Genomic DNA, 57,671 nt, shown 5'->3' with positions numbered 1-57,671 from the left:
TAGCGCTTGCGTTCATGTACTTCAGTTTGCCGAATATGCCTAATAACTGGATGCTGTTTGTTCTGTTGGACAGCGCAGCCATTTCGACCACGTTGTTTGTTCTTCTTGGCGCGGTAATGCGCTTTTCCCAAGGGGATAGGAAACGGTTCGGACGATGTCTTCTCTCCCTTTCAGCAAGCGTGGTCGCAGGATCGAGCGTTGCGGCCCTGTTCATCGAAACGACCGTGCCGCAGCCGATGATCCAGGTTCCCGAACCCCTTCGGGATGCAGTGATTGTGGGAACGCCAGCCATTGGGTTCATTGTTTTGGCTCTCATATTCTTCCTTCTTGCTCAGGAGGCTTTCTTTCCGGCGGCAACAGGTGAGCAACCCGATGCCATAGGGGTGTCCGATCTGGGTTTTGCTGGAGAAATGATCGCGAAACGATTTTCGCTAACGCCCCGTGAAGAGGAGATTCTGGGAATGCTTCTTTTGGGGCGAAGCGGACCGTATATTTCCGAAGATCTGTATTTGTCGAAAAGTACCGTGAAGACCCATATCCGTCATATTTACGATAAAACGGGCGTTTCGTCGCGGCAGGAGCTGATCGACTTGGCTCACAGCATGCGGGGAAACGAACTTCGGCAGCGGTAACCCCCGTTGCGCCTCGGTGTGCCCGGATGCGATTGATTCGATCGCACTGCAGTCAACGAAACTCTTTTAGCACGGCAACAAAGCGGTGAACTTCCTTGCGTGCGCTCCCTAAAAGTATAAGGTGTAACCAAGTTCAAGCGATCGGGCTGAGGATGCCTGAACGATACGAGCGCTCATTGCCGCAGCGATTCGCACTCAATCATTATGCGAAATACTAACGAAAGTAACGTAAAGATTACAGTTGAGAAATTCTCAAATCTAATGTGGCAAGAAACTTGACAACTATAGACTTAGATTATATAGTTTCATTCATCGGAAAGGTTCGCGTATGCGAGCCTTTGCATGTATAGAGAATAAAGAACCAGGCAATAGACGTAAGAAACCATTACGAAGGCAGCAAACTCAGAGTGAGAGGAAGCAATAATGGCAAAGATCATCGGCATCGACTTAGGAACCACTAATTCGGCGATGGCGGTCATGGAGGGCAGCGAGCCCGAAATCCTCGTCAACGCCGAAGGCGACCGTACTACCCCCTCCGTCGAGGGTTTCCGTAAAGACGGCGAACGCGTCGTCGGCAAGGCGGCCAAGAACCAGGCGGTCACCAATCCGGAAAACACCATCTCATCGGTCAAGCGTTTCATCGGACGTTCGTACAACGAAACCCAGGAAGAGCAGAAGACCGTCAGCTATAAGGTACAGAAGGGCAAGGACGGTCGCGCCGTCGTCGACATCGAGGGCAAGGATTATACCCCCGAAGAGATTTCGGCCATGGTCCTGCAAAAGCTCAAGAACGACGCCGAGAAGCAGCTCGGCGGCCCGGTGACCCAGGCGGTCATCACCGTTCCCGCGTACTTCAACGACGCTCAGCGCCAGGCGACCAAGGACGCCGGTAAGATCGCCGGTCTCGAAGTGCTTCGCATCATCAACGAGCCGACGGCGGCTGCGCTCGCCTACGGTCTCGATAAGACCAACAAGGATCAGCAGATCCTGGTGTTCGACCTCGGCGGCGGCACGTTCGACGTGTCGGTGCTCGAACTCGGCGACGGTGTGTTCGAGGTCCGTTCCACGGCTGGTGACAACCACCTCGGCGGCGACGACTGGGATCAGCGCGTCATCGATTGGATGGCCGACAAGTTCAAGAGCGACAACGGCATCGATCTGCGTCAGGATAAAATGGCGCTGCAGCGCTTGAAGGAAGCTGCCGAGAAGGCGAAGATGGAGCTTTCCTCCACCTCGCAGGCGAACATCAACCTGCCTTTCATCACGGCTGACGCTTCCGGTCCGAAGCACCTCGATTACACGCTGACCCGCGCGGAGTTCGAGCGTATCACCAAGGATCTGCTCGATCGCTGCAAGAAGCCCGTCGAGCAGGCGCTCAAAGACGCCGGCCTCAAGCAAGGCGATATCAACGAGGTCATCCTCGTCGGCGGCTCCACCCGTATGCCTGCCGTACAGGAGCTCGTGAAGCAGATGACCGGCAAGGATCCGAACATGTCGGTCAACCCCGATGAGGTCGTTGCCATGGGCGCAGCCGTTCAGGGCGGCGTGCTTTCCGGCGACGTCGAGGGCATCCTGCTTCTCGACGTGACCCCGCTGTCGCTCGGCGTTGAGACCATGGGCGGCGTCATGACCAAGATGATCGAGCGCAACACCACGATCCCGACCCGCAAGACCGAGATCTACTCGACTGCGGCTGACAACCAGACCTCCGTCGAGGTGCACGTCCTTCAGGGCGAGCGCGAGATGGCTTCCGGCAATAAGACGCTCGGCAAGTTCCAGCTCACCGGCATCCCGGCGGCGCGCCGCGGCGTTCCGCAAATCGAGGTTACGTTCGACATCGATGCCAACGGCATCGTGAACGTGTCGGCTAAGGATCTCGGCACCGGCAAGCAGCAGCAGATCACCATCTCGGGTTCGACCGCGCTGAACGATGACGAAGTCGATCGCATGGTGAAGGACGCCGAGGCGCATGCCGAAGAGGATAAGCGTCGCAAGGAAGAAGTCGAGATTCGCAACAACGCCGATGCGCTCGTAAACGCGACCGAGCAGACGCTCGCCGAGGTGGGCGACAAGGCCCCCGAGGACGTGAAGAAGCAGGCCGAGGAAGCTATCGCCGAGGCGAAAGACGCACTGGGCGGATCCGATGTGGACGCCATCAAAGCGGCGACCGAGAAGATGCAGGCCGCTGGCTACAAGCTCGCCGAAGTGGTGTACTCCACTCAGGGTGCCGAGGCGGGAGACGCGGCAACCGCCGCAGAGTCGACTCCGGCCGACGATACCATCGAAGCCGACTACGAGGTTGTAGAAGACGACAAAGAAGGGAAGTAATCATGGCTGTGCCCGATAAGGACAAGGTCGTAGGAACTTCCCGCCCAACAACAAACCCGGGCAGCGGTCCCATCCCCCCCTCATCCCCCTCACCCCGTGGGGCCGCTGCCAACGACGAAACCCGTCAGGCGGCCGACTCGCAAGAGCCGGCCGCGGACGGGAAAGCGTCAGCCGAGACGGATGGCGCTGCCGATACGCAAGCAGTTGAGGCCGAAGTGCTCGATCCCGAAGGCGACGGAGCCGAAGCGACGATCGAATCGGAGCTGGTGGCCAAGGCGAAAGCGGAGGCAGCCGAGTGGCAGGATAAGTTCGTTCGCCTGCACGCCGAATGGGATACCTACCGGAGGCGCACGACCGAGCAGCGCGCAGAAGAAAAAGCGCGCGCAACCGAGAAGCTTGTTGAAAGCCTGCTTCCCGTCATCGACGATTTCGAGCGTACGATAGACTACGCGCAGAAGAACGGCGAAGCCGGCCTGCTCGGCGGCGTTGAGGCGGTGCATACCAAGCTCGTCGATGCGTTGAAGCGCGACGGCGTTCAGATCATCGATCCGAAAGGCGAGGCGTTCGACGCGCTTGAGGCCCAAGCGGTTGCGACGGTCGACGATGCATCGGTGCCTGACGAAACCGTAGCCGATGTGTATCAGAAGGGCTACAAAATGGGCAACAAGGTGCTCAGGCCAGCTATGGTAACGGTAACGACCGGCGGGCCAAAACGCGAAGTTCCGAAAGAGACTGAAGACAAGAAGTAAGCATGGGGCAGCAAGCGGGCGGGAAAGGCCCGCTTCTGCTTCTTATCCGAATCATTCACACGCCGCCGAAAGCGGCGAAGAAACATGAAAGCGAGGTGGACGCATGGCGACAACGACGACACCGGATTACTATAAGACGCTGGGCGTTCCACGGAACGCAACGGCCGACGAGATCAAGAAGGCCTACCGCAAGCTCGCACGTACGCATCATCCCGATGCGGGCGGCGACGAGACGAAATTCAAGGAAATCAACGAAGCGTACGAGGTTCTGAGCGACGAAAAGAAGCGCGACCTGTACGATCAGTACGGAACGGCCAACGAGAACCATATTCCGCAAGGATGGACGGGTGCCCAGGGAGGCAATCCGTTCGGCGGCGAGGGCTTCGGGGGTTGGTCCGATATTCTCGAGAGCATCCGCCGTGGAGAAGGAGCGTTCGGAACCAATTGGGATTTCGGCGATCTGGGCGGATTCGGAGGCTTCGGCGGCCAAGGCCAACCGAGGCCCCAGCGCGGCCAGGATATGAATGTGACGCTGGCCGTGAGCTTCGACGACGCCTTCAAGGGCACGGAAAAACGTGTGAGCGTACGCGTTCCGGGTAAGACCGACAAAGAGACGCTCACGGTGAAGGTTCCCGCAGGAGCCGTCGACGGCGGCCGGTTGCGCTTTAAGGGAAAGGGCGGCCTCGGCGAAAACGGCGGTACGAGCGGAGATCTGCTCATCACCACCAAGATCGAGCCTCACCCGTACTATTCGCGCGAAGGCGCCGATGTGTACGTGGCGCTGCCGGTTACGGTTGCCGAGGCGTCGCTTGGCGCGAGCATCGTCGTTCCTGCGCCCGATGGCACGAAGGTTCGCGTGAAGGTTCCGGCTGGAACGCAGGACGGAACCGTTCTCACCATCAAGGGCAAAGGCGCTCCGAAGGTGAAAGGCGAAGGCAGCGGCGATCTTAAGATCAAAGTCAACGTTGTAATTCCGAAGACCATGAACGACGAACAGAAACAGGCCATGGAAGATTTCCTGGCTGCAACGAAGGACGATATCAGGAGTTGGTAGTGCGATGACCGACAGGAACAGACCGCTCTACATGATAAGCGTGGCTGCAGAGCTCGCAGGGGTTCATCCCCAAACGCTGCGCACCTACGAGCAGAAGGGTCTGGTGACCCCGCAGCGTACGAGCGGCAACACCAGGATGTATTCGCAGGCCGATATCGAGCGACTCGAACTCATCAACGAGCTGACCGGCGAGGGCATCAACCTTGCGGGCGTCATTCGCATCCTCGACCTTCAGGGAAGGCTGGAGGAGCGCGATTCGGAACTCGACGATCTGCACAAGAAGGTACGGCGCCTTGCCGATCGCGTTCACGAGCTGGAGACGCGGGAAAGCGTGAACTCGCTGGTTCGGACGGAGCCGGGATCGCTCGCCCTGCGCAGGCTCCCCTAGGAATTCAACCATCACAACTCATGGCTTTTGCCATTGGACAAAAGCGAAGGAGGAACGCCATATGAATATGGGCAATCTCAATAAACTGGCCATTACCGCACAGGAGGCGCTGCAGCAGACCATTGCCATAGCCTCCGAATCAGAAGCTTCTCAGGCAGAGCCGATTCACATGCTGAAAGCTCTGCTCGAATCGAAAGAGAACAACCTTTCGGCCATCATCAAGCGCATCGGTGCCGAGCCGTTCCAACTGCTCGCAAACGTCGATGCGGAGATCGAGCGCATGCCGAAGGTGAGCAGCAACAACACGATGATGATGATGAGCGGCATTCCCGGCCCCGATCTCATGAATCTGATCGACCGTGCCGTGAAGATCGCCGAAAAGCTCGGCGACAGCTACGCTACAAGCGAGCACCTGCTCATTGCGCTTTCCGAAGACAAGGGCGCGGCGGGCAAAATTCTCTCGGTGGCAGGCGTGACGCGCAAGAACATCGAAGCCGCATACGAAGAGCTGCGCGGCGATACGCGCGTGACCGATCAAGCCGCCAAGACCCAGTTCGAGGCACTTGAGCAGTACGGCCAGAACCTTACGCAGATGGCGCGCGAAGGCAAGCTCGACCCGGTCATCGGCCGTGCCGACGAGATCCGTCGCACCATCCAGGTGCTGTCGCGCCGTACGAAGAACAACCCGGTGCTCATCGGCGAGCCCGGCACGGGCAAGACCGCGATCGTCGAGGGTTTGGCGCAGCGCATCGTCGCGGGCGACGTACCCTCGTCGCTGCAGGATCGCGATATCGTCATGCTCGATCTGCCCGCCATGATCGCCGGTGCAAAGTACCGCGGCGAGTTCGAGGACCGCTTGAAGGCGGTGCTGCGCGAGGTCAAGGATTCAGACGGTCAGATCATCCTGTTCATCGACGAACTCCATACCATCGTGGGTGCAGGTTCGACGGGCGATAGCTCGATGGATGCCGGCAACATGCTCAAGCCCGCGCTTGCGCGCGGCGAGCTCCATGCCATCGGTGCCACCACCTTGGACGAGTATCGTAAATATATCGAGAAAGACGCGGCGCTCGAGCGACGTTTCCAGCCGGTGCTCGTGGGCGAGCCCACCGTAGAGGATACGATTGCCATTCTGCGCGGCCTGAAAGAGAAGTACGAGATCCATCACGGCGTGCGCATCACCGATTCGGCGCTCGTCGCAGCGGCCGAGCTTTCGAATCGCTACATTTCCGACCGCTTCCTGCCCGACAAAGCGATCGACCTCATGGACGAGGCGGCGAGCCGTCTGCGCATCGAGATCGACTCCATGCCCGAAGAGGTGGATGCGGCCGAGCGCAAGCTTACGCAGATGCAGATCGAGGAGCAGGCCCTCATGAAGGAAGAGGACCAGCCGAGCAAGGAGCGCCTCGAGGCGCTGCGCCAGGACATTGCGACGGCCCGTGAAGCGCTCGACAAGCGCAAAGCCGAATGGCAGAACGAGAAAGACGCGATCGTCAACGTGCAGAACCTCAAAGCCGACCTCGAGGGCGCCCAGCTCGAAGAGGAGCGCGCCACGCGCGAGGGCGATCTGTCGAAGGCCTCCGAGCTGCGTTACGCCCGCATTCCCGAGCTGCAGCGCATGCTGCACGAAGCTGAAGAGATGCTCAACGTACGTCAGCAGATGGGCGCGATCCTCAAAGAGGAGGTTTCGAGCGAAGAGATCGCCGAAGTGGTGTCCACCTGGACCGGCATCCCCGTATCCAAGATGATGCAGGGCGAAATGGCCAAGCTCGTCGATCTGGAAGAGAAGTTGCACGAACGCGTGGTCGGTCAGGACGAGGCCGTGTCTTCGGTGGCGGGAGCTATCAGGCGCAACCGTGCGGGATTGTCCGACCCCAACAAGCCCATCGGAAGCTTTTTGTTCCTCGGGCCGACGGGTGTGGGCAAAACCGAGCTTGCCAAGGCGCTTGCCGAGTACCTGTTCGATAGCGAGAAGGCCATGATTCGCATCGACATGAGCGAGTACATGGAGAAGTTCAGCGTGCAGCGCCTTATCGGGGCGCCTCCCGGGTACGTCGGATACGACGAAGGCGGTCAGCTCACCGAAGCGGTGCGCCGCAAGCCCTATTCGGTCATCCTTCTCGATGAAATCGAGAAGGCGCATCCGGACGTATTCAACATCCTTCTGCAGGTGCTTGACGACGGTCGCCTGACCGATGGTCAAGGTCGCGTGGTCAGCTTCAAGAACGCGATCGTCATCATGACGAGCAACGTGGGCTCTCAGTTCATTCGCGAGTTCGCCGAGCACGGCGACGAGAAGGCCATGAACCAGGCGATCGAGGGGTCGTTGCGGGCGACGTTCCGCCCTGAATTCCTCAACCGCATCGACGATACGGTGGTGTTCAACGCGCTCACCATGGGCAACATCGAGCCGATCGTGGATCTGCAGCTCGAAGAGGTTCGCGACCGTCTGGCCGAGCGCCGCATCGAACTCGATGTGCGCCCAGCGGCAATGGAGCGTTTGTCGATTGACGGTTACGATCCGATCTTCGGCGCTCGTCCGTTGAAGCGACTCATCCAGAAAGTGGTCGTAGATGCGGTTGCCGAGAAGATCGTTGCAGGTCAGCTGCCCGACGGATCGACGGTTGTCATCGATATCGACCGCGACGGCAACTACAGCTCCGAAGTGGTGCAAACCGCGCTCGCAGAGTAACGGCTGCCGCTACGATGGCACCGCCTAACGCGGAACCATGTTTCACGTGAAACATTTGTTCGTATTTCAGGACGGGAAACGAAAGCTTCCCGTCCTGTTGTTTTTTCACAAAACCGCACATCGCGTGCACTTGTACTAGAATACCCTCATGCGAAAACGGACCCGAAAGATCGAGCGGAGCATCAAAACCCCTATTTTGGGGTTTGGCGTGTTGCTGGCAAGCATACTGGCGTTCCTGCTGTTTCTTTGCGTCCTTATCGTTTTAACACGTATTGTGCTCGGATAGCGATTTTCGGTAGCGGTAGAAGGGATTAACTGCGGGCCGCGAATGCGGGCTTTGTGCAGATACAGAATATGTGGCAACGTTTCACATTACATGATGTGCGGGTGATCGGGCATTATCTCGGTGTTCTGATCCTGTTCTTCTCATTCGCCTTCCTGGTTCCCTTCGTGGTCGCCATCGCTTGCGGCGAATGGAAGCCGGCGAGCCACTATCTGCTGTCGATCGGTATTGCCCTGATCGTGGGAAGCGGCTTGCGCTTCTTGCGTATCGAACCCGGTCGGTTGAACCGGCAGCAGGCGCTTGCGGTTACGGGTCTCGCTTGGATCGTGATCGCTCTCGTGGCGGCGATACCGTTGCACCTGTCGGGCCACTACGCCAACCCCCTCGACGCGTTCTTCGAAAGCGTTTCGGGCGTTACGACCACGGGGGCGACGGTCGTGCAGGATCTCAATCATTTGTCGGTTGCCGACAATACCTGGCGGTTCGTCATGCACTACATCGGCGGTTTGGGCCTTATCGTCGTAGCCATGTCGTTTGGACTGTTCGGCAAACGCGCCGGCGCGAGCCTGTATTCGTCGGAAGGCCGCAGCGAGCACGTGGTTCCCAACGTCGTGCAAACCACGCAGATCATCGCGAAGATTTCGCTTGCCGTGATCATGGCGGCGACGGGCATCCTCACGATTCTGTGCTTGTTCCTCGGCATGGAGCCGCTTCGCGCCGTTTCTCAGAGCCTTTGGCTCGCTATCTCGGGCTTCACGACTGGAGGATTCGCTCCAATGGGCGAGAGCGTTCTGTACTATCACTCGCTTGGCGTCGAGGTGGTGCTCATGGTCCTTATGATCATCGGCACCATCAATTTCGTGCTCTATACCGAAATCTTGCGCGGTCGGACGGCGGCGTTCTTCCGCGATCTGGAGATTCGCACGATGGTCATCTGGCTGTCGGTCATGACGCTTGTGCTCGCCGCCGCGCTAACCGCAACCGCTTCGTTCTCCGATCTGGGGGCGATGCTCCGTCGCGGCCTGTTCATGGTCATTTCGGCGTTTTCTACGACGGGATTCCAAAATATTACGGCGAATCAGCTCACGACGGTGTTCTCGTCGGGGGCCTTTCTCGTCATTGCGGTCGTTATGGCCGTCGGCGGCAGCTCGGGCAGCACGGCAGGCGGTATCAAGTTCCAGCGCATCGGCGTTATCGCCAAATCGATTGTGGTTACCATCAAGGAGGCGCTCGCACCCGATTCGGCGCGCGTCGTGGTCGACTACAACCATATCGGGCGCAGGCTCATATCGCCCGAGCTGGCTAAAAACGCAATGACCGTGTTCACGCTCTACATCATCACCTATGCGGTCGGCGCCCTTGTCGGCATCGCGTACAGCTACGATGCGACGCAGGCCATTTTCGAATCGGTGGCCATGACGAGCAACGCCGGCGTCACGTCGGGCATTGTCGGGCCCGATATGCCCAAGGCGCTCGAGATCGTCTACATCTTCCAGATGTGGGCGGGCCGTCTCGAGTTCGTAACGCTGCTCGCGCTCATCGTTGAGATCGTCGTATCGTTCAAACCCCGTCGCAGGATCAAGGGGGGAAGCCTCTCATGATGCCGTTCGAGACCTCATGCGACGATGCTCGTCCGAGCGCCGTTTCGGGTTCCGGCTTCGACCGGCGGGCACCGCTGCGCTGCGTTCTCGCCGCCCTGTTTCTCGCCGGGGCGCTCGTGCTCGCTTTGGGAGCGCATCCTGGTGAGGCGTTCGCTGAAGACGAGGGCGATAACGAGGTCAACACGCAGCAGCTTCCCGACAGCTCCTTCATCTTCGATACGAGCATCAAGGATCTGAGTTCGGCCGATTCGTATTACGATAAGCAGACCGTTCAGGTAGTGGGCGAGGCGGTGGGGGATTCGATTGCCGTCGAGGGCGATCCGAATCATCGATGGATTACGCTCATGTCGCGCGATGTCGATTCGAACGCATCCATTTCGGTGTTCATGACCAACGAGCAAGCCGAGCGGATCGACGCTTTCGGAAAATACGGAACGACGGGAACGATGCTGCAGGTTCGCGGTACATTCTACCTCGTCTGTCCCGAGCACAGCGGCTTGACCGATCTGCATGCCGAGCATGTGAGCGTGGTCGAGAAGAGCAAGTATCATGAGGAGTCGTTCGATCCCGATGCGTTCGTCCCCGGCGCAATCGTCGTCGTAGTGGGGTTGGTGCTGACCGGCGTGTTCTATTGGTTGCGCGAAAGGCGGCGCTAGGTGCTCGAAGGCCAGGTCGTCAAACTCGACAGGGGTTTTCCGCTCGTTAAAACGGAGACCGGCGAAGAGCTTCGCTGCAAGCACGCGACGGCTTTGGTCAAAGGCGAGAAAGTGCGTGCGGTTATCGGGGACAGGGTTTTGCTCGACGTTCCCCGCGGACACGACAAGGCGATCATTTCCGAAATACTGCCGCGGAAAACGGAGTTCGTGCGCAAGGATCCGACCGAGCGCGCGCTGCCGCAGGTGCTTGCCGCCAACTTCGATCGGGTGATCATCGCCCAACCCCTTGCCGATGTGAACATGCGCCGCCTCGAACGCGAGCTCGTGCTCGCCCACGAAACGGGCGCGTCCGTCGCCGTAATTCTCACGAAAGCCGATCTGGCCGAAAGCGACAGCGATATCGAGCGGATAGCCGGCGAAGTGAACGATTTGGTCGGTCCCGACGACGAGGTGCTCGTTGTTTCTGCCGGGGAACCGGGGAGCATCGAATCGGTGCGCTCGCTCGTTGCCCCCGGCACTACCACGGTGCTCATCGGAAAAAGCGGGGTTGGCAAGTCAAGCCTAGTGAACCTTCTTGTAGGCGATCATGTGCAGGAAACCGCCGAAGTGCGTGAGGTCGATGGCAAGGGCCGCCACACCACGGTGAGCCGCGAGATGATCGAAATACCGGGCGGCGGCCGCGTGGTCGATATGCCCGGGGTGAGGGGTCTCGGCCTTTGGGATGCCGAAAGCGGGATCGAGGCTGCGTTCTCCGATATCGAAGAGCTTGCCGAGAAGTGCAAGTTTCGAGATTGCCATCATAAGGGAGAGCCGGGATGCGCCGTGCGCCGTGCCGTGCAAGACGGGGATCTTGCTCAGAGCAGGCTCGACTCCTACCATGCCTTGCGCAGCGAGACTGCGGAGATCAAAGAACGCCGCGAAGAGGCCGAACGCATCCGATCGCGCAGGGGCCACCCCCGTCGTCGGGGATGATGCGTTGCCGATGGTCTTCGAAGGCGAAAGGGCAAGCGGTCGGATGCGCGTGTTTCGAAACGCAGCGCAGCTGACCGGCGGGCTTCAGCCTTCGATCTCTTCGGCAAAGCGGGCGATCTCTGCTGAGGTGAGAGTCGGCTCGGTGGACTTGCCTTCGATGCGGCGGAAGAAAAACCGCAGGTAGTGACCCAAGACGTAGAGAACCATTATCGTAGCCAGGATGGTTTCCGCCGAAGCGAGCACGTGGGCGGCGAAGAACGCAGGGCCGCCGAATCCGAGTCCCTCGAAGAAGGTAATCGCTTTGAGCAGCGCGGATGCCGAGATAACGAAGGGGAAGGTCATAGCTGCATAGCTCGGATAGAACTTGATTTTCAGCAGCTTCGGAAGCTGGGTCAAGACGAGCACGAGGAACAGCTGCGCCAAAACGGCCATGAGGCCCACCATGATGGCGTTGGGCTCGGCTGTGACTGCGAGGTATCCGGCAAGCGAAAGGCTCATCGGTGCTGCGTAGATGCAGAAGAGGGGCTTTGAAGGCTCGGGTACTTCATGTTTGAGGTAGCGCAGGCCTACGACGACGAGCAGTGCGAGATAGCAGGCGAAGCCGAACCAGAAGATGGCAACGCCTGCGGCCTGCATGCCGAACGTCGGCGAGGTGAGCGATGCGACGATGATGCCCACATACGCGATGAAGTGGGTGGGGAAGACCTGTTTGAGATCGAACCGCATGGTGAAAGAGAACGTGAACCACGCCATGAGGCAGAAGTGACCGACAACCGCCGCAATCCAGATAACGAAAGCCGCACCGAAAGCCACGGGCGCCAGATAGGTTGCAAGCTGCATGGTGGTCATGAAGAGGGTGGCGCTCACCGCAGCGAACACGGGGTTTTTCAGATCCTCTTTGATCATGGCGGGAAATACGATGATCTTAGCAGCGAGGAAAGCAACCATGATCAGCGAAAGCACGCCGGCGATGATGTGAAACGCCTCCGAAAGCGGCTGAAGCAGGATACCGAGGGCGGCAAGGCCCAATGCCACACCGGCGGTTGGAATCGGTACTTTCTGAATGATGCCCTTCACGGTTTTCTCCTAACCCGGCTTGTGCGGTGCACTGTGTTGAAACTGATCGGTATTGTCGCACTGCCCTGGCAATAATAAAACTTATTAATTATTATGTTGCTATAATTAAAAATTATGTATCGATATCGGCATTGATATAATCGGAGCGATATCGGCAAGGTTCTGGGTATATCGGTGCAAACAGCGAGGTGGATATCATGCAGGATTTTAGGACAGAGACCTTTCTCGACGTATGCGATACGCTCAGTTACACACGGACCGCACAAAGGCTCAACATAACGCAGCCCGCCGTATCGCAGCATATATCCCATCTCGAAGCCGTATACGGGACGAAGCTGTTCTCGTACAGCAACCGTCGGCTCTCGCTTACCGAAGCGGGCGAGGTGCTCCGCGACGCCTTAACGGTTATGGCGCATGACGAGCGGCTGGTGAAGGAGCGCATAGCCGCCCTGTCGGGAAAGCGGAGAACGATCGGCTTCGGCGCGACGATGACCGCCGGCGAATACGTTATCGCCCGTCCGCTTGCCCGCTTCCTCCAGCAACGGTCCGACTTGCAGGTGAAGGTCGTTGCTTCGGGAACGGATGATCTTCTCGCCTTGCTGCACGAGGGCGTTCTCGATTGCGCTCTCGTTGAGGGGTTCTTCGATAAGGGGTACTACGATTGGGAGGTGTATTGCACCGAACAGCTTGTAGCGGTATGCGCGCCGGGCTGCCGCCTCGCTGAAGAACCGCAACGGTTGGAAGGCTTGCTTGGGGAGCATCTTATCGTGAGGGAGCCCGGATCGGGTACGCGCGCAGTTCTCGAACATGCGCTTGCGGCGCGCAATCTCTCACTCGATGGGTTCGCCCGCACAACCGAGGTTACGAGTATCAGCATCATAAAGGCACTGGTCGAAAGCGGCTACGGCATCGCATTTCTGTATGAATCGGCCGTACGGGCGGAATGCACTGCGGGCACGCTGCGGGCAATCGAGCTTGACGGCCCGGCTATCGAGCACGATATGACGTTCATATGGCTGAGGGGAAGCCTGTTCGAAAGGGAGTTCAGGGGGCTTGTCCACGAACTCGCCGTCTGCGCAGGCGAGGTGTAAGCGGTCTTTAAAGCGGCCGCCTGTTCCTGCCTGCGCTCGATACTTGCGTTCGATACGGCTAGCCGAACCAGATTTGGAATTTGGGGATGTATCCCATGATGAGGATCACCACGATGAGCACCGGGATGCCGAACTTCACCCAGAGGTACGTCCATTTCGGAAAACCGATGCCTTTGCCCGTATCGGCTTCGGCGATAAAGTTCTTCCAGCCCCATCCGCGGCGGCTCGTGCAGAACAACACGTATATCAAGCTGCCGATAGGTAGGATATTGTTCGAAACGATGAAGTCTTCGAGGGATTGGATGTCTCCGATGCCGGGTACCGTTGCGCCCGACAGCACATTGAATCCGAGGGCGCAGGGTAGCGAGAGGGCGATAACGGCCGCCCCGTTGACGAGCACCGCCTTTTTGCGCGACCAACCCCATAAATCCATCGAGAAGCTCAAGAGGTTCTCGAACACGGCAATGATGGTCGAGAGGGCGGCGAAGCTCATGAACAAGAAGAACAGCGTCCCCCAAAGCTGACCCATCCACATCTGCTCGAATACGCTCGGCAAGGTGACGAACACGAGGCTCGGGCCTTCGCCCGGATTCACACCGAACGCAAAGCAGGCAGGGAATATGATGAGTCCCGCCATAAGCGCGACAAGCGTATCGAGCACGCCGACGCTCAGGGCTTCCCCGGTAAGGCGGCGGTCTTTTCCGATGTAGCTGCCGAATATGGCCATGGCGGAAATGCCGAGCGAGAGCGTGAAGAACGCCTGGCCCATTGCCGCGTAGACGGCCTCGCCGAACGTTGCCAGCTGTTCTGCCGTGGTTGCGCCTGCGAACAGGCGGGAGAAATCGGGGATGAGATAGAAGGCGAGCCCCTCGCCGCCGCCCTCGAGCGTGACGCTGCGGACGCACAGTACGGCCATGATAACGAAGAGGCAGGCCATCATGGCTTTGGTAACCCGTTCAACGCCCTTTTGCAGGCCGAGGCTGCATACGAAGAACCCGATGAGCGTGACGACGAGCAGCCAACCGATGAGCCCGACGGGATCAGCGAGCATGCCCGAGAACACACCGCCCACCTGCTCGCTCGACAGTCCGTTGAATTCACCGGTCGCCATCTTCACCACATAGGCGAGCATCCATCCGCCGACGGTGGTGTAGAACATCATGAGCAGATAGCAGCCGCCGAACCCGAGCCACTTGTACCAGTGCCACTTCGTCCCCGCAGGTTCGAGCTTATCGAAGCTCTTGGCGCAGCTTTTCTGACTTGCGCGGCCGACGGCGAACTCCATGATCATGACCGGCAGGCCAAGGATGACGAGGAACACGAGGTACAGCAAAACGAAGGCGGCCCCGCCGTATTCGCCGGTTATGTAGGGAAACCGCCAGACGTTTCCGAGCCCGATGGCGCATCCCGCGCTGATGAGCAGAAAGCCGAGTCTGCTTGCGAATCGCTCACGTTGTTCCATGCCACGCTCCCGTATCGTGCCGCCTGCAACGGCGCCCTTCCTGTGGTGCCCTGCACGTTGCCATGCGGCTCGCAAAAAGCACGGAGCTACTTTACCGTATTTATCTGGCGGTGAGAACAGGTTGGCGGCAAGTGCGGGGAAAGCGGCTGCGTACGCGTTTGCCTGCGGTGGGCATGGCTACTGCACGGTTCTTTGGTGCGAAGTGGTTTGCTTTTCCGATGCCCGTGAACGCATAAGAAAACGGGCACACGAATAGCGCGTGCCCGTTGGCAGGTTATGGGGCCGAATAAGCACGAGGCCTATGCAGGTTGCGCCTTGGTTTCCGATTCGTCGGCGTCTTCGAACTTCTCGTCAGTGCGGGCGCGCAGCTTCTTGACCGAGCGGCCGAGCATCCCGCCGAGCTTGGGAAGGTTCTTCGGTCCGAATATGAGCAATGCGACCACTAGGATCAAAACGAGTTCGGGAATCCCCAATCCGAATACCTTCATGGCAGCTCCTTTCGCAAACGGCATGCGGCGGGTCTCTATAGCCGTCGCTCAACCAGCCATTAAAGCACAGAAATATTAGAGTGACAATAAATTTATAGAGACTATAAAAATATCTGACAAGTACGAGCCATGGGGGAAACCTTCCGTATAATGGATAGACGTGTCGCGAGGAGACAAAGGGAAGGAATCGAACACGTGGGCTCGAAGGACGTTGATCAAGCAGGGGGGTTGCGCGAGCGCAAGCGCAGGCAGACGCGAGAGGCTATCGAACGCGCCGCAATCACGCTTGTGGGGGAGTTCGGTTACGGCGGCGTGACTGTCGACGCGATCTGCGCTCGAGCGGGCATATCGCAAGGTACGTTCTTCAACTACTTTCCCACCAAGGATGCCGCCATCGTGGGGGTTGGTACGTTCGAGCTGAAAGACGAGGCGGTGTTCGCTGCGCTCGATCGGTACGAATCCCCGACGCTCTTCCACGCGGTGTTGAGCTTGTTTCTCGATATCGTGCGGGGATACGATTGGGATGGCGATATCGCTCAAATGCGCATCAAACTCGTGAAGGAAACGCCGGCACTCATGAAGCTGTTCCTCAATAACAGTTTCGAGTACGTGGAAGCGTTCCGGGCGAGTGCTACGGCCTACCTTGCCTCCCATGAAGAACTTCGCACGTGTGCCGACACCCTCGATGTTGCCGACGAGGCGAGCGTGGCTGTATCGCATGCCCTCGAAGCCGCGAAGTTCGCACTCTATCAAGCAACGAAAACGCCGGGCGCTTCGCTCATGGGCGCCGATGAGGTCGAACGTATTCTGCGCTCGGCAATCGGCTAGGCGAGACTCTTCGGACCGGTAATGATTCGGTACGAGCCTTTTTCTGTCAGAAATAGGTAAAAAGTTATGAATTTTATAGAACAACCTATATAATTGTATTGCAAAACATGTTACGTTTTCGTACACTTCTAAATGCCATAAGAACGGTAACAAACCGTTCTGGCGCTTTGACAAACTGATATCGCACGAACATGAGATCGAAAGACGCCTTCGGGCGTCTTTCGTCTTTTCTGGGCAAATATGACCCAGCGGCTTATACGAGGCTGCATGCTTGAGCTTCTGTTGCTTCTGGATAGCGCCCGAATTCGGGTGAGGGCGATGTCGGTGCTTATGACAGGAGGCATTATGGAAGCAACGAAGAGAGCGCGCTCTCCGCTGGCGGTTTTGTTGGCGTTGACGCTTGCGCTCGGGGGATCGTTTTCATCGGTCCCGCTCGCCTATGCCGATCCCTCGCCCGCACCAGCGGGTGATACCGCTTCCCCGCAGGAAGAAAGCGGTGATACCGGATCGAGCCAAGGCTCCGCAGAAGGTGGCGATGCCGAGAGTGGGGTTTCGCAGGATAACGGATCCGTCGAGGACGGCGGCTCTGCCGCGAGCCAAAGCGACGGCGAGGTCGTGACACCCGGCGCCGATGCAGTCGGCGACGAGGGGCTCACCGCTCAAAGCCTCATCGAGGAAGAAGACGACGGGATCGAACTGCTTGCGGTCGATCCGATGGGCGATGTGACCGTCGATGGAGTTGACGAGCTCGTCGATGCGGTTGCCAATGCGGGCGAAAGCCGCACGGTTACGCTGTCTGCCGCTTTTGTCGCAGATATGGCGGGCAAGAACGCAACGGTTTCCCTCAACAACGCCAACGGCTACGACATCGTGATCGACGGCGGCAACCAGGCGCTCACGAGTGCAGGTGCGAACAGGTTCTTCTCGGCCGTTTGCCCGAACGGGGGAAGCATCACCCTTCAGAACATGGCGCTTTCGGGCGCGGGGGCGGGCGTTGAGGCGAGCGGATCGGCTGCCGGCAAAGTCGTTCTCGACGGGGTTGCCATCACGGGGCATGCGGGCAACCAGGCGGTCGGTATTGCGAGCGGCACGGTCGAGATCAACAACAGTTCCATCACGAACGGCTCGCGTGCAGTCAGCGGAACGTCGGGCAATGCGAAGACGCTCGTGGTGTTCAACACTCTGATCGAAGGCAACCGTGCCGGTTGCGGCGCTGCACTGTATCCGGGAAGCAATACGACCGCCACGCTAACCCAGTGCACGATCAACAACAACGTGGGAACGTCGGATGGTGGCTACGCTGGCGGAGCGATCGCGACCGACCAAGCGAGCAACGTGACGCTCACGGTGGCGCAGTGCTACTTCGAGGGTAACGCGGCTCCGATGGCCGGAACGTTCGGCGGGTCTGGCGGCGCTATTGCGGTGTACCACAGCGACAAGTGCAACCTTACGGTCACTGATTCGTACTTCAAGGGCAACACGGCGACCGCCAACCAAACGGTCCGCAACGACGGCGGCGCGATCTCCGTGTTCATGAACGGTGCCGAACGCACGGCAACCGCGACAATCGAGAACTGCGTGTTCGAGGACAATGTCGCCAACGACGACGGCGGCGCGATTCTGTTCGAAGGTGTATCGAGTGGTTCGGCGTCGATCAACCTTACGGCAGCAGTGCGCAATTCGACCTTTATCGGCAACGAGGGCAAGCAGCTTTCGACCGGTGTTGCGGGCGGAGCCATCCAGGTGTATAGCAAAGCCAAGGTCGATTTCGAGTATTGCACATTCTACAAGAACGTTGCGGGCACGGGCGCGGGCGGCGCCATCGGGCTGAGCGGCAGCCTTGCGGGCGGATTCCTTCCGGTCCGTCCCACCGTGTCGGTTGCGAACTGCGCGTTCGTCGAGAACACGGGCGCCAAGGGAACCAACGTTGCCAACCTCGCCGGGTGGGGCGGTTCGGGGAGCAGCGGTTTCACCAACAAGGGCGGCAACGTCGGCTACGATGCTGGTACGGCGCTGTCCGCCGACTACTCGGCTCAAACCGTGTTCGGTACCGCTGCGGCTACGCTGCAAGCCAACGGTTGCAGCAAGCAGGTCGGCGCAACCGTTTCGGGAGCCGTGTCCTTGCCGAGTTTGTACATTGCGCCAGCTGTTGCTGCAACGACAGGGCTCTATGCCGACGGCGGCGCAACGGTCAGCACGACGATAACCGATCAGCGTGGCGTGTCGCGTCATGATACGAAGCCTGATTCAGGTGCTGTCGATATCGGATGGATCAAGCTTTTGCCGAATGGCGGCACGTGGGACACGACGGCGATCGGCGATTACAACGATACGCGCATGCTGGCACACGATGCCGACCTGCCCGACGCATCGGGTACCGATACGTACGTGTACCTTGCGTGCGATTCCAAAGCGAACATCGCATTGCCGGGTGCGAGCATGTTCTCGGCAACTCCCGATAACAAGACGCTGCTCGGGTGGGGCGAAACGCCCACCACGCAGCCTGGAGACCCTGATTTCCACGACATCGACGATGCCGTGCTCGGGTGCGAAGGCGCCGTGTGCGGCGTGTACTATGCGGTTTGGGGAAGCGAAGAGCCGCCCGAGCCGATCGACCTGAACGTTGCGCGCCTGTACGGCATCGACCGTTACGGTACCTCGCGTCAGGCTTCGACGTATGAGCGCGAAGCCTCAAACGAGGACACCGTCATTCTCGCATCGGGATACAATTACAATTTCGCCGACGCTCTGACGGCATCTTCCCTTTCGGGCTATCTCGACAACGCGCCGATCGTGCTGACAGCAAACGAGTGGCTGTCGAACGATGCACGGGCCGCCATCGTCGATGACCTCGATGTGAAGCACGTGATTATCGTGGGTTCGACCGATGCTATCAACCAGGATGTCGAGGACGAGGTCAATGCGATACCGAGCATCGAAACGGTTGAGCGCATCGGCGGTATCGATCGCCAAGAGACCGCCGAATTCATTTACGAGTCGCTCGGGACGGATCACTCCAAGACTGCAATCATCGCACGTTGCTGCGACTTCCCCGATTCGCTGACGATCTCACCGTGGGCCGCGGTAACCAAGTCGCCTATCTTCCTTTCAGAGTTCGGCCTCGAAACGTTGACCGCCGAAACCAAAGAAGCGCTTGCTGCGGGCGGTTTCGAGAGAATCATCGTTCTCGGCGACGAGAACGCGACGCCCCAATCGGTATACGAAGAAGCGCGTGACGCCGCAGGTCTTACCGATGCCCAGATGATTAGGCTCGGCGGCATCGATCGCTACGAAACATCTGCCATAGTGGCCAATTGGGTTACGTCTCAGGATCGTGCGGCGGACGAGCAGCTGACATGGGAGAAGCCCGCAATCGCACGCGGCGACGAGCATCCCGACTCTTTGACCGGCGGTGCGCTGCAGGGCAAGGATCGCTCGATCATCTTGCTTACGCCTCCCACGGTCGCAGGCGAGATCGCCCACTCGCTTATTTCTGCGCACGATGGAATAATCACCGAAATTCGCTTCTTCGGCGACGAGCATGCGATCGCTCTCGACGTAACGAAGGAATTCATCAATGCGCTTACCTACGACAAGATCGTGTGGAAGCCGACCGACGATGTGGCCATCGACTTGAGCTAACCGGCCTTTGCCCCGTTGGGGGACGGTATCAAAACAGGCGGGCGCCTTTGCACGGGCGCCCGCTTTGCGTTTCCTACAGGTATACGAGCATCATGGCAAGCAGGGGTATGGTGATAAGCGACATGATGGTCGAGACGAACGTCCCCTTGGTCATCGTCTTGAGGTCGCCGCCGTACTGAAGGCAGAGCAGGGTGCCGTTGGTGGCCACGGGCATGCCCGAGGTGATGACGATGGTGCCGAGCAGCATGGGGTCGGTGACGAACGAGCGAAACACGAAGAATATCGCGACGGGTACGAAAACGAGGCGAAACAGCGAGGCGATGTAGGGGCGAAAGCTCGAGATCATTTCCCGAATGGGCATTTTGGCGAGCGTCGAACCGATGATGAGCAGGGCGGCCGGTGTGGTCATCTGCCCCATCACGTCAAGCGATTGGCCGAGGATGCCCGGCTCGGTAATGCGGAGCAGCGCGAGCGCAAGTGCTACAAAACATGAGATCAGCGTGGGGCTCACCACGTGCTTTGCCCCGTCGGTCAAGCGTTCGCGCAGCGTTCCCTCGCCTTCGGAGATCATGAACACGCCTACGGTGAAAACGAGCAGGTTGAATGGGATGTTGAATATGGCGGCGTAAAGGATCGCCTGATCGCCGAAAATGGCGGACAGCACGGGAAACCCGATGAACCCCACGTTGCCGAATGCGATCATGAAGCTGTAGGTGCCGCGCTTGTCTTTGGGGAACCGCAAAAGAAACGGCACGGCGAATGCGATGGCGAGGATGATGGCGTAGCTTGCGCAGGAGAGAAGGAAGATCAGGCCTACCGTCGATGCGTCGGGCAGCTCGTCGTTCATGAGAACCGACGAGATGATCAGGCACGGAAGGGTAACGTTTAGGACAAGTTTCGAGAACTGCCCGTCGAACCGGTCGTTCATGACGCTCGCTTTGCGTGCGATAAAGCCGAGCACGATTCCCAAAAAGAGAATGACCATCTGCGATTCGACCGATTGAAAACTCACGGGGTGCGCCTTCCTGCTTTGCTCGGGCCGCCATGCGAAGCGCTCAAGCCGTCCGAGTGTTTCACGTGAAACATCTGTTCGTATTTATCTGTTAAGCAGCCGCTATCGTACTGCATCGAAGCGGGAAAACAGCGAAAAGCCTACGAGCGGTTACCGAACCAACAGGGAAAGGGCGCGATCACGTGGAAGCTTTGAGATCCAAAGCATCGAAGCGCAAGGACGACGTAGACGTGGTAGACTTTTTTGCGAACACGAAGCAACTGATCGGGAGCGTTTCATGAAAGAGTACGATTCGGTCGAGAGCCTGTTGGCGGCCGAGGAATCGAGAGGCATCCACATCGAATGCAGCACTGCTGTTTCGGAGCAGGTTCGCGAAGTGGTGCGCCAGCGCTACGGGCAGCGCCGCTGCGCGTTCATGCTGTGCGACGAACTGGGGTTCGAGCGCGAATCGGTGCGGTCGTACCTCATGATGTTCGCACGCATCGCAGGACGGGGTCGCGCGGCGGTCGAGAAGGCGATCGCCCATTTCGGGCTCGTTGAGCATGCGAAAAGGAAACTGCAGGACTGCCCTAAGGCCGAGCGAACGCTTGTCGACATCGCTCGGGTGAGCCTTGCCGAACCCGAAGTGTGCTTTTGCGAGCGTCCGCTGTTCGATCTTGGAGCTCAGGCGCGCCGAGCGGTGCTCACGTGGATGGCCGAACGCGTCGAGCACGGAACAATCTTCATCACGACTGCCGAGCCGCTGCGCGAAGCGCTGCTCATGCCCGGTTCCGCATTCTGGTACGAAGATGGTCGGTTCATTGCCGCCGAGGTTGCGGAGGACGACGGATCGGACGATGCTGCAAAGATGGGCGATGTATTTCTCGGCGACGAGGTTCGCGTGTGCAAGATCCCCGCGAAAACCGAGAGCGCGACGCTTCTGCTCGACCCAAAGGACATCGACTTCGTAGAAAGCATGAACAAGGCGAACTACGTTTCGGTACGCGGCAACCTCTACCAGACGACGCTGACCATGGACGATCTCGAGAACGAGCTCGTGCGGTTCGGTTTCTTCCGCTGCCATCGTTCCTATATCGTCAACGTGCAGAAGGTTTCAAAGGTCGAGCGGTATACGCGCAACAGCTTCAACCTGACGCTCAACGATGCGTGCGAGTCGAGCATCCCTTTGGCAAAGGGCCGCGCCGACGAGCTTCGCGTGAAGTTCGGCTGGTAGGTCCTCGACCGTTTGCTGCTGGTCATTTTATCTTTTTCAAGAGGCTAACCCTTAAAAAATCTTAATGCTAGCTTTGCTCGTATCGGTTGATGATAACTGACCGAGCAGCGTATGATTGCGCATAGGGCGAGAAGATGTAGATGAGAAGGGGAGGATACATGGACGCTCATGATATAGGTGTGTCTACCAAAGGTCTCAGCCGCCGACAATTCCTGAAAGCTAGCGCAGCCGTTGCCGCATCTGCGGCAGCGTTGTCGACTTTCGGATGCGCCCCGCAGGCGAAGGTGGAGGAGAACAAGGAGCACGCGTTGCCGACGAACCTCGAAGAGGGCGGTACGTGGGTTCCAGCGGCCTGCTGGCATAATTGCGGCGGCCGTTGCGTCAACAAGGTTATGGTGAAGGAAGGCGTGGTCGTTCGCCAGAAGACGGACGATTCGCACGAAGACTCTGCCGAGTACCCGCAGCAGCGCGGATGCGTGCGCGGCAAAGCCCAACAGCAGCAATGCTTCGGTGCCGACCGCATTCTCCATCCGCTCAAGCGCAAGGGCTGGCAGCCGGGCGGCGGCGAGAACTCCAACGGTGCCATGCGCGGCAAAGACGAGTGGGAAGTGATCAGCTGGGACGAGGCGATCGAGCTTTCCTGCCAAGAGATCAAGCGCATCTCAGACGAGTACGGCCCGACGGGCTTTTACTGTAAATCGCCCGATGCGACTATCAACGTGATGTGCGGATGCGTGCGCGGGTGGGATACCACCTCTCATGGCACCTATACGCTCGGCAGCGACATGATCGGTTTGCCCGGTACCGATATCGGCAAGGCGAACGACCGCTTCGACATGATGAACGCCGAGTACGTGGTCATGTATTCGTCGAATCCGACGTGGTCTGCGGCCGGTACGCCGACGTATTATTTCATCCAGGCAAAAGAAGCCGGCGTGAAGTTCGTAACCGTCGATCCGATGTACAACGCGTCTGCCCAGATGCTCGATGCCGATTGGATTCCGGTGAGAAACGGCACCGACATGGCGTTCATGCTCGCGACGGCATACGAAATGCTGCGCCTCGATGAAGAGGAAGGCGATATCGTCGATTGGGACTTCCTCAACGCCTACACCGTCGGCTTCGATGCCGATCACATGCCCGACGATGCGAAGCTCAGCGAGAATCTCAAAGACTACGTGCAGGGAGTCTACGACGGCACGCCCAAAACGCCCGAATGGGCCGAGCCGATCTGCGGAGTTCCGCCCGAGCAGGTTACCGAGTTCGCGCGAATCCTCGGCAAGAACAACAAGACCTACCTGCTGCACAACTACGGCATGGTGCGCTGCAACGGCTCCGAGATGATCCCGCAGATGCTCATGGCGCTCGGTGCCATGGGCGGTCATATGGGCAAGTCGGGCCACGCGTGCGGCGGCGCCTATCACGCTAACTGCGGCAACTACGGGCCGAACCTCGTGACCGCTGGCAACGCCAAGAAGCCGAAGACGACCAATCCCGTTTCCACGGGTGTTCGCCAACCGCAGCTCTACGACATCATTCTCGAAGGCGGCGGCGAGGTTCTCGACGTTTCGAACTCGTACGCGAACTTCCACGAGCCCATTCCGACCACGCTCGGCCCCATCAAGGGCATCTTCCATGTGACGGATGCAACGCTGCAGACGTCGCTTCATCAGAAGGCGGGCATCGAGGCTCATCGTGCTGTCGATTTCGTGCTCACGCGCGCACAGTTCATGACGACGAACGCCGTGTACTCCGACATTATTCTTCCGGTGACCACCGAGTGGGAGCGCCCCGGCGGCGTGACCACCTGCAACCGCGAATTCGTGTACTGCTATTCGAAGGTGACCGATCCGATCGGCGAATCCAAGACCGATCAGGAGATCGGCGTCCTGCTGCTCGAAGGTATGGGCATGGATCCCGCGCTTGCATACGATACGTCGGAGACCCAGCAGTTCTTCGAGCAGATCGCGGGAAGCAAGATCATGGGCAAGAGCGGCGAGATGGAGCCCTTGGTGACCATCACCGATGCCGACATCGCCGAGTGGGGCGTTGAGGGCGAGGCGCAGGAAGGCGTGATCTCCCTGGCCGATTTCGTCGCCAACGGCGGCTACCAGTTCAAACGCACGCCCGATGACGGCTACGGCTTCATCGGCTACGAGGACTTCGTAACCGATCCTGAGGCTAATCCGCTTCCGAGCGCAAGCGGCAAGCTCGAGATATACTGCCAGGCGCGCTACGACCTCATGGCCTCGTTCCAATACGACGGCATCGAGCAGTTCAAGCCGTATCCCACCTACGTCGTTCCCTGCGTGGGCTACGAATCGACGTTCAAAGACGGTGCGATCGGCGGGGAGAAGGGCGAGTACCCCTACATCATGTACAACCCGCATTACCTGCGGCGCTCGCACTCCGTCTTCGACAACTGCCCCTGGCTGCGCGAGACGTGGGCGAACCCGGTGTTCCTGAATCGCCAGGACGCGAAGGAAAAGGGCATAGAGGAGGGCGATACGGTGCTCATCAGCGCACCCGCAGGCCAAGGCCTGCGCACCGCTGCGATCCTCGACATCCTCATGCCGGGCGTCGTCGGCGTGCCTCACGGCGCATGGGTCGACGTTGACGAGAAGACCGGTGTCGATCGCGCGGGTTCCGACAACTATCTGATCGGCGCAGAGTACGGCGGCATGGGCGTATCCGGTTACAACAACCAGATCTGCAATGTTGAAAAATACGACGGCGAAGCGCTGGCGCCCGATTGCGATTGGCCGCAACGGATCGTTTCCGCCTAGGCTGCGAGGGAGTTGATAGAGATGTCTGTTGGATTTTACTTCGATATGACCCGGTGCACGGGCTGCCGCGCATGCCAGGTTGCATGTAAGGATAAGAACCGTCTGGATGTCGGAACCGTTTTCCGATACGCAAAGACCTTTTCGGTTGGAAGCTTCCCGAGCGTTTCGGGATACAGCTACTCCGCGAGCTGCAACCACTGCGGCGCTCCGGCGTGCATGGCCGCCTGTCCGACGGGGGCGATCTACCGTGCCGACGACGGCACCGTGATCATCGATCAGGAGGTGTGCACGGGCGAGGCTTCGTGCACAACGGCGTGCCCCTACGGCATTCCGCAGATCCTGCCGAGCGGCAAGGCCGGCAAGTGCGACGGCTGCTATGCCATCCGCGAAGCCGGCGGACAGCCCGCTTGCGTTGCCGGCTGCCCGAATCGCGCGCTCGATTTCGGCGACTTCGACGAGTTGAAGGCGAAGTACGGTGCCGATCTTGTGAGCGAGGTCGCCGTTCTTCCTTCCGCCGATACCACGGCGCCGAGCCTTCTCATCAAGGCAAAGGACGCGGCGAACGACACGAACTACGTAGAAGTCAACTGGTAGGAGCGAAGGGCTTGAAGCCTTGCCGTTTGGCTGAAGGCTCATACGGCTGAAAAGGGCCCGGGATTCATCGAACGAAAGATCCCGGGCCCTTCGTTTACCTTTCCGCGTTCTCCCGAGTCAAGGCGCGGGGAACGAAGCGCAAAAGCGCGCGCTCGCATGTATTGGTACACTGCTGGCACGATGAAGGAGCGCCGCTGTGCGGTATGGCGGCTGGAGGAGGATGAACATGGAAGAGCAGATGATCGAGGCCCTGGGAATGCGTCTCGCCAACAGAGCCTACCTGTATCGAATATTTCACATTGTGTTCGGCGCGGAGCCGACGAGCGAGGAGCTTGCTACGATCGGCTCGGCAAAGACCGTCGAGGCATTTCGCTACTTTGCCGATGCTGTTCGAACGCAAGCCGGTGGCGTAGGAGTTGATGGGGGCGGCGGCGCCGAGGCGTCCGCCGACGAGCTTGCGAAGGCTGCCGAGCTGCTCGCCTTGCTCGGCGAGAAAGCAGACGATGGCGAATGCGTCGACTCGCTGAAGTCCGCGTTTACGCGCTTGTTCCTCGCGCCCGGCGAATCGTACGTTTACCCGTGGGAGTCTCCGTACATCGGCAAGGAGGTCATGCTCTTTCAGGAAAGCACGCTCGACGTGCGCAACCGTTACGCCGAATACGGGTTTGCCGCTGTCGAATACGGTCATTTTCCCGAGGACCATGTATCCATGATGCTCGATTTCCTCGCGCACCTGAGCACTCGTGCGTTCGATGCTTTCGAGAGCGAAGAGGATGACGAAACGAGGCGGATCCTTGCCTCCCAAGGCGATTTTATTGCAGCGCATCTGACGGATTGGCTGCCTTCGTTTTGCGAGCGCCTTGCCGAAAAGGACGCATCGGGCGTCTACGCCCGATTGGGCTGTGCGCTCAAGGCCTTCCTCGCGATGGACAAACGGTTCGTCAGCGAGGCGTTGGAAGACGGGTTCGCATCCGCATAGGGGGCGCTCGTTCTTTCGTTTTTTCGGGCACATGGGAACCGCCCGTCGCCTGGCGGGCGGCGGGCGGTTCTGTTCTTTCTCTCGCGGTGTTTTCCATTTGCGGTTGCTATCGATTTGGCAGCTGAGTTCGCTTACTCGTTCGTCAATGCGAGCTCCATGCCGCTGAGCGTGCCTTCCGAAGGAACGCCGGTGTTGTCGGCATAGGCGAGGAAGAATAGGCTCGGGTCGTCGAGCACGACATCGGGCACGATGGCGAGCCAGCGCACGGTGGTCGTTTCACCGGGTTCGAGAGTGAAGTCTCGGTATACGGCGGCGTTCGGGGCGTCCCATCCGCCGTTTGTGAGGGCAAACGAGCGCGCAAGAGCGGTCGATACATGGCCTTCGTCATCGATCACGGCGTATTCCCCGTAAAAGCCCCCGTCGCCCGTCATCTCGGTGGCCTTTGCGCCGGCATTGGCTATGGTCGCCTCCATAACCACCCAGGAGAAACCTTCGGATTCGCCCGTGATGGTACCGTTCTCGTCGATCGTATAGCCGTCGATCTGGCTGACAACGCGGTTGTAGTATTCCCAGCTGTGCATGCCGCTGCGAAGATCGTCAAGCGTGATGCCGTCGGGCAGCTGAGTGCTGCGCGAGAGCATTTGCAGGTCGGTGAGCGTAAACGAGGTTCCCATGTCGGCCGTGAACGGGATGCTGTCGGTTGCGGCGTGGATATCCTGCTTGCCGATAACGACGTCGTCTCCGAGGGGCCTCAAAAGGTCCTGCCGTTCGAAGGGCAGTGGATCGCTCGCCGCGCCCTCGTACTCGTTGGCGTTCTCGAGCGATTCGGGGAAGGGCTCGTGGCTTGTCTTCTCTACGGTGCCGTAGAGCGTGTGCACGTAGTCGGTGTATTGCTGAAGGCCGCTCGGATCGACTATTTCGGGCGTGAGGGAGAGCTCCCATAGGCCGTCTTCGCTCTGCTGCATGGATGCCTTGACGTCGGCGGCGTGCAGTTCGATGACCTGCGTGGTGGTGTGACCGTCTTCGAATGTTGCGGTGATGGTGAGCGTTGCGCCGTCGAAGAGGTCGATGATCGCATCCGTGGCTTCCATGCCGTCGCCATTGCCGCCGTAGTCTTCGTTGGTCCAGAATCCGAAACTGCACGACGAAGAGCTATCGTCCATTGCCACGTCGATGGTGGAACCGAGTTTTTTGGTGAGTTCGACGCTCCACTGCTTCGCAGGATCGTCTTTTGCCAGAGCGTCAGGCGATCCGACGATGCTCACGTAGTCGTATTCGTCATAGTACTCGCCGAGCCCGCGCGCGGTAGGCTTCCATGAAACGAGCTCGTTCCAGCGATCGGGGTTTTCTCCTGCGGTGACGGTTTCCTGGGTGGAGCGGTAGAGCGCGCCAGTCGATACCGATGCCTGGATGCGCGTGAGTCCCTCACCCCCGACGCGGAACAGGCATCCCGTGTAATACCCTTCCGCAAGGTAGGCTTCTTTGCTGCTGATTCCGTGGGCGTCGGCGGAGCGGCTGAAAACGATCTGGTTCTCGGTGCCCATCTCGAGGATGGAATCGCTGTCAGCCGCGTAGGCCTGCACGGTGAAGTCGGGCGTTGCGTTGAAGATGCCGAACGGGCCACCGGTATCGAAGCTGGTTACGAGGCCGACTGCGAGCGCAATGGCGGCAAGGCAGGCCGCTGCGGGCAGCGCGATGCGCCCCAAAGAGCGGCGCTGCCTTGCTGCGGGCGGTACTGCAGCCGGCTTCGTTTGCTCATTGTGCTCGGCGGCTGCCGAGGGCGCTGTGTTTCGCTCGCGCGGATGTTGCCCAGCTGCGGCGGCTATCGTGCGTTTCTGGTCTTCGGTGAGCGTAACGCGCTTTTGGGAATCTGCGTACACTGTCCAAAACTCGTTCTCATTCATTGGTGCCCCTCATCTTAAGCTTGAGCGAGGCCCGTGCACGATGAAGGTGCGAACGCACCGTTGCCGGGTTCTCGTCGGTGATTTGTGCGATCTCGTTGGTCGAATAACCCTCGAAATAATGAAGATGCACGGCAATGCGTTGCCGTTCGGGAAGGGCTGCAACCATGCTTCTGACGAAGGCTTCGTTCGATGTGCTGTCGGCGTCGCAGAATGCGATGCTGTCGCGTTCGATCGAAGCGTTCTCGAGGGCGATCTGTGTTTCCTCGCCTGTTGCCTGACGCGTTTTCCAAGGGTTGCGATGCACGTCGGCGCAGCAGGTGAGCGTGACCCGCAAAAGCCACGCCTTCAGATGCTCGCTATCCTTGATGGGCTTGGTGCTTTGGCATAGCTTCATGAATACGGTCTGCACAACATCTTCGGCGTCGGCGCGATTGCCGACACGGCAGAGCGCAAGCCGAAAAACGGTATCGCCCCATTGCTCAACGGCGTGCTCGATGTTGATGCAGCATGCCTGCACGTAATCCCTTTCACGTTGCTTCGGACGAGAGCTATGGCATTCTGGTTTGATTGTGGCTGGTGCCCACATGCGCGTGCGGGCAACGTTCGTTTCATCCATATCAGGAGCTCCTTTCAACCATAATACGGAGAAACGCGCACACATGTTGCACGATTGCGTGAAAAACCTGACATGCAGTATCGGTGCGCGCGCCGGGAGGTGCCTAATGCAAGATCTACAACGGGTTGCGCTCGGGTTCGCGTGCGGCAGTCGTAGGGCGGCATCGATTGCTGCCCGAGGCATTCAAGATTTCATCAGCTGTATCGAAAATCGCATGCCCGTCTTGGCGGCCGCTCCGCGCGGCGCCTTAGTAGGTTGCGTAGCCGAGCTTGTCAAGCAATTGCTCGCGATGGGCAACCGCGATGCTGTAAAATGCGGCATCGTGTTAGTTCGCGAAAAAGGGGGCGCTCGGGATGAGCATTGTGAACTCGCGTTTGAATGCACTTTCGTCTGACAAAGAAAAATCATCGTATCTCGCTAAAATCAGAGCGAACAAGGATGAGTTGGTCAGGATGGGTGAGAGCCTGTTCAAAACGCCAAGCGTTGAGCCGGAGGTCGCGGTTTCGTGGGTTGCGTCGCGCAATGCCGGCGTTGATCCGTACGCTTCGACGAATTCCGAGGGAATCGATTACGAAGAGCTGTTAAAACGACTTGCTGAAAACGCCGATACCATTGCGGTGGTGGACGAGGTCATAGAGTCTTTCCGCGGCGTTTTGAGAAAAGTGGTCACCTCGGTGTTCTATGCCGATAGCGAAGGCGTGGTTCTCTACTTGTTCGAAGGCGATGTCTCCAACGACAATTACCGGCAATTCGGTACGCGTGTCGGCGGCTTGTGGCGGGAAGACGTTACGGGTACTTCCGCCGTTTCCCTGTGCGTTAAGCACCAAGATGTTGTTCAGTTGGTAGGGCCGGAGCACTACCGTGTTGTCATGCAGGATCATTTGACCACGGCAGTTCCCATCCGCGATGGCGAAGGGGAGTTTATCGGCGTATTGGCGATGACCACGCTGCACAACAAAGTCGGTACGGGTCTTTCCTATGCGCAGCCCTATATGCTCGGACTGTCTATGGCGCTTGCTTCTTCTATCGAGGGGACGATAAGGCTCAAAACCAGATCGTTGGATACGGCAACCGAAAAAGAAAAGGACGAATACCCTTTCAGAGAGCTTCGCGAGGGCGTGTGGAACTTACCCAGATTCGATGATTTCGTAGGATCGAGCGCTTCTCTTTCGAATGCGAAAAAGCTCGCAAAGCAAGCTGCTGCCACAGGTATGAATGTTCTGATCAGCGGAGAGATGGGCGTAGGGAAGCTCATGCTTGCCAAAATCATTGCTGCAAAGCGAGGGGTGAGCCCCGAATCCCTTATGATGCTGTCGTTTTCGGGTATACCCGAGTCCATCCTCGAAGAGGAGGTTTTCGGCAAGGAGAGTTTGGGGGGAGGCGCTGAAAAGGTCGGCATCCTCGAGCAAGCGAAGGATGGCGTGCTCATCATTCTCGATGTCGGCGATATTCCCGCAAAGATTCAGCACGCGCTTCTGAATGCGATAGAGGAGCAGTCGTTTTGCAGGGTCGGGGGATCGGTTCGCGTGCCGTTGGGATCGCCCCAGATCGTTTCTACGTCCGAGATCGATTTGATAGAGCTCGTCAGATCCGGCAAGCTGAGAAGCGACTTGGCCATCACGCTTTCGTCGGTATCGATTTCGATCCCACCGCTGCGCGAAAGACGCGATGATGAGCGCATGCTCATCGGCTACCTGATAAAACGTGAAAGCGAGCGGCTCGGGGTTGCTCCGCCGCGCCTTACTTCTCGCGCCATGCAGGTTTTGCTCGCAGCGCAGCTTCCGGGTAACGTACGCCAATTGCGAAACATCCTGCAATACGCAATCGTCGTTTCGGAGAAACAGACGATCGAAGCAGAAGATTTTCCGCTCAGCATAGAAGAGGGTGCATCCAACGGGCTCGCAGATACCGATGGGAGTCGGGTGCTAACCCTGAAAGAGGCCGAGCAAAAGGCGATAGAGCATGCCCTCGAGTTCACGAACGGGAACATTCGCGAAGCGGGGCGGGTTTTAGGCATAAGCAGGTCTACGCTTTACAGGAAAATGGAAGAATACCGCATTGTCTGTAAATAAATGTACATTCGATGGAGCAACTATGTAATTCAATTTCAGCGTCGACCGGTCATTTTGGTTCGGTTTCCCACAATCGAACATGTATCAAAATGGGACATATAGATAACGTCGAAATGTGTCTTATTATGGGACACATTTTTTGTTTTCCCTCGTTAATGGTCGATAAAACATAGAACAAATGTTGCAGATTCTAACCTCCTATAATCAAAATCCGCTACTGGACAGCTGATTCGAACGGGCGAAATCCCGCCGAATCTATAAGCGAGCCATAGGACAAGGAGAGAGGAGAATCTGCATGAGCGAGCCCATCAAGATCAAGGACAAAACGGTCCTCAAGGGTCTTGGCTTCGACAGCTTCGGCCAGGGGTCGAATTCCTGCGAAGTCGACGTTCTCGACGGAAAGATCGTACGTACGCGCCCGTTCCACTACAACTATAAGAATGCCTACGATCCCATGGAAAAGAATCCCTGGAAAATCGAGGCTCGCGGCCATACGCTGGTCGCGAAGGAAGAATCGCTTCTGTGCCCGTTCGAGCTGGCATACAAGCTGCGCGCCTATTCGCCCAACCGCATTCCGTTTCCGTTGAAGCGCGTCGACTGGGAACCCGGCGGAGACCCCGAAAAGATCAACGCCGAGAACCGCGGTATTTCAAAGTTCGTGCGCATCAGCTGGGACGAGGCCACGACTATCATCGCAAACGAGATCAGGCGCATGGAATCGCAATACGGCCTGACTGCTATCCTTGCGCAATGCGATGGCCATGGCGAGACGAAGAGCATACACGGTCCGCACGGCTGCCAAACGCACCTGCTGCAGTTGCTGGGCAACTACACTCAGCAGATCCGCACCCCCGACAGTTGGGAAGGCTGGGTTTGGGGTGCGAAACATGTTTGGGCCCAGTTCCCTGTGGGCCAGCAGCGCCAGGTGAATATGCTCAAGGATATCTGCGAGCATTCCGAAATGATGCTGTACTGGGGTTCCGATCCCGAGGCCATGTGCTGGGGCTGGGGCGGTCAGACGGCAAGCCACATCGCTTACCATTTCGATAAACTCGGCATTAAAAACGTATTCGTATCGCCTGATTTCAACTACACTGCGGCAGCGCATCCGGGCAAGTGGATTCCCGTTCTCCCCAACACCGACTCCGCTCTTCAGTGCGCTATCGCCTACACGTGGATTACCGAGGGTCTCTACGATCGCGAGTATATCGACACGCACTCGATCGGGTTCGAGTGGTTCGAGTCCTATGTTATGGGCGGCATCGACGATGTGATCAAGACCCCGAAATGGGCAGAAGAGATCTGCGGTGTGCCCGCCCGTATCATCAAGGCGTTTGCTCGCGATTGGGCCGCACATGTGACGGTAATCTCGCACTGCAACGGCGGCGGCTACATCCGCTCTGCGTACTCGCACGAGCCTGCCCGTCTCGAGGTTGTGCTTTTGGCTATGCAGGGTCTCGGCAAGCCCGGTTCCGGTCAGTTCATCTACTTCCAATGGCAGCTGTTCGGCATGCAATCGACCAATGCGGGTCCGCGTTCTTCGATTATTCCGAGCATCGAGGGCTGCTATCACGGTATCGATCAAGCCTTCATCCCCGAGTCCTTCATCCCGAAAACCCTTATTCCGAAGGCGATCCTCGGCGATTGGTCTGAAGAGAATCCGCTGAAATGGCACAGCTTCACGCATTGTTCGCTGCCCGCCTCAGACCAGTTCGACGAGTACCAGTACCCTGTGCCGGGCGCTTCTCCCATCCACATGATCTGGACCGACACACCCTGCTGGACCACGTGCTGGAACGGCGGCAACGAGATGATCGAGGCTGCCCGCTCGTCCAAGATAGAGTTCATCCTGGCCCAGCATCCTTGGTTCGAGAACGACTGCCTGTTCGCCGACATCCTTCTGCCCGTCAATACCAAGTTCGAGGAAGAGGACTTCGCCGACGACCTGCTGAACGGCTTCTACAACCACATCTTCTATGAAGCCCCGGCCATCGAGCCGATCGGCGAGTCGAAGAGCGACTGGGAATGCGTGCTCGAGGTTGCCAAGAAGCTCGGCGTTTACGATGAACTGTCTGAAGGACTTACCTACGAGGACCTTATCTATCGCGGCTGGGAGAAATCTCGCTGTGCCGACAACGTGAGCTACGAGGACTTCCGCAAGAACGAGTACTACGTCATCCCGACTGCCGAGGATTGGGAAGAAGACGAGCCCGGCTTGCATGCCTTCTGGCGCGATCCGCAGAACAATCCGCTTGACACCCCGTCGGGTTTGCTCGAGATCTACTCCCCGTCGTTGGCGTATAACTTCCCCGACGACGAAGAGCGCCTGCCCTATCCGCGCTACATGGGCGACGGTGAGTCGCATCAGGAAAGCCGCTTCTCCCCGCGTGCGAAGGATTACCCCTATGTCATGATGTCCAACCATCCGCGCTGGCGCGTGCATGCGAACATGGACGACGTTCCGTGGTTCCAGGAGATCGAAACCAGCAAGGTTCATGGCGACGACGGCTATCCTTACGAACCCGTATGGATCAACTCTGCCGACGCTGTCGAGCTGGGTATCGAAGACGGCGATATCGTCGAGATCCACAACGAACGCGGCATGGTGCTCGGCGGTGCGTACGTTACCGAGCGCATCATGAGGGGCGCGGTCAACCAGGATCATGGCGCTCGCCTCGATCCGTTGGAGTTCGGCGTTGCCGACCGTGGCGGCGCGAACAACATCATCTGCCCGACAAACGTGACCTCCAAGCACTGCGCTGGCGAAGTTACCAATGGCTTCTTGGTCGGTCTGAAGAAGGCAAACATGGATGAGCTACGCGCTCGTTACCCCGAGGCCTTCGAGCGCAAGTTCGACGCTGCAACGGGCATGGTTATCAGCGATTGGGTCATCGAAGGAGATGAAGAGTAATGAAGGTATTCGTCATCGACGAACAGAAATGCAACGGTTGCCATAACTGCCAGATCGCCTGCAAAGACGAGCATTGCGGCAACGATTGGAGCCCCATCTCGCTTCCGCAGCCGCTTACGGGTCAATTCTGGGTAAAGGTCGATGAGAAGACGGTCGGCCAGACCCCGAAAGTGCGCGTCGACTATCACGTGACGCGTTGCAACCACTGCGAGAATGCCCCGTGTATGGCGGCCGGCGAAAACGGAGCAGTGTATCGTCGCGAGGATGGTCTCGTGATCATCGATCCGGTTGCTGCGAAGGGTCAGAAGGCCATCGTGGATGCATGCCCCTACGGTGTGGTGTTCTGGAACGAGGAGCTTGAGGTTGCGCAGAAATGCACGGGTTGCGCCCATCTTCTCGATGCGGGCGAAAAACCTCATTGCGTCGACGTGTGCACGACGGGTGCCCTGCGTTTCGGCGAATACGAGGAGTTCGCCGAGGAACTCGAGGGAGAAAACGTCGAGGTTATGAAGCCCGAACTGGGTACCAAGCCGCACGTGTACTACCTCAACCGCCCCAAGCTTTTCTATGCGGGAGATGCTTACGATCCCGATTTGGACGAGTGTCTGGAAAACGCCAAGGTCACGCTCGTTCGCGAGAGCGACGGAGCGGTTTTCGAACAGGTTACCGACATCTACGGTGATTTCTGGTTTGACGGTCAGGTGGTTGGCAGCCATGAGCTGCGTATTGAGTGCAAGGGCTACGAAGCCGTCGTCAAAAAGTTTGATGCCGATGAGTGCCTGAATCTCGGGAGCTTTCCGATGAGCAAAGCTTAAGCCTGCAAGCGATGCGATTCCAATCAAGGGTGCCCGTCGCCAAAGCGGGCGGGCATCCTCGTTGATGAAAACCGAAGCAATGAAAGAAAGAGAGTTCGAATATGTGTTTTAGACCTGCAATGGCATCAGCTGAAATCAAGTGTCCTCGCTGCGGGCATCCCATCGAAGCGAAGGACGGCGAGGTTTGCCCGAAATGCGGTCTTACCAAGGCCGATGTTGAGGGTGGGAACCTCGTTCCGAAGCCGGGCGGGCTTGTCCCGCCCCCGCCTGCACCCCCTAAGGCCCGGTAGGTCCGGGGGATCGCGTGTCTCGAGCGGAACTCGGTAAAGTAGCGGTACTCGTCTGCTCGGACGATACTGTCGTCGAGTGGGAGGTGGATGCGGGGATTACGGTTGCGCAGGCACTGGAGTCTCTTGGCTATCCTGCGAAGACTCCCTGTGGGGGTATGGGTCATTGCTGCTCGTGCACTACGAAAGTGTGGCGCAGCGGCGAAGCTTCGCCTACGAGGGTCCGCGCTTGCCGAGAGGTTGTACTGGGGGGAATGCGCATCTATCCGGCTCAACCCGAAAGGGTTTCCATTCCGGTGCCGCCTTTGCCCAAAACGACGTTTCCTCGAGTAAGGGGTTGACGGCTGCCGCTCGGGTCTTCGCACGGGCAAACCGGTCTTTTGCGTCATGGATTTGGCATTGCCATGCGGGCAAGGCGATAGGGGCAGGGGAATGCTCCCTCACGCAGTGCGTTGCCCGCATGCCATGAAATACAAACAATGAAGGAAGGGTTTAGAAATGGCCTCAAATGAAACAACAGCTTCGCCGAGCAAGTGGCGCTGGCTCGTTCTCGTGACATGCTTCTTGCTCTATCTGTTCGGCAATTACTCTTCGTTCGCCATGGGGCTTACGATGGTTCCCGTGCGCGAGGTTATGGGTATCGATGCGGCAGCTGGCGGTATGCTCTCATCTATTCTAATGTTCGGCGCAGTGATCGGCTGCGTTCTCGCAGGTCGTCTTGCTTCTACGTGGGGAAGCCGCAACGTGATCATCGCTTCCGGCGTGGTCATCGGCCTTTGCTGCATCGCATGCTCGCAGATTGCCGACTACAATGCATGGCTCGTCATCAGGTTCATCAACGGCCTGGCATACGGCGCGCAGCTTGGCCCGGTGGTCACGATCGCCGCTGACCATTGGGTGGGTAAGCATCAGAATACCGCTACGGCGTTCATCCTCTCGAGCTTCCCGATCGCAGGCCTCTCGGCGTCGTTTGTCACTAAGATGTTCGCGGCTGACTATACGATGGTTTGGCTTGTTTGCGGTCTTGTCATCATTCCTGCGTTGCTCGTGCTTCTCGTTCCGAGCGACAAGCTCAGCGCCGAACAGGTTGCCGCTCAGGCAAAGAAGGGCGAAAGCGTCGGCTTCGGCTCCATCTTCGAGGGAAACCTCAAGTTCGTTACCATTTTCGCCATCATTGTGAGTTTCATGAACATGGCGGGCGTTTGGGCGCTCGGCACCTGGCTGCCCTCTTGGCTCATGAACGAGCGCGGTCTGACCACAGATATCATGGCTAACTTCTCCATGGTCAACTACCTCGGTGGTTTTGTGGGGTACTTCTTCTGGTCTTGGCTGGGAAAGAAAATCACCAACCCCAAGTCGCTTATCGTAGGCTACTTCGCAACTGCGGCAGCTATGGTCGTCTACATTATCATGCCTGGCACCGATCTGCTATTCTACTGGGGTCCTGTCGTGTACTTCTGCCAGGCTGTTAATGTTATGTGCTCCATCACCTTCGCTGCTGCATTCCCTCGTCTTATCAGGGCGTATGGTGCTGGTACCTGCTTCAACGTTGGTCGTGTTGGCTCTATCATCTCGCCTTATACCACCGCCATCATCGGCACTGCTCTCGGACTCACTGCCGGTTTGGCTACCGTTCCGGTGTTCTACGCGGTGGGCGGCCTGTTCGGCTTCGGTCTCAACCGCTTCGTGAAGAAGCAGGAGAGCCTCGATTCTCAGGAGAGCTTCGAAGCTGCTGAAAGCGTCGAGAAATAAGCTTGCCGTTTTAGTCGGCGGCAGCGCGGGAGCGGGCAATGGGTACCGTAGCGCGCCGCCGACTTTTGCCGGTATGGATCGACAAATGTGCGACGGGCTCGATCCCGTCCGCACTCCCAAAATAGGAAATGGGAGGGTAGCATGAAAAACGATGCGTTTTACATCGCAAAGGGGTCTCCCGGAACGAAAGCACGTTGGGCGGTTGTAGCTTGCTGCGCCGCAGCGTACTTCTTCGATTCCTACGACATGTACATTCTGGGAATCACGATGCAGAGCATTCTCGGCGATCTGAACATGACGACGGCTCAAGGCGGATTGCTCTCGTCAGCGACAATGCTCGGAGCCGTTATCGGCAGCGTGTTTTTGGGGCGCTTTGCGTCGAACCGAGGCAACAAGCTTTGCCTTGTGGTATGTACCGCTTGGATCGGCGTCGGATCGCTCGCCGTTGTCTTCGTATCCAGTTTTCCGGCGTGGTTTGCTCTGCGCGTTTTCACAGGAATGGGCATCGGCGGCATCATGGGTCCTATCCATGCCCTCATCTGGCAGCACTGGGCTCCCGGCCACCGTGCGAAAATCACGGGCGTAACGTTTTCTACGTTCCCGATCGCGGGTATCGTTGCAAGCCTCATGGGCAAGCTGATGCTTGTTGCCGACTTCAGGTGGATATTCGTTACCGCTGGTTTTTCGCTCGTGGTTGCCCTTGTCGCTCAGTTCGCCATTCCCGATGATCGGCATCTGGCTCCTGCCTTCCAGGCGAAAACGTCCAAAAACGTCGAGAAGATCAGGCTCAATGAGATCCTTGTGGGTAATTACAAATGGATCACGCTGTTCGCCATTTTAGCCAGCTTCAGCAACATGGCTGCTTGTTGGGCGATGAACACGTGGATTCCGTCTTGGCTCATGACTGATCGTGGCTTCGACGTAAGCCAGATGACGAACTTCTCGATGCTGAACTACGTCGGTGGCTTGGCGGGATACCTCATTTGGGGTGTTATAGGTTCGAAGATCGGTTCGGGCAAGGCTATGGTTGCAGCGTATGCGCTTTCGGCGGTGGCGCTCTTGGCTTACATAGCGCTGCCGGGCGGCGACTACCTGCTTATACTCGGGCCGTTGCTGTACTTTGGCCAAGGCGGCTGCGGCTGCCTCAATTCGATTCTTTTCGCAGAGGCCTATCCCGAGCGTACAAGGGCTTACGGATCCGGCACGACGTTCAACGTCGGGAGGATCGGCTCTATCATTTCGCCCTACTCGGTTGCTCTTGTAGGTGCGAGTTTCGGCCTTACGGTGGGCTTGCTCATGGCTCCGGCGTTCTTCGCGTTCGGCGTTGTCGTGTCGGTTGGGTTGAACGGCGTACTGCGCAAGCAGAGGACCCTTGAGGCCGCAGAAGCCGATCAGCCGTAATATGTACGTTTATTGCTGTTCGTCGAGCGTCGGGTTTTGATCCGGCTCTCGGGTATATGAAAGGAAGTACGGATGGAAGCGTTTGAAGCGATTTTGGGTCGCAGGTCTATCAGGTCTTACTCCGATAAGCAGGTTTCCGCTGACGCTGTGCGCAAGGTATGCAACGCGGGGCTTTACGCCGCTAGCGGCAACGGCATGCAGTCGACCATCGTGGTTGCGGTGAGCGACAAGGAGGTGCGCGACAGGATGTCGGCTTTGAACGCAGCGGTTCGCGGCCAGGAGGACGATCCGTTCTACGGCGCTCCTGTTGTTTTGGCGGTGCTTGCAAAAGCAGAGGCGGGTACCTGCGTGCAAGATGGGAGCCTCACCATGGCAACGCTTATGCTCGCTGCTCGAGCGGAAGGCCTGGGATCGTGCTGGGTGCATCGTGCGAAGGAGCAGTTCGAGGGGGAAGAAGGCCGGGCTTTGTACGATGAGCTCGGCATCCCCGAGGGCTATGTGGGAATCGGAAACTGCATCCTGGGATATCCTGCCGAAGGCTTTCCCGAGGCGGACGCGCGCCATGAGGGCCGCGTGATCGAGATCGCGTAAAACGATTGATCGAGGAGGCATTTGTGAAGTACGAGTACGTTCTGTTCGATTTGGACGGGACGCTCACCGATCCCGAGGAGGGCATAACGAAGTCCATTCGCTATGCCCTCGCCTCCTTCGGGATTGAGGAATGCGACCGCTCCAAGCTGCGATCGTTCATCGGACCTCCCCTGAAAAGCTCCTTTCAAGATTTTTATGGCATGAGCGACGAAAACGCCGATCTTGCCATAGCTCGGTATCGTGAGCGCTTCGCCGATAAGGGCCTGTACGAAAACACGGTTTACCCTGGGGTGGAAAAACTACTCGCCTCGCTCAAGGAGGCGGGAATTAGCGTGGCATTGGCCACCTCGAAGCCTACGGTGTATGCGCTGCGCATCCTTGAGCATTTTGACCTCGATGGATACTTCGACTTCGTTCTCGGTAGCGAGCTGGACGGTACGCGTACCGCGAAAGCCGACGTTGTTGCCGGTGTTGTCGCTCATTTCGCCGAGACCGATCGAGCGAAGTTCGTTATGGTGGGCGATCGGAGCCATGACATGGTTGGCGCACGATCGAACGGAATCGATTCCATCGGCGTGCTTTACGGTTATGGCTCGCGCGAAGAGCTTGTCGAAAGCAAAGCAACATATATCGCCGAGTCGATCGACGGGCTTTCTCGTCTTCTCTGCAATTAGCTTTTTCCTGCGATTTGCATTTATCCTTCGAAAACAGCGGCATGGAAGAATTGCCGGTTGGATTGAACCGCATCCGCGATGCGGCCGGCCGCCGTATGCAGCGTGGTCCGTACGTGTGCTCTTTTCGTCCCTCCCAACGCTCCTTTCGTCGCTATCCGTTCTCCTGTCAGGCGTTATGCATTGTCGTGCGCAAGGCGGCGTGGGATAACTGCACCAAGCCAAACCACGACGGCCGATCGGCCGTCCGACGAAAAGGAGAAAGAGATGACACCCATGCTGACACGGCTGCTCTCGATGGACCGCGTGCACCTGTCCTTCAAAGATAAGCGCGTGCTCGACAGCCTCACCTTCGAGGTGCACCGCGGCGAAACGTTCGGGTTTCTTGGCCCCTCGGGCGCCGGCAAGACCACGACCATCAAGCTTTTGACCCGTCAATTGACGAAGGATTCTGGAACGGTGGAGCTGTTCAGCCGCCCGATCGAAAACGCCCACGACGCCGATTACGAGCGTATCGGCATTCTCTCCGATACGAGCAGCTTGTACGAGCGCATGTCCATCGAGGACAACCTCAGGTTCTATGCAAAGGTGCGCGGCGTGTCGGAATCCGCCATCGCGCCGCTGCTTGAGCGGGTGGGTCTCACCGATGATCGCAAAACGCTCGTGAAGAAGTGCTCGAAGGGGATGCGCCAACGCGCGACGTTGCTCGCGGCGCTCATCCACAATCCCGAGCTTTTGTTTCTCGACGAGCCGACAAGCGGTCTCGATCCTGCGGCTCGCCTTGAGGTGCACCGCATGCTCAAGGATCTGCACGACCAGAAAACGACGATCTTCCTTACAACGCACGATATGACCGAAGCGGAAAGCTTGTGCGATCGCGTGGGGATTCTCGACAACGGTCACCTTGTCGCGTGCGACACGCCCGAAGCCTTGAAGCAGCGTTTTGCGCAGAACAAGGTGCGCATCGTCATGAACGACAAGTCGATAAGGGAAACGACCAAAGATGCCGCCGGAGCCGTTATCATTGCTGAGGCGCTTGAGAGCGGAAAGGTTCTGTCGATCCATTCCGAAGAGCCGAGCCTGAACGACGTATTTCTCCGCCTGACCGGAAAGGAGTTCGAATAATGAACGCAGCACTTCGCAAAATCGGCGCATTGTCGATCAAAGACGCCAAGGATTTGGTGAGAAACCCCGCAATTGCCGTATGCGCCCTTATGCCGATCGGGTTCATGCTGTTGTACCGCTACGTCATGTTCGCTAACGTTCCTTCTGAGGCGGAAGCAGAGATGAACAGCTTCCTGATCGGTACGGCACCGTGCTTCGCGGTCGGCATGATCTGCGCGATGACCATTCTCTATGCGCTTTCCGAAGAGAAGGAAAAGCATACGCTGCGCACGCTTATGCTGGCAAACGTGAGCGCGGGTCAGGTTATGATAGCGAAGGTGTTCGTGTCGCTGGCGGTTATCGTGATCGTCGACGTCGTGTGCTTCTTCGTTATCGGAGTCGATGCCTCCCTGCTCGCCCCCTACATAGCGATTGCGTTTTTCGGATCCCTTTCGATCGTGCTGCTCTCGCTTGTGCTCGGTCTCGTCTCGCGCGATATGGTGAGTTCGGGGGTGTATGCGCTGCCGATCATCGTGCTCGCCCTGCTGCCCATGTTCAGCATGTTCGGGGAGAGCTTCGAGACGATCGCGAGCTATTCGCCCTGCGGTGGCATGTACGATCTTATGGTCATGCTGCAGGAAGGCAGGCTGTTTACATCCGACGCGCTCGTTGCGCTTGCCGTGATGTTCGGGTGGATCGCCGTCTGTGCAATCGCATTCGTGCTTGTTTTCAAGAAACTTGGAAAGGACAACTAGGAAACGCGTGAAAGAGTTGTTTTGAAAAGCGGGCTCCGGTGTAATGCCCGGAGCCCGCTTTTGCGAATCGCGTGCAAGCGATTCAGCCCATCTGGCTACTATCGCTTTGCGTAAGCTGCTGCGCTTTGGGCGCTTCTTCTTCCCGTGGCAAGTGATATTCCTTGACACGATGAAGGCACGGTTATCCCGTAGGTTTCGCCTTGGAAACCTCCGCATTCGACGCCGGCAGCATAAAGTCCGGCGATAGGGGTTTCGTCTTCCTTTACCACTTCCGCATTGCTGTTGATATGGATGCCGCCGAACATGTTCACCTTAGCGCCCTTGACCCTAAAGCCGTAAAACGGACCTGTCTCGATCTTGTCGGTGAGATACTCGGCTTTTTTGCCAAGAGCAGGATCCTCTTTCGCATCAACGAGCTTGTTGTAGTCTTGGACGGTCTTCTCGAGCGCTGTTGGTTCGATACCCAGCAAGCTTGCTAAATCGGCAATGCTATCAGCCTTGAAAACGTTCTCGCTTTCTCGGCTGAGCTCTTGGTCGAGTTCTTTGGGAGCGTCGGGGAGGGGAGCGTCTTTGTATACGTAATAGCCCCATCCGACATTGGGATCGCCTTTTTCAACCAGTCGATCGAACAAAGCTTGATCGAGGATCGAAAAAGCTTTGTGCTGGCTCTCGATTGCATTCGGGGCATAAATCGCCGTGCGGACAAGCCATTCGTTCATGAACCTTTTCCCGTCTTGATTTACCCAGAGAGCATAGGGGTTCATGGCTGCAAGCGCGGCGAGCTGCGAAGCCACTCCAAGGGGTTCTACTGTTGTGCCAACGAGAGGCGCCATCAATCGGTAGGGTTTTCCCATGCCGGCTTCGCCCGCCATCCTGATGCCGTCGCCATCGAGCCCTGGGGCTCCGCACCACATGTACTTTTCCGATGTGCGGGAGGTGTGATTATCAAAAAGCTCGTTGTTTGATCCGGCACTGCCCGTAGCGAGAATTACTGCTTTTGCATTAATGTTGAGAACATCCTTTCCATTTTCGGCTTGAACGCCCACTACGGTGTCGCCATCCATAAGTAGATGCGTGACGGGAGTGTCGGTTCTGATTTCGACCCCGATTGAGCGCGCTGCCTCTTCAAGCTTTGCGATCATGGTGCTTCCCCGATGATCTTCGTAAATGTGCTGCGTTCTTATGCCTGCGTAGGGTCCTTGTCCAAGTTCGACGAATTTGACACCGTGGTCCATGAGCCAAGCAAGATTTTCTTCGGCACCATTAACGACAAAATCCCAGAGGGTGTAGTCGACGATGTATCGTTGGAATTCGAGTTCGATCGCCAGAAGATCAGACAGACTGCCGTTTACTCCTGCCTCCTTCTGGAGGTCGGAGCCCATGCCGAACACTCCTTCCGCGAAATTGGTGCCACCGCCGAGGACGTTTTGCTTTTCAAGAAGCAAAACGTTTGCCCCTTCTTCAGCCGCCGTGACCGCTGCCGACATTCCACCCATTCCGCTTCCTACGACGACCACGTCTGTATCAATTGTTTGGGTTGGCTCCTTTAGCGCGATTGCACCGTCTTCAGCGTTCGATTCGAGATCTTTTGAGGGGTTGCCGCTGGCGGTGCAGCCAATCATGCCCGTCGCAAGCGCTGTTGCCCCTATGCCCATACCAAGCAGGAGCTGACGTCGCGATAGGGTCGAGCGATTCTCTTTTGGAGATTTGAATTCGTTATTAGCTTTCATCGGATCCTCCTGTTTATCCCTGCCCAAAACCACCCGCTTTTGATAGGCGCTAGCAACCCGAAAAGCCGGTATACAGACAAGGTAATCGACAAAAGATTTCGTGAGAATAAAAGCTTGTTTGCGCTTTCCGTAAAGAAACGATTGAGATGCCTGACCAGATAAAGAAAGCTAAAAACGCTGCGTAGAATTATTTCCGGGGTCGCTTTTTGTTGAATGCCGGGCGGTTGATCTTGAAGAAAAGGGCGGGATCGTTTTCTTCGACGTATGTTGGAAAAGATTGCCGCAGGGATCGTTGAACATAGTCGAAAAGCTTGCCGGCCTGCTCGTTGTGCGAAGCTCCGAGAATACCAGCAACGTGTGATATTTTCGGTTCCAAAGGAATGGTTTTGCCGTTGATGGCTTTTTGGCACTGCATGCGTAGCGGTTCGGGTAGAGAGCTGCAGAGTCCCACCATCCCGTACTCGTTTACGGCGGTGTCGAGTATATCGGGATCCATCGTCATCAATCCCGGTTGGACGGCTTCTCCGGAGTTCGTTTGTTGGCCGATAACACCCAGAAGGAACGAGTCGTTGTGGCAGGCAAGTTTTTCCGTTTCGATCTCGCTCCATTTTACGGAAGCTCTTTTTGCGTAGGCGCTATTATCGGAGCAGATCAACCTAAACGAGGAGAGGAGGAAGGGCTTGAAGTAGTCTCTATCGAAAACGACTTTCTTGATGAAATCGGCTGGGTAGCTGTTCTCGAACGGCTTGAGTTCAAGGGGCAGATCGATAAGATATAGCGTATTGTCATCGGCTTTATCGAACTGCTTGGCGATTTCAAACGAACTTTGCACCTCGATGCTGGTGCGGAGTTCCGGATCAACGCGAAGGACGTATTCTTCGATAAGGAAAGCAATGGATTGATGAACGAAAGGGGATACGACGACATGCAGCTGCGCCCATCGACCGCGGCCGCTTTTCTGCATTGCTGCTACTGTCTGCAGGCTTCGATACGCGCCGACAACACGTTCAGCTTCTTTGGCAAGCTCAAGGCCTTCCTTTGTTGGTTCGAGCGCACCGCCGCTGCTGCGCACAAAGAGCTGGGTGTCGAGTTGCTTTTCGAGCGTTCGAATCGACGCACTGGCCCCTTGGGGCGTGATGCAAAACTGCTTAGAAGCTTTCGTAAGCGATTTTGATTCCACTACGGCAAGAAAAAGCGATAAAGATTCTATTTGCATTCCCCGACACCACCTGAAACGTGATCCTCTCCCGCAGCCCATTATAGCTCATACCCGCGCTCGTGCCCGTTGCCTGCGATAGGCGCACAGGCGAAGTTGCGGATTGTGCGGAGCCCTTTTCTGCGGACGCATGCTTTTCGTATTGAGCGGATTTGTAAAACCGTGGCGTCCGCCATCGCCATTCGCTACACTAACCGTATCAAGCAAAATCGACACCACCGCGAAAAGGAGTTCGAATGTCAGCTGAGAACAGCGCGCCGCTCGTCGGCATCATCATGGGGTCTGAAAGCGATATGCCTGCCATGGAGCCGTGCATGAAACAGCTCGAAGAGTTCGGCGTTCCTTACGAGGTGAAAGTGGCAAGCGCCCATCGCAGGCCGGCCGAGGTGCACGAGTGGGCGTCGACGGCTGTCGAGCGCGGCATTCGCGTGATCGTCGCTGCTGCCGGCAAGGCTGCGCATCTGGGCGGCGTCGTTGCCGCATATACGCCGAATCCAGTCATTACCGTTCCCATGAAGACGAGCGATCTCGGCGGGCTCGATTCCCTGCTTTCGATGGTGCAGATGCCCTCGGGCGTGCCGGTTGCCTGCGTTGCCATCAACGGCGCGAAGAACGCGGCGATCCTTGCTGTGCAGATGCTCGGTACGGGCAGCGACGAGGCTCGTCAGAAGATCGTCGACTTCAAAGAGGGCATGGCCAACGCGTAGCGGGGCAGTGCCGCTCGATGACGCAAGCGCACCAGCCATCCATATCGACTATGTAGCGGGAGCCGTGTGCTCCCGCTGCGTTTTCTCGTCCTTCTTGCGTTAAAACAGCGCAGGTGATATGCAGAAAAATGTATTACGAAAGCTAATTGAGATGTTTTTAACATTAAGCGATACGGTAATATATAATGCTCTCACATCGAATTAGCACGAGGATAGGCCTCGTGCGATCGGAAGTGTTTGTTAGACGGGAACGCTGACGTGCAAGGATCTTGGCTTGGGATCGGGTTGATGGCCATTGTGGTTATCGCTGGAGCGGTCATGGGCTTCAAACAAAGTGGAACAAGGGCGCAGCTGCGGGCAACGCTCTGTGCGTTTGCGTCCTTACTCGTTCTCGTTGTCTTGTTCGTCGGACTTTCGGTGATATCTTCTCAGCAGTGGTTGGCCCCCGCTCTTGCGGCGGCATGCCTCGTCGTTCCCTTGGCGGTGTACTTTGCGGTATTGGCCATCCTGAATGCTCGCCGCAGAAAAGAAGCGGCTCCATCCAAAGAGTATCGTCGCGTTTCGGTGCGCAGCACGGCTTCCGAGGATCCTGAAGTGTCGTCTTCGCAGGTAGTGGCATCTGCTCCACCTGCACACGATGCCGCTTGCAAACAGTTCGAACCCATTGAATTCGCAAAGCCATCCGATTCGTTTGAACAAAACAAGCGCTTGGATGTCGAGCATGGCGAAGCTGATTTCGACGAGTTCACCGCATTTGACGAAAGCACATTCGCCGATGAGGGGATTTCGCGCGAGTCGATCGGCGGAGAAGAGGTCGAGCCAAAATTCGAAGAGGCTGTTGCGGTTTGCGAGCAGGATGCTACCGTGCCCTCTGAGCCTGNTACCGAGCCCCCTGAGCCTGAGCCTGAGCCTGAGCCTGAGCCTGAGCCTGAGCCTGAGCCTGAGCCTGAGCCTGAGCCTGAGCCTGAGCCTGAGCCTGAGCCTGAGCCTGAGCCTGAGCCTGAGCCTGAGCCTGAGCCTGAGCCTGAGCCTGCTTTGGCTCCGACTGCATTCGATCCTTCCAGCTACTTTACCAAGGCTACCTCGTTGCGCGACGGGGGGCTGTTTGCGGTGGCCGCGAAGCTGTACGCGGAATGCGCCGAGTTGACCGATGATCGTGCGACGTACCGCAAGGCGGTTGTCGAGCAGATCGCGTGCTATGTAAAAGCGAATCAGCTCGAGCAGGCGCAAGATCTTGCCGCCAAGCTCAAGGACGCATCGCCCGATCTGACGGCAATCGAGTCGATGAAAGTCGATGCGGTGCTGAGGATGGTGTCGCAATGACGCCTCGCCATGCGAAGAAAAGAGCTCCCGTACAGAGAAAACCGGTTCATCCGACGACGAGGACGACGACGGTATCCCCGGTTGCTGCAAGACAAGTCTCTCCCGCGAGGCGGGCGACAACAAACGCTCGCTCGGCAGCTCGGCGGACGAAGTCCGTTCGTGGGCTCAGCACCTCTCGGTTGCCCATCGCATTAACGTTTGCCTGCAGCGCAATCGTCGCCTTCGTCATCGCTTTCGGCAATCCGTTTTTGTGGGTGACCGCCGAGCAACAGATCGCCTCGAACTATGCGGCGGGAACCGACGAAGACGATTACCAGTTCATCGAACAGGTTGTCGGCGGCGAGGGCGATACGGCGAATCTCGTTTGCCTGGGCGAATACAAGGCCATTTCTCAAGACGATGATTCCGACAGGGCTTCCAACATCGACCTGGCTGCGCGAACGCTCGATGGGACGGAAATCAAACCCGGTGAAACGTTTTCGGTGAACGAAGCACTGGGCGATACCTCTCAAGACGAGCGATATTTTGAGACCGCGGTAGTCGATGGGACGACGCTCGTGAAAGGTCGCGGAGGCGGCGTATGCCAGGTGTCTACCGCGCTCTACATCGCGGCGCTTAAGGCGAACCTCGAAATAGTGGAACGCTATCCCCATACTATCGTATCCGATTACGCTCCGATCGGCCTCGATGCGACGCTCGCGTATGGGCAGAAGGATCTTCGCATCAAGAACAATACCGAAAAGAGCGTGTTCATACGAGCCACGGCGCTCGGACAGACCGTCGATGTGAAGCTATACGGCACCGCGGGAGTCGATGGCGAATCGATCGATGCTACGTCGAAGATTATCGATCGATTCGATCTTCCTGCGGCAGACGTGTACGACGATCCGGGGCTGCTCGGGTTGAATCCCGACGATCCCGTAACGTTCTACGTGGCCGAATCGTATCGCGTGCTGTACCGCGATGGGACGATGGTTTCGAACGATCTGCTGTCAACCGACACCTATCAGGTGTCGGTTCAGTCTGGTGTGCTTGTTGGCGAGGGCGGGGTCGATCCTGCCAAGTAGGCGTTGCCGATAGAGAATCAGTAAGGTGCAAAAGTGGGTAGCGGTATGGGTTGCGCGGTGCGCTGCCCGGAAAGGAAGAACATGGAAACGAACGAATCGATACTGACCAAGGGAGTTGTTTCGATCGACGATCGCAAGCAGGTGGGAAAGGTCAAGGGCGTTATCATCGATTGCGATGCGTGCGGAGTAAGCCACTACATCGTTTCGAGCGCGAGCACGAATTCCTCGCTCGTCCTACCATTCGAGAAATCGCTTGCAGTAGGCGATACGTTTATGACGATCCAAAGCCGCGATGATTTCCTTTCGACCACCGATCTGACCGCGCGCGGTGCCCTCGAAGATAATTTCGACCTGGTGGGCCTTGAGGTGTATTCGCGTGCCGGCAGTCATCTGGGCGTTATCAAAGGATTCGACATCGATACTGCGTTCGGAAACGTTACGAAAATCGATCTTGAAGACGGTGACTCGTTCGAGAGCGAGTCCTATGTGTTCTTCGCTCGCGAGTTCGTATTCGTTGATGACGGGACCGAGATCGACGCCGACATCCGCGTTGCGGCCGTCGAGCCGACTGCAGGGGAAACCGAGGGGGAAGCAGCCCCTTTAGCTGAACCGGCCGACGATGAGGTGGCTGTCGAGCCGGAGAGCGAAGAGGTAGTCGAAGGGGTTCTCGAAAGCGATGAAGCCGATGAGGCCATCTACGAAGCCGAAGAAGCTGAGGAAGAGGCTGCGGCTGAGGACGAAGCGGAGTGTGTTGCTGAAGGCGATTTCGAAGATGATCCTTCCGATGACGTCACCGAGGAGCCCGTTGCAGCTGAGTTGGAGGCTGATAGCGCCGAGTCGGTTGAGGAAGAATCCGATCCCGACGCCGAGCTGCGTTCCTTTCTTGTGGGAAAGAAACTCAACGAGCGCGTTGTGAGCCAGGACGGCTCTTTCGTTATCGAAGCGGGCGAAGAGATAACCGAGCAGGTGTTCGCCGAAGCCCAGAAGTGCGATGCGGTGCTGCTTCTTACGATGAGCGTTGACGAATAATCGTTTGGCCGAACGATAGGTTACTGGCCTCCACCCAACAAGGGCGGGGGCCTTGTTGGGTGAAAGGGCTCGAGCCGGGCTGCCACTCGCTATCGGATTTGAATGCGAGGTAAGAAGAACGGGCGCTGCTCGCGGCGATAATCGCCGAATTCAAGGAATTCCAAATAGGAATTTACGCTTCACAAGGCAAAATACTTTATTTCTAAACTATAATTGATATACTCATGATTAAGTTGAGGCAGACTTGTGGTGTCTTGACTTTTGGGATTATATACATAACAGAAGAGAAAGTTGCAGACGTGCAAATCTCAGATGTGAAGATTGCGAGCGCAGTCTTATTGGTCGCATTCGGCCTGTTTTGCTATGGGGTCAACAAGGTCGGTGTCAAGGATTCATCGGGAACCGGCACTACAAAGAATCGGTTCTGCGAGCGGATTGCGCAAATCCGCCAAGGCTTGCGGCACACGTGCGAGACGGTGAATATTTCGGGGGGGGGTGGAATTTCCGCCCTTCTTGCCGTTGTTCTTGTGTGTGGGTGCCTATTCCCTAGTTCCCTTCAGCTTGCTCGTGGTGAGGAATCGGGGGATGCTGCGGGCGACGGCTCGGGCACCGCGATGCAAGAGGAGGCTTCGGCGAGCGTTACCATTCAGGTTGATGGAGACGATGCGATCGGTTTAAACGAAGAGCCGTTTGAGCATGGAATGCCAACGCTCGAAGAATATATTGAGCAGGTCGCGGGCGGAAATGCGATTGCAGCGCTGTCTGTAGAGGGCGATGAGAGCGAAGTTGCATCAGCCCAGCTTGCAGAAATATACGCTTCTTCGGATCCGGAAATGGTTCCAGGCAAACCTCGGTATTACAATGCGCGATGGGACGATGCGATTGCAAAAGTGAAAGCAACTGGCGTTTCCGGAACCGAATTCGCCGATACGTCGGTTAAATCAAATGACGGCAGCGCGCTCGTTCCGTGGAACGGCGATCTTGCTGGTGCTACTCCATTGCATGGTGGAACCGGATCGGTCGATGATCCGTACCAAATCTATTCTGCCGAAGAGTTGCGATACGCTTTGGTGAATCAGAAATCATGCAAGCTTATGCAGGACATCGATCTTGGCGGGCTGCAGGGTCGCAACTGGGTTGCTGTCTCGATTACGACACCGATTGTTGTTGACGGTAACGGACATACCGTCTGGAATATGTATTCGTATAGCGATAACGCCACAAGTGGAAATGATGACCCCGTAGGATTTCTTGGCGATGTAACCGTTGAGGATTTTTACCTCAAGAACCTTACGATGTCTAATACGAAATGCGAAGCAGTTACTCAGTCGAATGCTCGCATGGCAACAGTGATTGGAAGTTTCCGCGCTGGCCATGTAGATAATTGCGCTTTGGAGAATGCTCTCGTCGGCCCTAGGAACTACGTGGGCGGCGATGCGGTCATCAATAGCTTGCATGGTGTTGGAGGCATGTTCACTTCTTCGAACAAAGCTCCTGAGGGACAGGTATTCATCACCAACACCTATACGAAAAACGTTCATGTGCGAGGGACCGATTGCGTCGCTAATTTTTTCGAAGGTGGTTGGGGACGTCGGGACACGTATGGTGATAAATCTCTCATAACCATCGACAACTGCGCGGCAATCGACGGTACGGTTATCGCGTCATCCGGTCATTCAGGTGGTTTTCTATCGTGCACGGGAGTCACTAAGTGCACCAACAGTTTTGCGAACCTTGATTGTTACGGTGCTAAGACTACAGCTCCGTTCTGCGGCGTAATCCATAACTGGGTTGACATCGAAAACTGTTGGTCAAGTGGAAAAGTCGAAGGCGTAAGCTACAGCGGTGGGTTTGTGAGCGGAGTCGATGCGTACGACACCCATCAATCAACTTTCAAAAACTGCTACTCTACAGCGATGGTCGGCATGGGTGCCGCCGCTCAAAACATGGGTGGCTTTGTCGGTTCAACTGCACCGATAACGTCGACCTCCCCTGCCATAGCATTTGAAAACTGCTACGCTGCGGGCGAAGTTGGTACTTTGAAGTCAAAGCCCGATGGGACGGCTGTCGATGATTCGGGAAACGTGGTGACGACCACGGGCGGCTTTGCGGGTGGAGTTGGCCCGACGACAACGATGACGAACTGCTATTACGATAAGCAGACAACGGGATCGGCAGAAAAGGGCATCAATGATGCACCTTCGCCCATGGTGTCGGGGCTTCTCACCAAATCACTCACAACAAAGAATATGGGTGCTGGGTGGTCTACCTCGAACGGCAGCACATATCCTCAACTGTCTGCGTTTACCACGGGCACATGGGGCGGGAGCGCGAAGCTCGGAGAACTTGCACGGGCCTATTCCCAAGCATCGGTGTCAACGGTGTTCCTTTACCCGTGCAATAACGATGCATTCGATCCCGCTGCAACGGATTACGATACCGTACGCAAGATTCGGTACGCGTTCCCCCTGACCAACAATAAGATGGTCAACAATGCGTCCATCGATACCTCGTGGGTGTACGATCCCGACAACAAAGCGTATTACCCCAATGACAGTCCGCTCAACCCGGGAACGAAGATCATCACGCTCTCTGCCGCCCAAGGCGAACCCGCTATGGACGAGGTGAGCGTGACTGCGGTTGCCTCGGGTATTGGATGGCTGCGTGTGTATTCGGACTACGATGGGGTGGTGGGCACGCGAAACCTGCGTCTCGTTCCAACCACGTCGGTTGCGATCGGAACCGACAATACGGCCATCGTCGGTTCCGACGCAACCGTGTACGCGCAAGCGACAAGTACAGACCCTCAGTACAAGCCGCTTGAAGATGATCTTACGCTGTTCGATCATCGCGAAGGCATTAAATTCATCATTGCTACGTCAGTCAATCTTCAAGAGTACATGGACGATAGCAAGCCGGTGGGAGATGGCGGATATGCGTCGATTGAAGATAAGATGGCGGCGCACGGTATCGGCTGCACTGACTTTGCCGATCCGAATCTCAATGTGACGACGACAATCGTTGGCAAAACCAATCTTGACTACGACATCAAGTTGAAAAACGCCGGAGGCGGGGAACTCGAGCAAGTCGTTCGTCTGTCGGTGCGGAAAGTCATACCGAGCGATGTCGAGGGCCAGCCCCCCACGTATTCTGTGCCGCTTGAGTGGACCGATTCGCTTGTCAAGCTGTTCACCGATCAACGTTCAGCGGAAATGAGCGAAACGGGAACGTATCTCCTCAGCTATTCGTGGATGGATCCGACGAAAACATCAACGCAGGCCGAGGGAACGAAATACCTGACGGTGGTGCCGCCTCTCTCGCTTTCCTATCATCTCGACTACGTTCCGTCGGGATCGTCCGACGATCTTTACGCAAAGGATCCGGGCGCCTACCAAAACACGCAAACCATCAACGAGAAAGCAGTCGCTTTCCCGGAGACGGCCAAGCTTCCCGAGCAGCCCGTACGCTTCGGCTACGACTTTACCGGGTGGGTTTACAACCGAGATAAAAGCCAATCGTTTACGGCCGATACCCCCATTACGGCGGTAACGGATTCGTCGGGCCGCACCGAAACCGATATCTCGATATTGGCCACTTGGTTGGCTCATTCGCACAACATCGTGATCAAAGACGCTAAGGGCGGAAGCGAGAAGGAAACGATCAACTCGGCTTTCGATAGAGGCGTGCTAAGCGAGCTCGCCGGCAAAGAAAGTCTGTTCAACGACCGCGTCGATCCGGGAAAATCGGAGTTTCTTGGATGGCGTATCGAGAGCGGTATGGGAGAGACCCGCATGGGCACCTACGTTTCGGCAACCGATACGGTTCCCGACAACGATATAGTGGTGTATCCGTCGTTTGGAACGGTGGTTTCGGCCAACATAAGCGCATACAACGAAACGCAGGGTGATATCGGCGGACACGTGACCAATCGCGTGGGCGATCTCGTTACGTACACGATTTCGATCAAAAACAGCTCACCGGGATTGGAGTGGCACAACGCGACTATTCTCGATGAGCTGCCAAACGGCATCGATGTGGTGGCTGACAGCATTACGCTTTCCAAGGCAGGCGAAAAGCCCGTTAAGCTGCCCGATACGGTTTACGACGAGACGAGAGGGGAGAACGGATCCATCGTCCATACGATGGATGTGCCCCTCGCCACCGACGATGAGTACCATCTGTCGTTTCAGGTGAAGATAAACGAGGATGCGCCGTATGTGAGCTCGGGTGCCGGCGTGGGCATACTGAATTCCGCAACCGTTGACGGCACCGACGCCGACGGTGACGAAGTTGCGGCGACGACCGGCGAGGCAAAACTGCCCGGAACGGGATTCGTGTCGTTTACGCCTGCCGATAAATGGGTTACCAAGAATGCCTCGAATCTTACCGACCCCGGTGCTCCCACGGCTCAGGTCGGCGACATCATTCAATACGCTATCGAGATCGGCAACAAGAGCGACGATTCCAATTCTCGTTGGGAAAATGCTTGGTTCTACGATAAGGTCCCGTCGGGGCTCGCGGTGGAAACCGCGAGCATTGCGATGACTCACCCCATCGAAGACGGATCCGGTGCGACGCATGAGCACATTGTGCCGACGGGCTACGATCCGAGCACGGGCGAGATTTCCGTATCCGCCGGCGTGCTCAAGGCGGGAGAGAAAGCGACGCTTACGTTTAAGGTGATCGTTACGTCGGATGCGGTTGGGCAATCGATTAAAAACACCGCATGGGCGGTTACCGACGGCAAAGAAAACCCCACCGATCCGCCCGACAACCCAGGCGATGTGGTGAACCCGCCCAAGCCCGATCCCGACAATCCCGACCCCGATAGCCCCGATCCCGACCCCACGGATCCGGTTGGTCCGGGCGGCGAAGGCAAATCGCAGCTGAGCGTGGCGAAATCGACCAATGTGACCGAAGCGTCGCCGGGCAGCATCATCCCCTATACCATCACCGTATCGAATGCGGGCGACGCCCACGCTAAAGATATTGTTGTCACCGACGAGTTGCCCGAAGGGCTTTCGTACGTTTCGTCGGTTCCGGCGGCACAGGTCAGCGGACAAACGGTTTCGTGGACGCTCACGGTGCCTGCGGGCATGAGCGTCACGCGTACCGTTATGGCTCGCGTGACCGGCGATGTGGGCGCAACCATCGAAAACGGCGTCACCGTTACCGATCCAGCCGATCCCGACAATCCCGTGAACCCGCCGGTCAATCCTCCCATCGAGGTGGTTCCCGGAAGCGATAAGCCCGATGTGCACATTGCGAAAACATCGAGTGCCGACACGGCGATTACCGGCAGTCAGCTCACGTATGCGCTCTTTGTCAGCAACAGCGGATCGGCCGATGCGAAAAACGTCGTCGTGACCGACCAGCTTCCCGCAGGCACGCTGTTCATCAGCGCGAGCAACGGGGGAACGTACCGCAACGGGGTGGCCCTTTGGACCGTTGACGTACCGGCCGGCCAAACCAAGCAGATCGACTTGACGGTCAAGGTTCAATCCAAGACCGGGACTCTCGTGAACATGGCGACAGCCGTGCACGGGGGTTCGGCCGACGTGAGCGACCCGGTGCAGACTTCCATTTCGCAAGCGCCCGTCGTCGAAGACAAACCGCGGCTCTCGGTAACGAAAACAACCGATGCGACTTCGGTGGCGAAGGGAAGCCAGATCCCGTATACCATCACGGTTACGAATTCGGGCAAGGGCGATGCGAAGAACATCGAGATCGTCGATGCGCTGCCCGAGGGCCTTGCGTACGTGTCGAGCTCCCCCGACGCTACGAAGGTCGAAGGCAACACCGTCAGTTGGACGGTCGACGTTGCGTCGGGGCAGACGGTCGAACGCACGCTTACCGTGGAGGTGACGGGAGACGTGGGTTCGAGCATCGAGAACGGGGTGAGCGTTACGAATCCCGACGGCGGTGATCCGATCGCACCGCCCGACAAGCCTTCTATCGACGTAACCGATCCCGACGACAGCAAAGATGTGGTCGATCTTTCCATAGCGAAGGCGGCAGATGCCGATTCGGCCCAGTTCGGCGATGCGGTTACCTACACCATCACCGTGTACAACAAAGGCGGAAAAGAAGCTGCCGATGTGACGGTTTCCGATGCGCTGCCGGCGGGGCTTTCGTTCACGTCGGGCGATGCGGGCGTTACGGCTGCGAACGGTGCGGTTTCGTGGAAGGGGAGCGTGCCCGCGCAGGGCAATGCGTCTTTCCGGTTCGTGGCGGAAGTAACGGCAAAAAATGCGACGCTGGTCAACACGGCGGTTGCTGAATACGAGGGGAGCCGCGTTTCCTCGGAGCCGATAACGGTGGCTGTGGCTACAGAGCCTGCTGGCGGCGATAAGAAGCCGAAGCTTGCGGTTACGAAAACCACGAGTGCCACGAGCGCATCGCCGGGCTCTCTCATCCCCTATACCATCACCGTGTCGAATACAGGCGACGGCGATGCTGCGGACGTGCCGATCGTCGATACGCTGCCGTCCGGTTTGGAGTACGTGTCGAGCACGCCTTCGGGAACGTACGACAAGGATGCCCATACGGTCACGTGGAACCTCGATGTCGCAGCCGGCGGACAGGCGGTGTGCGTCATCACCGCCCGCGTTGCCGAGACTGCTGCGGGGGCGATAGAGAATTCCGTCGAGGTGACCGACCCCGGCGACCCCGACAATCCCGTCACGCCGCCCGATAAGCCTTCGGTAGACGTTACCGATCCCGATCCCGACGAGGGTGCAAGCGTATCGCTTGCGAAGTCGGCCAGCGCTTCGACTACGGTACCCGGTGGCCAGATCACCTATACCCTCACGCTTACCAACACCGGACAGGCCGATGCAAGCGGCGTGGCCGTAACCGACGCGCTGCCTGCGGGATCGAGTTTCGTTATGGCGAGCGATGGAGCGACCTGCGAAAACAATACGGTGCACTGGATTGTCGACGTGCCTGCGGGAGAACAGAAGGAGCTGACCTTCACGGTCAACGCCCCCTCGTCGAGCGGCAGCATGCTGAACACGGCCCAGGCGCAGCTGGGCGATGAAACGGTGAAGTCCGACACGGTAACTACGGCCGTCAAGGAAGAGGCGACGGGCGGTACGGGAAAAGCCGAACTGTCGGTATCCAAATCCACCTCGGTCTCTCAAGCGATGCCCGGATCGGTTGTTCCCTACACCATAACCGTTTCCAATACCGGCGATGCCGATGCGACCGATGTCGAGATCGTTGACGAACTTCCTGCAGGGCTTGCCTACGTGTCGAGCAACCCTGCTGGCAAAGTTGAAGGAAACAAGGTTACCTGGAAAGCGACCGTGAAGGCGGGCGGATCGGTTACGCGTATCATCAGCGCTCGCGTGACGGGGGCTGCAGGACAGAGCATTGCGAACAGCGTGACGGTCGTCGATCCGACGGATCCCGACAATCCCGTCGTACCGCCTACCGATCCTACGATCGACATTCCCGAGCAGGGAACCGTAACCGGCGTCCTCACGGTTGATACGGGAACGGCTGCAACGGGAGACACCATCCGCTACACGCTCACCGTCACCAACGCTACCAAGGCCGACGCGACGGGCGTGCGGGCCGTTCACAAGCTGCCCGTAGGCGTGAGCTTCAAGACCGCGAGCGATGAGGGGAGCTATACGCCCGACGGTGCCGCCGCTTCGATGGCGATGCTCGATGCAGAGGCTGCGGATGAAGCGGAAAACGATGCCGGAACCGTTACGTGGACCATGGATGTTCCCGCTGGAACGTCGGTGTCGCGTGTGGTTTCGGCTAAAGTTACGGCGCAGAGCGGTACACTCGTGAGCACGGCCGACTTGATACACGGGGGCAAGACGATTGCGGCGAACCCCGTATCGACCGTCGTGCCGGTGGACGGATCGGCATCCGGCACGCCCAAGATCAGCGTGTCGAAAACAACGACGGTATCTCAGGCGGCGCCGAGATCCCAGATTCCCTACACCATAACCGTGCGCAATACCGGCGACGGCAAAGCGTCTAACCTGGTCGTTTCGGATAAGCTTCCGGATTCGCTGACCTACGTGTCGAGCAGTGCGGGGGGATCCTACGACGGAGGCTCGCACGAAGTGAGCTGGACCATTCCTGCGCTGGATGCGGGGCAGACGATAACGCGTACCATTATCGCCCAGGTGAACGATGGTGCGACGGGAAGCATCGAGAACAACGTCGAAGTGATCGATCCGGCCAACCCCGATACCCCGATAGCCCCTCCCTCGATTCCCGATACGCCCGTGGTCGATCCGGCCGACGAAGCGAAACCGCTTCTCGGCATAGCGAAATCGGCAAGTGCGGATGCCGTCAAATACAACGACGAAATCACCTACACCGTGACCGTTTCCAACACGGGAACAGCCGATGCGAAAGGTGTGGCGGTTACCGACGCGCTTCCAAAAGGCCTTGAGTTCGTCGAGGCGGCCGACGGAGGCGCATGCGCGGAGGGCACGGTTTCCTGGACGGTTGACGTACCTGCTGGAAAGACGGTCGAGCGTGCTTTTAGAGCGAAGGTGGCCTCGAAGAGCGGTACGCTTTCGAACATCGCGCGCGCTGCCTATAACGGTGCAACGGTTTCATCCGATCCCGTTAGCACGTCGGTTTCTTCCGATCCTTCCGGCGGCGCGGGCGCACCCGATATGTCGGTTACCAAAACAACGCCCGTCGCGCAGGCCGCACAGGGTTCCGAGATTCCCTACATCGTTACGGTGACCAACACCGGCGACGGGGACGCTTTGGGGTATCGGATCGTCGATGTGCTGCCCGAGGGGCTCACGTATGTGTCGAGCACGCCTGCGGCAACCGTGCACGGCCAGGAAGTCGTGTGGACCGTCGATGTTCCGAAGGGCACCTCGGTTACCCGTACGGTTATCGCGAAGGTGACCGGCGAAATCGGTTCGACCGTCAAGAACAGCGTGACCGTGACCGATCCCGATGGCAATGGGGCCGTGACGCCGCCCGTCGATCCGCCCGTCGATGTAACCGACCCTGAGAAGCGGGCCGACATGCACATATCCAAGTCGGCTAAAACCGACAGCGCGCCCGCAGGCGGACGGCTCGTGTATCTTATCACGCTGACCAACACCGGCGACGGGGATGCGACGGGTGTTGCCGTTTCCGACAAGCTGCCCATGAACACCTCGTTCATGGAGGCGAGCGATGGCGGCACCTATGACCAGAAAAC

The 57,671-nt window shown here is 57.8% G+C and carries 37 protein-coding genes (2 of these 37 running past the window's edge); 29 read left to right on the top strand and 8 right to left on the bottom strand.

Annotated features, from left to right (window positions below):
* The 9 genes from C1722_RS17005 to rsgA all read left to right on the top strand — a co-directional run.
* Positions 1-632 carry the 3' portion of a helix-turn-helix transcriptional regulator gene (locus tag C1722_RS17005; protein ID WP_180995187.1) on the top strand. The gene continues 292 nt to the left of window position 1, outside the view, so only the last 632 of its 924 coding nucleotides appear in the window; the start codon falls outside the window, past its left edge; the stop codon is at positions 630-632.
* 423 nt (positions 633-1,055) lie between these two features.
* Positions 1,056-2,960 (top strand): molecular chaperone DnaK, encoded by a 1,905-nt coding sequence (dnaK, locus tag C1722_RS11985; protein ID WP_102379440.1) that lies wholly within the window; start codon positions 1,056-1,058, stop codon positions 2,958-2,960.
* Between the two features lie 2 nt (positions 2,961-2,962).
* On the top strand, positions 2,963-3,709 hold the full coding sequence (locus C1722_RS11980; RefSeq protein ID WP_102379439.1) for a nucleotide exchange factor GrpE: 747 nt from the start codon (positions 2,963-2,965) through the stop codon (positions 3,707-3,709).
* 103 nt (positions 3,710-3,812) lie between these two features.
* Positions 3,813-4,763, top strand: a complete 951-nt coding sequence (locus tag C1722_RS11975) for a DnaJ C-terminal domain-containing protein (protein ID WP_102379438.1) — start codon at positions 3,813-3,815, stop codon at positions 4,761-4,763.
* A 4-nt stretch (positions 4,764-4,767) separates the two neighbouring features.
* Entirely contained in the window at positions 4,768-5,151 is a 384-nt protein-coding gene (locus tag C1722_RS11970; RefSeq protein ID WP_102379437.1) for a heat shock protein transcriptional repressor HspR, read from the top strand.
* A gap of 61 nt (positions 5,152-5,212) precedes the next feature.
* On the top strand, positions 5,213-7,843 hold the full coding sequence (clpB, locus tag C1722_RS11965; RefSeq protein WP_102379436.1) for an ATP-dependent chaperone ClpB: 2,631 nt from the start codon (positions 5,213-5,215) through the stop codon (positions 7,841-7,843).
* Positions 7,844-8,197: 354 nt separating this feature from the next.
* Complete coding sequence (locus C1722_RS11960) at positions 8,198-9,727, top strand: TrkH family potassium uptake protein (RefSeq protein WP_102379656.1); 1,530 nt, start codon at positions 8,198-8,200, stop codon at positions 9,725-9,727.
* Positions 9,724-10,383 carry a hydrolase gene (locus C1722_RS11955; protein WP_244902541.1) on the top strand — a complete coding sequence of 220 codons (660 nt, stop codon included), beginning with the start codon at positions 9,724-9,726 and terminating at the stop codon, positions 10,381-10,383. The genes C1722_RS11960 and C1722_RS11955 overlap by 4 nt, the downstream gene beginning before the upstream one ends.
* Positions 10,384-11,355, top strand: a complete 972-nt coding sequence (gene rsgA, locus C1722_RS11950) for a ribosome small subunit-dependent GTPase A (RefSeq protein WP_102379435.1) — start codon at positions 10,384-10,386, stop codon at positions 11,353-11,355.
* Between the two features lie 84 nt (positions 11,356-11,439).
* Here the strand turns inward: rsgA and C1722_RS11945 are convergent, their stop codons facing one another.
* A complete protein-coding gene (locus C1722_RS11945; RefSeq protein ID WP_102379434.1) occupies positions 11,440-12,432 on the bottom strand; it encodes a TDT family transporter in 993 nt (330 codons plus the stop codon).
* 197 nt (positions 12,433-12,629) lie between these two features.
* Between C1722_RS11945 and C1722_RS11940 the strand changes: the two genes are divergently transcribed.
* Positions 12,630-13,523, top strand: a complete 894-nt coding sequence (locus C1722_RS11940) for a LysR family transcriptional regulator (protein ID WP_102379654.1) — start codon at positions 12,630-12,632, stop codon at positions 13,521-13,523.
* A gap of 58 nt (positions 13,524-13,581) precedes the next feature.
* Here the strand turns inward: C1722_RS11940 and C1722_RS11935 are convergent, their stop codons facing one another.
* Both C1722_RS11935 and C1722_RS11930 read right to left on the bottom strand, forming a co-directional pair.
* Positions 13,582-14,985, bottom strand: a complete 1,404-nt coding sequence (locus tag C1722_RS11935) for a sodium-dependent transporter (RefSeq protein ID WP_102379433.1) — start codon at positions 14,983-14,985, stop codon at positions 13,582-13,584.
* Between the two features lie 299 nt (positions 14,986-15,284).
* Positions 15,285-15,473, bottom strand: coding sequence for a twin-arginine translocase TatA/TatE family subunit (locus C1722_RS11930; protein ID WP_102379432.1), 189 nt, complete (start codon positions 15,471-15,473; stop codon positions 15,285-15,287).
* A 195-nt stretch (positions 15,474-15,668) separates the two neighbouring features.
* On the opposite strand from C1722_RS11930, the gene C1722_RS11925 reads away from it, so the two are divergent.
* Both C1722_RS11925 and C1722_RS11920 read left to right on the top strand, forming a co-directional pair.
* Positions 15,669-16,301: a TetR/AcrR family transcriptional regulator gene (locus C1722_RS11925; protein WP_244387538.1), complete on the top strand. Its 633-nt coding sequence runs from the start codon at positions 15,669-15,671 to the stop codon at positions 16,299-16,301.
* 345 nt (positions 16,302-16,646) lie between these two features.
* On the top strand, positions 16,647-19,943 hold the full coding sequence (locus C1722_RS11920) for a cell wall-binding repeat-containing protein (protein ID WP_180995186.1): 3,297 nt from the start codon (positions 16,647-16,649) through the stop codon (positions 19,941-19,943).
* A 73-nt stretch (positions 19,944-20,016) separates the two neighbouring features.
* On the opposite strand, the gene C1722_RS11915 is transcribed toward C1722_RS11920, so the two are convergent.
* Positions 20,017-20,955 carry an AEC family transporter gene (locus C1722_RS11915; protein WP_102379429.1) on the bottom strand — a complete coding sequence of 313 codons (939 nt, stop codon included), beginning with the start codon at positions 20,953-20,955 and terminating at the stop codon, positions 20,017-20,019.
* A 277-nt stretch (positions 20,956-21,232) separates the two neighbouring features.
* On the opposite strand from C1722_RS11915, the gene C1722_RS11910 reads away from it, so the two are divergent.
* From C1722_RS11910 to C1722_RS11895, 4 genes are all read left to right on the top strand, one after another.
* A complete protein-coding gene (locus tag C1722_RS11910; RefSeq protein WP_102379428.1) occupies positions 21,233-22,168 on the top strand; it encodes a LytTR family transcriptional regulator DNA-binding domain-containing protein in 936 nt (311 codons plus the stop codon).
* A gap of 158 nt (positions 22,169-22,326) precedes the next feature.
* Positions 22,327-24,954, top strand: coding sequence for a molybdopterin-dependent oxidoreductase (locus C1722_RS11905; protein ID WP_102379427.1), 2,628 nt, complete (start codon positions 22,327-22,329; stop codon positions 24,952-24,954).
* 21 nt (positions 24,955-24,975) lie between these two features.
* A complete protein-coding gene (locus C1722_RS11900; protein WP_102379426.1) occupies positions 24,976-25,548 on the top strand; it encodes a 4Fe-4S dicluster domain-containing protein in 573 nt (190 codons plus the stop codon).
* Between the two features lie 226 nt (positions 25,549-25,774).
* Positions 25,775-26,527: a TorD/DmsD family molecular chaperone gene (locus tag C1722_RS11895; RefSeq protein ID WP_180995185.1), complete on the top strand. Its 753-nt coding sequence runs from the start codon at positions 25,775-25,777 to the stop codon at positions 26,525-26,527.
* Positions 26,528-26,658: 131 nt separating this feature from the next.
* Here the strand turns inward: C1722_RS11895 and C1722_RS11890 are convergent, their stop codons facing one another.
* On the bottom strand, positions 26,659-28,431 hold the full coding sequence (locus C1722_RS11890) for a hypothetical protein (RefSeq protein WP_146040664.1): 1,773 nt from the start codon (positions 28,429-28,431) through the stop codon (positions 26,659-26,661).
* A complete protein-coding gene (locus C1722_RS11885; protein WP_180995184.1) occupies positions 28,424-29,047 on the bottom strand; it encodes an RNA polymerase sigma factor in 624 nt (207 codons plus the stop codon). The genes C1722_RS11890 and C1722_RS11885 overlap by 8 nt, the downstream gene beginning before the upstream one ends.
* Positions 29,048-29,400: 353 nt before the next feature.
* On the opposite strand from C1722_RS11885, the gene C1722_RS11880 reads away from it, so the two are divergent.
* The 9 genes from C1722_RS11880 (at position 29,401) to C1722_RS11840 (ending at position 41,406) form a co-directional block, all read left to right on the top strand.
* Positions 29,401-31,119, top strand: a complete 1,719-nt coding sequence (locus C1722_RS11880) for a sigma-54-dependent Fis family transcriptional regulator (RefSeq protein WP_102379422.1) — start codon at positions 29,401-29,403, stop codon at positions 31,117-31,119.
* A gap of 295 nt (positions 31,120-31,414) precedes the next feature.
* Positions 31,415-34,030 carry a molybdopterin-dependent oxidoreductase gene (locus C1722_RS11875; RefSeq protein WP_102379421.1) on the top strand — a complete coding sequence of 872 codons (2,616 nt, stop codon included), beginning with the start codon at positions 31,415-31,417 and terminating at the stop codon, positions 34,028-34,030.
* The gene (locus tag C1722_RS11870; protein WP_102379420.1) at positions 34,030-34,845 is read left to right on the top strand and encodes a 4Fe-4S dicluster domain-containing protein; all 816 of its coding nucleotides are present in this window, start codon (positions 34,030-34,032) and stop codon (positions 34,843-34,845) included. Before C1722_RS11875 ends, C1722_RS11870 begins: the two co-directional genes overlap by 1 nt.
* 785 nt (positions 34,846-35,630) lie before the next feature.
* Positions 35,631-36,884 carry an MFS transporter gene (locus C1722_RS11865; protein WP_102379419.1) on the top strand — a complete coding sequence of 418 codons (1,254 nt, stop codon included), beginning with the start codon at positions 35,631-35,633 and terminating at the stop codon, positions 36,882-36,884.
* A 141-nt stretch (positions 36,885-37,025) separates the two neighbouring features.
* A complete protein-coding gene (locus C1722_RS11860; protein ID WP_102379418.1) occupies positions 37,026-38,285 on the top strand; it encodes an MFS transporter in 1,260 nt (419 codons plus the stop codon).
* A 72-nt stretch (positions 38,286-38,357) separates the two neighbouring features.
* Positions 38,358-38,876, top strand: a complete 519-nt coding sequence (locus tag C1722_RS11855) for a nitroreductase family protein (RefSeq protein WP_102379417.1) — start codon at positions 38,358-38,360, stop codon at positions 38,874-38,876.
* Between the two features lie 23 nt (positions 38,877-38,899).
* A complete protein-coding gene (locus tag C1722_RS11850) occupies positions 38,900-39,550 on the top strand; it encodes an HAD family hydrolase (protein WP_102379653.1) in 651 nt (216 codons plus the stop codon).
* 264 nt (positions 39,551-39,814) lie between these two features.
* A complete protein-coding gene (locus C1722_RS11845) occupies positions 39,815-40,672 on the top strand; it encodes an ABC transporter ATP-binding protein (protein ID WP_146040663.1) in 858 nt (285 codons plus the stop codon).
* Positions 40,672-41,406 (top strand): ABC transporter permease, encoded by a 735-nt coding sequence (locus C1722_RS11840; protein WP_102379416.1) that lies wholly within the window; start codon positions 40,672-40,674, stop codon positions 41,404-41,406. Before C1722_RS11845 ends, C1722_RS11840 begins: the two co-directional genes overlap by 1 nt.
* A gap of 98 nt (positions 41,407-41,504) precedes the next feature.
* Here the strand turns inward: C1722_RS11840 and C1722_RS11835 are convergent, their stop codons facing one another.
* Positions 41,505-43,136, bottom strand: a complete 1,632-nt coding sequence (locus C1722_RS11835) for an FAD-dependent oxidoreductase (protein ID WP_102379415.1) — start codon at positions 43,134-43,136, stop codon at positions 41,505-41,507.
* A gap of 187 nt (positions 43,137-43,323) precedes the next feature.
* Positions 43,324-44,352 (bottom strand): LysR family transcriptional regulator, encoded by a 1,029-nt coding sequence (locus tag C1722_RS11830; protein ID WP_180995183.1) that lies wholly within the window; start codon positions 44,350-44,352, stop codon positions 43,324-43,326.
* A gap of 236 nt (positions 44,353-44,588) precedes the next feature.
* On the opposite strand from C1722_RS11830, the gene purE reads away from it, so the two are divergent.
* The 4 genes from purE to C1722_RS11805 form a co-directional block, all read left to right on the top strand.
* Positions 44,589-45,059: a 5-(carboxyamino)imidazole ribonucleotide mutase gene (purE, locus tag C1722_RS11825; protein WP_102379413.1), complete on the top strand. Its 471-nt coding sequence runs from the start codon at positions 44,589-44,591 to the stop codon at positions 45,057-45,059.
* 1,502 nt (positions 45,060-46,561) lie between these two features.
* Positions 46,562-47,449, top strand: a complete 888-nt coding sequence (locus C1722_RS11815; protein WP_180995182.1) for a VanW family protein — start codon at positions 46,562-46,564, stop codon at positions 47,447-47,449.
* Positions 47,450-47,530: 81 nt separating this feature from the next.
* Positions 47,531-48,478 (top strand): PRC-barrel domain-containing protein, encoded by a 948-nt coding sequence (locus tag C1722_RS11810; RefSeq protein WP_102379410.1) that lies wholly within the window; start codon positions 47,531-47,533, stop codon positions 48,476-48,478.
* Between the two features lie 2,039 nt (positions 48,479-50,517).
* Positions 50,518-57,671: the 5' portion of an isopeptide-forming domain-containing fimbrial protein gene (locus C1722_RS11805; RefSeq protein ID WP_180995181.1), read on the top strand. The gene runs 1,780 nt beyond the window's last position; 7,154 of the gene's 8,934 nt are visible here — the first part of the coding sequence; the start codon lies at positions 50,518-50,520; the stop codon falls past the right edge of the window.

Source organism: Raoultibacter timonensis, assembly GCF_900240215.1.
GTDB classification, from domain to species: domain Bacteria; phylum Actinomycetota; class Coriobacteriia; order Coriobacteriales; family Eggerthellaceae; genus Raoultibacter; species Raoultibacter timonensis.
This window is presented reverse-complemented; position numbering and strand designations above follow the sequence as displayed.

Excerpts from the sequence above, each read along its gene's own strand:
- dnaK (WP_102379440.1), top strand. The coding sequence starts at position 1,056 with ATGGCAAAGATCATCGGCATCGACTTAGGAACCACTAATTCGGCGATG.
- C1722_RS11980 (WP_102379439.1), top strand. The coding sequence starts at position 2,963 with ATGGCTGTGCCCGATAAGGACAAGGTCGTAGGAACTTCCCGCCCAACA.
- C1722_RS11975 (WP_102379438.1), top strand. The coding sequence starts at position 3,813 with ATGGCGACAACGACGACACCGGATTACTATAAGACGCTGGGCGTTCCA.
- C1722_RS11970 (WP_102379437.1), top strand. The coding sequence starts at position 4,768 with ATGACCGACAGGAACAGACCGCTCTACATGATAAGCGTGGCTGCAGAG.
- clpB (WP_102379436.1), top strand. The coding sequence starts at position 5,213 with ATGAATATGGGCAATCTCAATAAACTGGCCATTACCGCACAGGAGGCG.
- C1722_RS11960 (WP_102379656.1), top strand. The coding sequence starts at position 8,198 with ATGTGGCAACGTTTCACATTACATGATGTGCGGGTGATCGGGCATTAT.
- C1722_RS11955 (WP_244902541.1), top strand. The coding sequence starts at position 9,724 with ATGATGCCGTTCGAGACCTCATGCGACGATGCTCGTCCGAGCGCCGTT.
- C1722_RS11940 (WP_102379654.1), top strand. The coding sequence starts at position 12,630 with ATGCAGGATTTTAGGACAGAGACCTTTCTCGACGTATGCGATACGCTC.
- C1722_RS11935 (WP_102379433.1), bottom strand. The coding sequence starts at position 14,985 with ATGGAACAACGTGAGCGATTCGCAAGCAGACTCGGCTTTCTGCTCATC.
- C1722_RS11930 (WP_102379432.1), bottom strand. The coding sequence starts at position 15,473 with ATGAAGGTATTCGGATTGGGGATTCCCGAACTCGTTTTGATCCTAGTG.
- C1722_RS11920 (WP_180995186.1), top strand. The coding sequence starts at position 16,647 with ATGGAAGCAACGAAGAGAGCGCGCTCTCCGCTGGCGGTTTTGTTGGCG.
- C1722_RS11910 (WP_102379428.1), top strand. The coding sequence starts at position 21,233 with ATGAAAGAGTACGATTCGGTCGAGAGCCTGTTGGCGGCCGAGGAATCG.
- C1722_RS11905 (WP_102379427.1), top strand. The coding sequence starts at position 22,327 with ATGGACGCTCATGATATAGGTGTGTCTACCAAAGGTCTCAGCCGCCGA.
- C1722_RS11900 (WP_102379426.1), top strand. The coding sequence starts at position 24,976 with ATGTCTGTTGGATTTTACTTCGATATGACCCGGTGCACGGGCTGCCGC.
- C1722_RS11895 (WP_180995185.1), top strand. The coding sequence starts at position 25,775 with ATGGAAGAGCAGATGATCGAGGCCCTGGGAATGCGTCTCGCCAACAGA.
- C1722_RS11890 (WP_146040664.1), bottom strand. The coding sequence starts at position 28,431 with ATGAATGAGAACGAGTTTTGGACAGTGTACGCAGATTCCCAAAAGCGC.
- C1722_RS11885 (WP_180995184.1), bottom strand. The coding sequence starts at position 29,047 with ATGGATGAAACGAACGTTGCCCGCACGCGCATGTGGGCACCAGCCACA.
- C1722_RS11880 (WP_102379422.1), top strand. The coding sequence starts at position 29,401 with ATGAGCATTGTGAACTCGCGTTTGAATGCACTTTCGTCTGACAAAGAA.
- C1722_RS11875 (WP_102379421.1), top strand. The coding sequence starts at position 31,415 with ATGAGCGAGCCCATCAAGATCAAGGACAAAACGGTCCTCAAGGGTCTT.
- C1722_RS11870 (WP_102379420.1), top strand. The coding sequence starts at position 34,030 with ATGAAGGTATTCGTCATCGACGAACAGAAATGCAACGGTTGCCATAAC.
- C1722_RS11865 (WP_102379419.1), top strand. The coding sequence starts at position 35,631 with ATGGCCTCAAATGAAACAACAGCTTCGCCGAGCAAGTGGCGCTGGCTC.
- C1722_RS11860 (WP_102379418.1), top strand. The coding sequence starts at position 37,026 with ATGAAAAACGATGCGTTTTACATCGCAAAGGGGTCTCCCGGAACGAAA.
- C1722_RS11855 (WP_102379417.1), top strand. The coding sequence starts at position 38,358 with ATGGAAGCGTTTGAAGCGATTTTGGGTCGCAGGTCTATCAGGTCTTAC.
- C1722_RS11845 (WP_146040663.1), top strand. The coding sequence starts at position 39,815 with ATGACACCCATGCTGACACGGCTGCTCTCGATGGACCGCGTGCACCTG.
- C1722_RS11840 (WP_102379416.1), top strand. The coding sequence starts at position 40,672 with ATGAACGCAGCACTTCGCAAAATCGGCGCATTGTCGATCAAAGACGCC.
- C1722_RS11835 (WP_102379415.1), bottom strand. The coding sequence starts at position 43,136 with ATGAAAGCTAATAACGAATTCAAATCTCCAAAAGAGAATCGCTCGACC.
- C1722_RS11830 (WP_180995183.1), bottom strand. The coding sequence starts at position 44,352 with ATGCAAATAGAATCTTTATCGCTTTTTCTTGCCGTAGTGGAATCAAAA.
- purE (WP_102379413.1), top strand. The coding sequence starts at position 44,589 with ATGTCAGCTGAGAACAGCGCGCCGCTCGTCGGCATCATCATGGGGTCT.
- C1722_RS11810 (WP_102379410.1), top strand. The coding sequence starts at position 47,531 with ATGGAAACGAACGAATCGATACTGACCAAGGGAGTTGTTTCGATCGAC.